The sequence below is a fragment of the Nocardia sp. NPDC056100 genome (genome assembly GCF_042266325.1).
In the GTDB taxonomy this organism is placed as follows: domain Bacteria; phylum Actinomycetota; class Actinomycetes; order Mycobacteriales; family Mycobacteriaceae; genus Nocardia.
Genome location: NZ_JBHJVY010000004.1, coordinates 1310791 through 1367610 on the forward strand (window position 1 = coordinate 1310791; position 56820 = coordinate 1367610).

The window sequence follows — 56820 nt, forward strand, 5'->3', positions numbered from 1 at the left end:
GTCCTATGTCAGCCCGCCGCCGGTGCACCTGGTCCCGGGCGAGGCCACCGGGAGCTATCGGGCCGAGGCCCGCGATACCCCGATCGTGGATGCCGATGGTGAAAGTCGCATCAGCGTAGGCGATTACGCGTCCGCCATCGTGGACGCGGTCGAGCGGGATTCGTTCATCGGCGCGCGCTTCATGGTCGCGTACTGAGCCCGATTCCGGCACCGGGTCGTCCGGCATTCCCGGACAGTTTTCCGGTGCCGGTCGGCCTCCGGTCGATTGCCGTAGCCGACCTCGGTATTCTTCGTCCGGATGAGTAGTTCCACCGCTGTAGATGTGCCGAAGTCGCTGGACCGCCGTTTCGGGCGGGTGCTGTGGCTGCTTCCGGCGTTGCTGTCGGGTTTCACGTACCTGTGCCTGACCCGGCCGATCTGGCCGTTCTCCAAGATCACCGGTGGGTTCATCGATCTACAGGTGTACCGGATCGGGATCGAGACGCTGCGGCACGGCGGTGATCTGTACGGGCAGTTACCGCAGACCACCATCGGGATCGGGCTGCCGTTCATCTATCCGCCGTTCGCGGCGGTGATCCTGTCGCCCTTCGCGCTGCTGCCGTGGGATGCGGCCCGGTTCGCGTTCTTCGTGACCTCGGTGGTCGCGCTGGCGCTATCGCTGTATCTGGTCGCGCGCCGGGTGTGGCCGGAACAGGGTCGCCGGGAGCTGGCGCTGTTCGCGACCGCCTGTGCCACGCCGCTGGCGCTGCTGCTGGAGCCGGTGCGTTCGACGCTCGATTTCGGGCAGGTCAATCTGCTGCTGATGGCGCTGGTGGTGGCGGACTGCCTGACCGAGAAGCCGAAGTGGAAGCGCGGCATGCTGGTCGGCATCGCGGCCGCGGTGAAGCTGACCCCGGCGGCCTTCGTGCTGTACTTCCTGATCCGCCGCGATTACAAGGCCGCCGCGACCGCGGCCATCACGGGTGCGGCCGCGACCGTGCTGACCTTTCCGATCATGCCCAAATCGTCGACGGAGTACTGGTTCGGCGGAATGGGCAATGTGTCCGGACTGAGCGGATCCGCGTTCCACACCAATCAGTCGATTCAGGCCGTGCTGGCGCGCTTCGGAATTCACAAGCCGCTGTTCACCCTGCTGTGGCTGGTGCTGGGCGCGCTGGTGCTGGCCCTGGTGGTGGCCGCCATGCGGCAGGCCGCGGACCGGCCGCCGCTGGCGCTGGCCATCAATGCCGTCTTCACGCTGCTGGTATCGCCGATCTCGTGGTCGCACCACTGGGTGTGGATCGCGCCCGCCGTGCTCGCCATGATCGGATACGCGACCCGGCTGCCCTGGCGTGCGGCGGCGGGCTGGTACCTGGTCACCGCGGTCACGGTCGCGGTGTACGTCTACGGTCCGCAGAATTGGCTGCCGGGCGGGGACGGCAAGGAAACCCATTGGACCCCGTGGCAGCACTTCGTCGGTGATTCCTATGTCTGGCTGAGCGTGCTGCTGGTGGCCCTGTACCTGGTCACCGCCCGCCGCGCCGCCGCACAGGTCGCGCCGGCGCGGGCGGACGGATTGGTTCAGGCTCCCGGTTCGCCGTAGGCGGCGGCGATATCCTTCGAGCTGCCCCAGCGGCTGTAGGTGGGGGATTGCGGCCAGCCCGCGGGCGAGTCCTGCCATTCCTCCTGCCGCCCGTAGGGGAGCAGGTCGATGAGCGGGAAGGTCTGGCTGAGCTGTTCGGTGCCGCGGCCGTCGGTATGCCAGGTGCGATAGACCGTATCCCCGTCGCGCAGGAACACATTCACCGCGAATCCGGCTCCGGGCGGCGCGCCCACATCCGCGCCGAAGGAGCTGTTCGCGGTGGAGTACCAGGTCATCTTGTTGCCGACGCGCCGCTTGTAGGCCAGCGCCTCGTCGATGGGTCCCTGGGTGACGATGACGAAGCGCGCGTCGTAGTTCGCCAGGAACTCCAATCGGGTGTACTGCGAGGTGAATCCGGTGCAGCCGGGGCACTGCCACTCCTCGCCCTCGAACCACATATGGCTGTAGACGATCAACTGCGGTGCGTCGCCGAAGATTTCGGCCAGCCGAACCGGACCCTCCTCGCCCTCGAGGGTGTATTCGGGCATTTCAACCATCGGTAGCCGCCTGCGCTGGGCGGCGATGGCGTCGAGCTCGCGCGTGGCGGCCTTCTCGCGGACGCGCAGGGCGTCGAGTTCGCGTCGCCAGGATGCGGCGTCGACAATGGGCGGCAGTGCGGAAGTGGTCATCAGGTTTCCTCCCTGACCGGTACACAGAGTGCGGACTGTAGGTGTAGACCGCGCTCGCGCATCGAATTCATCGGTGCGGCGGGAAGAGAATCGGCGCCGAACAAGAAGAGCCCCGCACCGGTATCACCGATGCGGGGCCCGTCCCGCTCATGCGGACACCCGGGGGTTAGCCGCCCGCCCGGCGGCGGAAGGTGCGCTTACCGCCCGCCTGGGCGTGGGTGCCGCGGACTTTGGCATTGCTCTGGGCGGCTCCGGCCTCCGTGTGGTGGCCATTCTTGCGTGCGAGCGCTTCCCGGAACTTGCGCTTGGTCGCCTCTTCGGGCGTCTCGTCGGCCGGGGCCTCGAGATTCCCGTTCGGTACTTCTTGTTCATCGGCCATGGGGACAGCCTGCCACCTCGGGGGCATTCGACGGCATTCCAGGACCTGCGGAACGCGTACGGCGGGGGCGGACGTACTGCGGATGCAGTACACGCAACGGCCTTCACGTGCACGATGCCGACTACAGACGCCGACCAAGAGCATTGTCACATGGCGAAATTCCTGTACCGGGTGGGCCGCTTCGCGTTCGAGAAGCGGAAGCTTGTCGTTGTGCTCTGGCTGGGGATCATGGCGGCGCTGGTGGCCGGGGCCGCCAGCGCGCCCACTCCGCCGCCGGATACCTTCTCTATTCCGGGGACGGAGTCGCAGCAGGCGTTCGATCTGCTCGCGGAACGTTTCCCGGGCACCAAATCCGATGGGGCGGAAGCCCGGATCGTCTTCGTCGCACCGGACGGACAGCAGATCGGTTCGGACGCGAACAAGGCCGCGGTCGAGAAGATCGTGTCCGAGGTCGCGGGCGGCACGCAGGTGAAGGGCGTGCTCGATCCGTTCCAGACCGGTGCGGTCAGCAAGAACGGCACGACCGCGTACGCGACCGTGAGCTACAACGTGACCAGCGATCAGCTCACCGATGCCAGTCATGACGCGCTCACCAACGCGATCGACGCGGGCAAGGGGTCCGGGGTCACCGTCGAGGTCGGCGGGTCGGCGCTGCAACCCAAACCCGAGATGGGCGGGGCCACCGAGGCCATCGGTATCGCCATCGCCGCCATTGTTCTGATGATCACCTTCGGTGCGTTCGCCGCCGCCGGGTTGCCGCTGGTGACCGCGCTGATCGGCATCGGTGTCGGCATCGCCGCCATCGTGACCATCGGAATGTCCACCACCACAACGACCCTGGCGATGATGCTGGGGCTCGCGGTCGGCATCGACTACGCGCTGTTCATCGTGTCGCGGTACCGGACCGAGCGGGCGGAGGGCTACAGCGCCGAGGAAGCGGCGGGTCGTGCGGTCGGAACCGCCGGTTCCGCGGTGGTTTTCGCGGGCCTGACGGTCGTCATCGCGCTGGCCGGACTGGCCGTGGTCGGTATTCCGATGCTCACCAAGATGGGTCTGGCCGCGGCGGGCACCGTCGCGGTCGCCGTCACCATCGCGCTGACCCTGCTGCCCGCGCTGCTCGGCTTCTTCCAGAACGCGGTCATGCCCAAGGCTTTCCGCCGGGTGCTGCCCATCGCGGGGCAGGCGAGCGGAAATGGCCTGAACGCCACGGAGATTCCGGATGAGAAGCCCGGAATGGCCACGCGCTGGGCGCGATTCGTGGTGCGCCGTCCGGTGGCGGTGCTGTTGATCGGCCTGGTCGGCATGGGTGTGCTGGCGCTGCCGATGACGAGCCTGGAGCTCGGTATGCCGGGTGATGAGGCGCAGCCGACCTCGACGACCCAGCGCCGCGCCTACGATGCGCTGGCCGCCGGATTCGGTCCCGGTTTCAACGGCCCGCTGATGATCGCGATCGACGTCAAGGGTGTCGCCGATCCGAAGGGCGCGGTGGATCAGGCGGTCAAGACCCTCACCACCACCAAGGGTGTGGTCGAGGTGTCGCCCGCGATGTTCAACCAGGCCGGTGACGCGGCCATGCTGAATGTGATTCCGGCCAGTGGCCCGTCATCCACCGATACCAAGGATCTGGTGAACCAGCTGCGCGGTGAGGCGACGGCGCTGAAGTCGGCGACCGGTGCGACCGTGCTGGTCACGGGTGCGACGGCGATGAATATCGATGTCTCGCAGAAGATGTCGGACGCGCTGCTGCCGTATCTGGCGGTGGTGGTCGGCCTGGCCATCCTGCTGCTGATGCTGGTGTTCCGGTCCATCGCGGTGCCGATCAAGGCGGCGCTGGGCTTCCTGCTCTCGGTGGGCGCGGCGTTCGGTGTGATCGTGGCGGTGTTCCAGTGGGGCTGGCTGGCCGGTCTGATCGGCGTGCACCAGACCGGGCCGGTGATGAGCATGATGCCGATCTTCCTGATCGGTGTGGTGTTCGGGCTCGCGATGGATTACGAGGTCTTCCTGGTCACCCGCATGCGGGAGGCGTACGCGCACGGTGAGAGCGCCAAGGACGCCATCGTCACCGGTTTCCGGCACAGTGGCCGGGTGGTGGTGGCTGCGGCGGCGATCATGATCGCGGTGTTCTCCGGCTTCATCGGCGGCGGTGAGGCGATGATCAAGATGATGGGTCTGGGCCTCGCGGCGGCGGTCTTCTTCGACGCCTTCATCGTCCGCATGACCCTGGTCCCGGCCGTGCTCGCGCTGCTCGGCGATAAGGCCTGGTGGCTGCCGGACTGGCTGGCGAAGATCCTGCCGAATGTGGATGTGGAGGGCGAGAGCCTGAACAGCAAGGAGCTCGCCGAACCGGAGCGGGAGCTGGAATCCGCTCGCGCCTGATAGCCGAACGCATCGATGGGCCGTCCCGGGTGGGCGGCCTATCGGTCGCTTCGGGGTTGTCCGATTAGGGTTCTCAACGAGGAGGAACACCTATGACCGCCGAATGGTCGCAGTGGCCGCGCCGGCACAGCCGCGTCGTGGACGTGGTCGTCGCGATCCTGTTGTGCGTGCTGGCGACCTATGCCAGCCGGTTGGCGGATCACGGTAACGGGCAGGGGCCGGTGGTGGTGCGCCCGGCGTCGATGTCGGTGTTCGCCCTCTCGGCGACGGCATCGCTGGCACTGCTGCTGCGGCGCGAGTTTCCGCGCACGGTGCTGGTGATCACGACGGTGTGCGGGATCGCCATCGAGGCGCTGGGCTATGAGATCTCGCTGTTGACCGCGGGCGCGTCCTTCGTGGCGATGTATTCGATCGGGTACTGGTCGAAAGATCTTCGTACGGCCAAGGTCTGGCCGATGGTGGCGGGCGTCGCGCTGTTGATCGCCTCGTTCTTCCAGCATTTCAACCCCGTGCTGACCGGGGGTCGCATCACCTTGATCGCCGGTGTGCTGGTGGCGGGCGCGTTCGCCGAGGCCGGGCGCAGCCGCCGCAACTATCTGGCCGCGCTGCACGCGCGCGCCGAATTGGCCGAGCGCACCCGCGAGGAGGAGGCGCGCCAGCGCGTCGGTGAGGAGCGCCTGCGGATCGCGCGGGAGCTGCACGATATCGTCGCGCACCATATGGCGCTGGCGCATGCCCAAGCCTCCACGGCCGCATACCTTTTGCGCAGTCAGCCGGATCAGGCGCAGGAGATGCTCGATCAGCTGGCGGGCACCACCTCGGCGGCATTGCGTGAGCTCAAGGCCACGGTCGGCCTTCTGCGCGAGGATGATTCGGACGCGCCGCTGGAGCCGACACCGGGCCTGGCCCAATTGTCCGAGCTGCTCACCTCTTTCGAGCGCACCGGGCTGACGCTGTCGCTGTCGATCACCGGGGTGCCGCGTCCGCTGTCCCCTGGCGCGGATCTGACCGCGTACCGGATCATTCAGGAGGCGCTCACCAATGTCACCAAGCACGCGGGCACCGCGGCGGCGACGGTGCGGCTGGTGTACTCCCGGATCCTGCTGACCATCAGCGTCACCGACGACGGCGGCGGTGAGAGCGCCGAACACGTTCGCGGTGAACGGGATTCGGAGCAGGATTCGGACAGCCAGGGTTACGGTCTGATCGGCATGAACGAACGCGCGGTCTCGGTAGGCGGTCATCTGCGGGCCGGGCGCAGACCGGACGGCGGTTTCGAAGTCACCACCGAACTTCCGCTGGAACCTCCGAGAACCCCTGACCACGAGGACAATTCATGACCATCCGGGTACTGCTGGCCGATGATCAAGCGCTGCTGGCCGGAACCTTCCGGCTGCTGATCGATTCGGCCGAGGACATGGAGGTCGTCGGCATCGCCGGAAATGGCCGCGAGGCGGTCGATTTGGCGCAGGCGGTGCGCCCGGACGTGGTGGTCATGGATATCCGCATGCCGGGTGTCGACGGATTGACCGCGACCCAGGAGATCTGCGCCGATCCGGAATTGCGCGAGACCAAGGTGCTCATCCTGACCACGTTCGAACTGGATGAGTATGTGGCGCAGGCGCTGCGGGCCGGGGCCAGCGGTTTTCTCGGCAAGGATGTCGGCCCGGAGGAACTGCTGCGGTCCATTCGCGCGGTCGCCGCCGGTGATGCCCTGCTCTCGCCCACCGCGACCCGTTCGCTGATCGCGCGCTATCTGGCCCGGCCCGAAAGCCGGGTCAGCGCCGCCGAATCCCTCGAGGTGCTCACCGCTCGCGAGCGCGAGGTGGTGGCCATGGTGGCGGAGGGGCTGTCCAATGAGGAGATCGCCGAGAAGATGTACGTCAGCCCGCTGACCGTGCGCACCCATGTGCAGCGCGCCATGTCGAAGGTCGGTGTGCAGAATCGCGCGCAGCTGGTGGTGATCGCGTTCCAGTCGGGGCTGGTGCGCGTCGAACCGCCGCGCGCGGACGGTCATCGCTGAATTTCCGGGCCTTCAATCCGATGCTCGCCGTGTGTATAGTTGGCAACTGCAAGTAGTTGTAGTAGCTAAGTAATAAGCGTAATCGTGAAGGATCGATCATGGCGATCGTCGCCCGTGATCCAAGCGCCACAACCGAACCCGATGCGGCCGATCAGCTCGGCTCCGTGCTGGTCCGCCTCATGCGGGCGATCGGCAGGTCCAAACATCGGGTGATCAAGCACGGCCCGGACGGGTTGGAACAACTCGCCTACGCCGTGCTCTTCTGTCTGGTCCACGATGGTCCGCAGCGCACCGGCAAACTCGCCGAACTGCTGCACGCGGAGATCTCGACCATCAGCCGCCAGACCAGAACCCTTGTCGCACACGGCCTGGTGGCGCGCGGCGCGGATCCCATCGACGGCCGCGCCTGCGTGCTGACCGCCACCGCGGAGGGGGAGCGGGTATTCGCCGAGAACCGGCGGCGGCGCAATCTCTGGCTGGCCGGACTGCTGACCGACTGGCCCGCGGCCGATCGCGACACCCTGATCGACCTGCTCGACCGGCTCGTGCACGACATCGAGACAACCACTGTGCCAATCGAATCGAAATAGGTCCCCGAACTATGACAAGTGCGACGATCGAGGCGTCACCGGAAAAGCAGGCGGGCGGTCCGCCGCAGCTCTCGCACCGGCAGATCCTCACCATTCTGTCCGGTCTGCTGCTGGGCATGTTCCTGGCCGCGCTCGACCAGAACATCGTCAGCGTGGCCATCGTCAAGATCGCCAACAGCCTGCACGGGTTCGATCAGCAGGCTTGGGCGACAACGGCATACCTGATCACCGCCACCATCAGCACCCCGCTGTACGGCAAGCTCGCGGATATCTACGGGCGAAAAGCCTTCTTCCTCACCGCGATCGGGCTGTTCGTCATCGGTTCGGCGGCCTGCACCTTCGCCACCTCGATGTACGAGCTGGCCGGGTTCCGCGCCTTCCAGGGGCTGGGCGCGGGCGGGCTGATGTCGCTGGCCATGACGATCATCGGCGATATCGTCCCGCCGCGCGAAAGATCCAGATACCAGGGCTATTTCATGATGGTCTTCGGTATCGCGACGGTGCTCGGGCCGGTGCTGGGCGGCTGGTTCTCCGGTTTCGATCACCTCTGGGGTCTGGAGGGCTGGCGCTGGGTGTTCCTGGTCAATGTGCCGATCGGTGTGATCGCGCTGGTGGTGGTGGCCAAGGTGCTGAACCTGCCGCAGGAGCGCCGTCAACTCCGGGTCGACTGGGGTGGCGCTGTGGCACTGAGCATTTGCGTGGTGCCGCTGCTGATCGTCGCCGAACAGGGACGCGGCTGGGGCTGGGGTTCGGGCCGCTCGATCCTGTGCTACGTGATCGGCGTGATCGGCCTGGCGTTGTTCCTGGGTATCGAATACCTGATGAAGGACGCCGCGCTGATTCCATTGCGGCTGTTCAAGAATTCGACCTTCACGGTGTGCATCATCGGCGGTTTCATCGTCGGTATCGCCATGTTCGGCGCGATCTCGATGGTGCCGCTGTATCTGCAAGTGGTGCGCGGGTTCTCGCCGACCAAGGCCGGATTGCTGATGCTGCCGCTGGTGGCGGGCATCATGATCGGCTCGCTCATTTCGGGCCAGGTCACCAAACGCACGGGGCGCTACAAGATTCTGCCGGTGGCGGGCACGTTCATCATCGCCTGCGGCGGTGCGCTGTACGCGACGGTGCACTATGACAGCGCGCTGTGGCAGCCGCTGCTCTACAGCGGCATCATCGGTCTCGGGCTCGGTGGCTGTATGCAGACGCTGATCATCGCGGTCCAGAATGCCGGTCCGCGTTCGGATATGGGTGTGTCCACCGCGTCGGCGACCTTCTTCCGTCAGGTCGGCGGCACGCTCGGTGTCGCGGTCTTCCTGACGATTCTGTTCAATCTGCTGCCGAACAAGATCATCGACGCGTTCGGCGGTCATCTGCCGCCCGGATTCGACGCCTCCAAGCTCGACAGCGTGCAGTCCAATACCGCCGGTATCGCGGCACTTCCGGCCATGGTGCGGGACCCCATTCTGATCGGCTTCACCAACGCCATGCACGGTGTGTTCTGGGCGGCGGCCGGGGTGGCGCTGGTCGCATGCGTCGTACTGCTGTTCATGAAGGAGATCCCGCTCCAGGACATCGCGCCCGCCGCGCCGCAAACCGTCGATCCCGCAGCGGTTTCCGAGGCCGAGTGGGCCGAGGATCAGGTGTGGGACGGGGCCGCGCGCGCCATCTCGCAGCCGGAACCCGTACTGGCGGAAGCGCATAACGCCGAGAACGATGGTCTCGAGGCGAAACCCGTGGCCACCGTGGCGGCCTCGGCCACCAATGGCGCGGCACCGGCCGCCGGGCGGGTGCGCGCGATCGTGGGACAGGTGCGGCGCGATGACGGCCGCCCGATTCCCGATTCCGCCGTCACCCTGATCGATCAACGCGGACACCAGGTTTCGCGCGCCACCGGCGACAGCGGCGGCGGCTATCGCATCGAACCGCCCGCCGCGGGCAGCTATGTGCTGATCGTCTCGGCGGCCGGACATCTGCCGACCGCGGTCAATGTCGCCATCGACACCCATCCGCAGCAGCGCGATATCACGCTGCAGAGTGCGGGCGAGCTGTCCGGCACCATCCGCATCGCCGGTCGCGGCGGACCGCTCGCGGGCGCGAGCATCACGCTGACCGACGCCCGCGGTGAGGTGGTCGGCGCGGCGGTATCCGGGGCCGACGGCGGCTATCTCTGCAACGGCGTGGTCGCGGGCGCGTACACGCTGGTGGCGGCGGCCGCGCATATGTGGCCGCAGGCCACCTCGGTGGTGGTGCCGGACAGCGGTCTGCTGCATTTCGATCTGGAGCTGACCGCGATGGCCATGCTGACCGGCACGGTGTGGGCCGAGGGCCGGGCGCTGCCGGACGCCTCGGTCACCATTCTGGACGCGGCGGGCACCGAGGTCGGGGCCACTCGCACCGATGCGCACGGCCGCTATACGGTGCCGGATCTCGTCGAAGGCGGGTACACGGTCATCGCGCGCGGATATCCTGCGGTACACAGTCGAATTCGGCTCACCGGCGGGGAGATCGTGCACGATATGCATCTGGGCTACGACCTGGGTACGGTTGCGGCCGAGCAGGATGACGTCGAATGGTCAACGGAGGGATCATGACCGGTCTCACCGCCCGGATCCGGAGTTCGGCGGGCTGGCCCATGCCGGGTGCGGTGCTGATCGTCACCGACCTGGCAGGTCGGCAATTGGCCCGGGCGACATCGGATGCGAGCGGGGTCGCGATGACCGAACCGCTGCCGCCCGGTACCCATACCGCGGTGGTCACCGCGCCCGGTCATCAGCCGGTGGCCCAGCTCGCGCGCATCGCCGCCACCGGTGGCGGTGCGCTCGGCGAGGTCCGCCTCGAGCCCGAGGCGAATACGGTGGCGCTGCCGCCGCCGGGCCCGTGGACCATCGATCCGGCGCATTCCACCGTGCTGGTCACCGCCCGGCATCTCGGAATCGCCGGTATCAAGGCGCGTTTCGCCGAGGTGAGCGGGCGATTGGAGATCGCCGCGAACTTCGAGCGGTCCACCGGATACGCCGAGATCAAGGCGGCGGCCGTGGACACCGGGGTCGGCATGCGCGATGCGCATCTGCGCTCGGCGGATTTCCTGGACGCCGAACGCTTCCCGCTGATCACGTTCGCGGGCAACGGTTTTCGTCGCACCGGCGGCGACACGTGGGTGATGCCGGGTGAACTCACCCTGCACGGCCGCTCCCGCCCGGTCGAACTCACCGTCACCTACGGCGGCTACGGCCCGGACCCCTGGGGCGGCGTGCGAGTGGCCTTCCACGCCGAAACCCTCCTGCACCGAGACGATTTCGCCATCGACTACAACGCCATGGTGCGCGCGGGCATCGCCGCGGTGGGTGCGACGCTGCGCGTGGAACTCGATATGGAACTGGTGCAGGGGGAGCGGCTCCCGGCCATGTAGCGGGTCCGATCCGCCCGGATGCTTGACGGGAGGCGGGTGCGGGCGCAGGGTGGGGCCCATGGGTGACGGGGTTCGCGACGGTCTGAAGTTCAGCAGTCTGGACAGTCCGCTGTTCGATGGTGCGGACGCCACCAAGGGTGAGCTGATCGACTATCTGGAGGCGGTGGGGGAGCGGCTGGTGCGCAACCTGCGCGCCCGGCCGCTGTCGGTGGTGCGGGTGCGGCCCGGGCAGGAGCCGTTCATGCAGAAGAACCTGCCCAAGTACACCCCGGAGTGGGTGCCGCGCAAGACGATGTGGGCGGACAGCTCCAAGCGCGAGATCTCCTATGCGCTCTGTGATGACCTGCGCACGCTGCTGTGGTTCGGCAATCAGCGCGCGGTGGAGTACCACGTGACGCTATTGCTCGCCGAGGAGCTCGTCGACTATGCCGGTGGCCCAACGCATCTCGTACTCGATATCGATCCGGCCCCGGATCAGCCGTTCGATCAGGTGGTCGGCGCGGCCGAACTCATTCGCCAGGCCCTGGCGGACGATGGTCTCTCGGGTGCGGTGAAAACCAGTGGGGCCAAAGGCGTTCACATCTTCGTTCCCGTCAAAGATGTGAATATCGAGGATGCGGCGGCCGCCACCCGCGCCATCGCGGTCCGCGCCGAGCGACTCGATCCGGCGCTGGCCACCACCGCGTTCATTCGAGAAGACCGGGGCGGCAAGGTTTTCCTGGACTCCACCCGCGCGGGCGGCGCGACGGTGGTGGCGGCATACAGCCCCCGCATCCGGCCGGGGGCCACCGTATCCTTCCCGATCGGCTGGGCCGATCTCGGGCAGATCCACCCGCGGGATTTCACCATCCGCACCGCCCTGAAGGAACTCGGTGACCGCGATCCCTGGGCCGAGCAGATGCCGGACCCGCAGGTCCTGCCCGCGGACCTGATCGAACACGGGCACACCATCCCGGTCGCCCGCGTACAGGCCATGCACGAGGGCAAGCGCCGCGCCCGTGCGCGGCGCGATACCTGACCCGCGTCTAGTCGGTGGTCAGGCCGGTGAGCCGGGCGGAGAGATCCCAGAGCTCGCGGCCGACGGCGGGATCGGTGACCTGCTTATGGGTCGGTTCCTGGCGGCGCAGCTTGTTGAAGTACGCGCCGTTGATCGACGCGGGGTCCTCGACCGTCGCCAGATGGATCATCGGCGCGGCCCCGGTGTCCGGGGTGGGCAGCACGTGGCGTCCGATGACCATGAGACGGCCCAGGATCGGGGTCTCGCGCATGACCCCGGTGCCGATACCGCCGGGGTGGAAGATGTTCGTGGTGAGTCGCGGTGCGTGCTGCGCCAATTCGCGGGTGAACAGCAGCAGCGCGAGTTTGGCCGCACCGTAGGCGCGATGACCGCCCTGGGCGTCCGGATCGTTGAGGTCGAGCTTGCCCGTGCGATAGGCGACGCTGCCGGTGTTGATCACACGCGCGCCGTCGAGATTCGGTAGCAGCAGATTGGTGAGCAGGAACGGCGCGAGATGATTGACCTGGAAGGACATTTCGTGCCCGTCGGCGGTCAGGCGGCGACCGGCGAAGACGCCGCCCGCGTTATTGGCCAGGATGTCGATCGGTCGTTCGCTGAGCTTGTCGGCGAGTTCGCGCACATCGTCGAGCCGGGTGAAGTCGGCGATATGGTGTTCGGCGTCGATGGATTCGGCCACCGCGCGCGTCTGCTCCGGTGACCGTCCGACCACCGTGACGCGCGCCCCGAGTTCGGCGAAGCGGCGTACGGCGGCCGCGCCGATTCCGGAACTCGCCCCCGTCACGACCACCGTGCGGCCCCGCAGATCAGCCATTTTCATGCACTCCAGTCACTCGTCGTTCGCGGTCACGATCTCGACCTCGAACAGAGCCGCAGTGCCGGAACGGGTTTCGCGAACCGTACCCGGTCGCCGCATCCGATGCGCGGCGGGCCTTCAAAGCGAATTCACAGCCCGGACCGAGGTTGCGCGGCGTACCACTCGGGTACAGTTCCGCGCACGCCGACCTGTCGGTCCGCGTGCGTGAACAGGAGAAAACCCATGTCGGTGTCCCGTGCCGGGCTATTGCTCGCCGAAGGTGTTGCGGCGGTGAGCCTCTGCTTCGTGATCGCGGGAGGCGGTGCGAGCCGCGCGGTGCCGCTGGCCGAGGGGCTCGATGCCGGTTCGGCACTGTCGCCGACCGGGCTGGCCCTGGGGTCGGTCAATGGCGGGCCGCGCGATTGCGCCACCTTCGGTTCGGCCATGAGTCTGAGCGGTGAGTCGGGCGTGACCTGCAAGGGTATTTTCAGCGGCAGCGCCTAGGGCCGGGGATCCGGTAGCCAGCTTCCGTGGAAGCCGTACGGAACCCGTTGCGGTAGAGCGATGGTGGCTACCGGCGGGGCCGTCAGATCGTTTGCGTCCAGGATGGTCAGATCGCTGCGGTCGGTGGCGTGGTTGTAGACGTACGTCATGAGATAGCCGCCGCCGGTGAGTGTTTCGTCGGCGGGGGCGAAAACCGCCTCTGCGGGAACCAGTCCGGCGGCGAAGTCGTGCGTGGTGTGCGCGCCGGTGTGCAGGTCGTAGCGCACCAGCGCGCCGCCTTCGCCGGTCAGCCGGGACTTCCCCGATACGGTCGCGTGGCCGAAGCGCGAGTCCTGGGTGAGCAGCCGGTCGTCCACGCGCGGGAATTCGGCCGCGCGATCGTCGATCTGCTCCTCACGCACCGTGCCGGTGGCCAGGTCCATGGTCCAGCGCCACAGTGTCGCCTCGTCGAACGTGTCCGAACCGGTGCGCCACAGTTCGGGATAGCGCATGGCGTAGAGGATCACCCGGCCGTCCGCGTCGAAGGCGTTGAGGGTGTGGAAGACATAGCAGGGTGCGATCTCGAACCAGGCGATCGCGCCGTGCGGATCATCGCGGCGCAGTACGCCCAGTCGTGCCCGGTAGTCGTCGCTCCACCGGAAGGCCATACCGCCGGAGGCGGCGGCCTCCCGGTCGAAAACCACCGGGAGATCGAGGAATACGACGTGTTCGGCGGTCAGTGCGAAATCGTGCTGCATGGTCGCGGCGGGCACCTCGATCGGACGGCTCAGCAGCAGTTCGCCATTCGCGTCGGCCCGGTGATAGGTGAGGTACGGCTCGCCGGTCACCTCATAGCCGAAGAAGTGCAATTCGCCTGTGCGCGGGCAGGTTTTGGGATGCGCGGTCATGGCGGTGCGCAGCGCGCCGTCGAAATCGTAGGGGCCGACGGTATCGAGTTCGGTGGTCAATTCGTAGGGCAGCGACGATTCGACCAGCGCGAGGGTGTGCCCGGCGTGGCGGATGACATGGGTATTGGCCACGCCCGCCGTCAGATCGCGGGAACCGTCCGCGCCGTAGGGGCTCGCACCGTCGGTGAAGGTGCTGGTGCGCACCCAGCGATTGCGATAGGCGACGGCCCGGCCGCCTTCGAGACGGACCCCGTGCACCATGCCGTCACCGGTGAACCAGTGTCCGGAGGCGGCGTCGTGCGGGTTGGGGCCGTTGCGCAGGTACCAGCCGGTGAGTTCGGGCGGAATGCGGCCGGTGACCGAAAGTTCCTGTGCGGTCAGCTCTTCGGTGACCGGTGCGTAGTTCCCGGCCAGATGCGGGGGCGTCGTGGTCATGCCGGATCCGCCATCTTGCGAGCCTTGCCCTGAATGTAAGCGACATAGCGCAGGGTGAATACGACCGGGATGACGAAGGCCGCGATCTGCGCGATGGTGCGCGGTCCGTCGGTGTGCGCAAGCAGTGCGAGCGCCACGCACCCGATGGCGAAGCTGGCCGCCCATACCGAGGTGATGATGTAGCTGGTGCGAATGAAGACCGGGTTGTCCCACAGTTCGCGCGGCGTGCTCTGCTTGGCGATCGGCAGCGTGAACGGATTGCGCAGTGCCAGTGAGATTCCCGCGATCAGTGCCAGCACGCCCGAGGACAGAGCGGGCGAGTACGGGTGCAGCGCGGTATCGGGATTGACGAACGCCAGCACGGTCAGCGCGGCGAAGAACACCGCGGAGCCGATATCCATGAGCTGGGCGTCCAGGGCCTGGCCCGCGCGGGTCTGGCGGGCGACGGTGGCGGCGGAGATGCCGAAGGCGATGAGGGCGGCCCACTTCCAGTATTCGGAGGGGATCACCGCGTAGACGATCCACGGGGCGAAGGTGCGCAAGTAGGACATCTTCGATAGCTCCTCGGCGTGACATTCCTAAACTGACATGTCGAAGTTAGAACCTCCTAAGTCGACATGTCAATAGTGGAATGTAGGATGAGTGCCATGAGCCTTCGATTTGCCCTCCTCGGCGTGCTGGCCGAAGAGCCTTCGAGCGGATACGACCTGGTGCGACGGTTCAAGATCTCGCTGGGTCAGGTGTGGCCCGCCACCCAGAGCCAGATCTACACCGAGCTCACCAAGCTCGCCGATGCCGAACTGATCAAGGTGTCGGACGAGGGCGCGCGCGGGCGCAAGGAGTACAGCGTCACCGAGACGGGGCTGGAACAGCTGCGGGAATGGCTCACCGACACCCGGCCGAAACGGCAGCCGCGCAACGAGATGCTGATGCGGGTGTTCTTCCTCGGGCAGATCGGCCGGGCGCAGGCGCGCGCGTACCTGACCGATGTCGAAGAGCTGTACGTGAACGCCGAGTCGGAACTACACGAGCTGGGCGCGAACGTCGATTGGGATGACAGCGATCTGTCGGTCTACGGCCGCATCGCGATGGAATGGGGCGAGCGTTTCGCCGCCATGAATCAGGAGTGGGCGCGGTGGGCGCTCGAGCAGATTCCCGAGCGCAACACCTGAGCGCCGCAACGTATTACGCGGTCGCCTCGCGGGCGATCTGCGCGGCGGCCTCCTGCTGAATCTGCTCGAACTGCCCGGCCATCGCCGCGGCCAGGGCCTGTGCCGCCGAGAGCGGGCGCACCATCACGGTGAAGTCGACGATCTTGCCGTTCTCGTCGTACTTCAGGAAATCGCAGCCGTTGATCTTCTTACCGTCCACGGTGGCCTCGAACAGCAGGGCGTGATCGCGGCCATTGGCATCGGCGATCTCGCGCACGTATTCGAAGTCCTCGAAGACGCGCAGCACGCCGCGCAGGATCGCCGCGGTCACGGGCTTGCCCGGATAGGGCTTGAAGGCCACCGGACTGGTGAACACCACATCATCGGCCAGCAGCGCCTCGATCGCCTGCTCATCGCGGGCTTCCACGGCCTTGCGGAAGGAGTTCATCGCCACCTCTTATGCAACTCGTTGAATAGGTACCTCGGACGGTACCCGATTTCCGCGGCGGTGGCGATGGCCGGGCGCGGGGTTGATCGACATGCCGGGATGGCGTGTCAGCCGGGTTTGCGGCAGCGTCGGCCGGGTACCTTCGCGAAGATTGCCAAATATTCGCTGAATGCCTGTCGATGCACTGCCGAGGAGGTCGGATGAGCACGGTCATCGACGAGGCGCCCTTCACCGGCTTCCATAAACGGCTGGCCATCGCCTGTTCGGGCGGGCCACTGCTGGATGGGTACATCCTCAGCATCGTCGGCACCGCGCTCATCGGCATGACCGCCGAATTGGATCTGAGCACCGGGGATATCCAATTGATCGGCGCTGCCGCGCTGGTCGGGATGTTCGTCGGCGGCGCGCTTTTCGGGGTGCTGACCGACAAGATCGGCCGCGAGGTCATGTACACGGCCGACCTGGTGGTGATGGCGGCCTGTTCGATTCTGTCGTTCTGGGCCGAATCCACCTGGCTCATCGTGCTGCTGCGGTTCATTCTGGGCATGGCGGTGGCGGCGGACTATCCGATCGCCACCTCATTGCTGGGGGAGTGGCTACCGGTCAAACAGCGCGGCAAACTGCTCGGCTTCCAGATCGTGGCCTGGTATCTGGGGTCGGTGATGGCGTACGTGACCGGCTATCTGCTGCTGACCTTCGCCGGAAACGGCAGTTGGCGTTGGCAATTGGCCAGCGGTGCGGTGCTGTGCGCGTTCTTCCTCATCGTCCGGCAGACCACCGCGCCGGAGTCGCCGCGCTGGCTGGCGCAGCACGGCAAATCCGATAAGGCCGCGGATATGGTCGAGAAGTACCTGCACGTGCGGGTGAATCCCGCGGACCTCATCGAGGCCGACAGCACCGATAAATCGCACGGCTCACTGCGGGAGCTGTTCTCCCCGCGCTATCGCAAGCGAATCGTGTTCTGCTGCGGCTTCTTCCTGTGTCAGGTGGCGGTGCTGTTCGCCATGCTGACCTTCGGCCCGCAGATCCTGTCCTCCTTCGGCATGCCCGAGGGCACCTGGATGGACACCCTCGGCACCGCCCTGATCAGCCTGGTCTTCCTGATCGGCTGTCTGCCCGCCATGCGCCTGATCGACACCGTCGGCCGCCGTCCCGTCATCGTCTGGTGCTTCGGCCTGATGATCCTGCCGGTGCTGTTCATCGGCGTCTGGCCCAGCATGCCCGCCCTGCTCGGCTTCCTCATGCTCTGCCTCTACGCCTTCTTCTGCGGTGGCCCGAACGTGCTGGACTGGACCTACCCGAATGAGCTGTTCCCCACCCACATTCGAGCCACCGCCGTAGGCGTCGCCACCTCGGTCAGCCGCATCGGCGCGGCCCTGGGCACCTACCTCCTACCCTGGTCCCTCGACCACCTCGGCATGGGCCCCACCTTCCTGGCCGCCGCGGCCCTGACCGCGGTCGGCTTCGGCATCTGCGTCTGGGGCGCACCCGAGACCAAGGGCGTCTCCCTCGAATCCGCCGCCAACTCCGGCGAGATTCAGCGCGTGGCGTGAGGGGCTCCCATACCGGGATCGATGCGCACCGGGCCGGAAGCCGTCGGCGCGATGGGGAAATCGAAGATGGCGGTCGGAATGTAGACGGTGGCACAGGAATTGGGGATGTCGACGACGCCGGAGAAGCGGCCTTCGATGGGGGCCGCGCCGAGCAGCAGGTACGCCTGTTCGGGGGAGTAGCCGAATTTGGTGAGGTAGTCGATGGCGTGCAGGCAGGCGCGTTCGAAGGAGAGCTGGGAGTCGAGGTAGCGCTGTTCGCCGGACAGGGTGACCGAGGTGCCCGAGAAGGCAAGGTATTCGGTGTAATTGGGGCCTTCGTTGCCGGGCAGGAAGATGGCGTTCTCGCTGACGCCGTAGAGCTCCATACCGTTCTTGATCAGATCCACGCGCAGATCGATGAAACCGCCCATCTCGATCGCGCCGCAGAAGGTGATCTCACCGTCGCCCTGGGAGAAGTGCAGATCGCCGACCGAGAGCTTCGCACCGTCCACGAAGACCGGATAGAAGACGCGGCTGCCACGGGTCAGGTTCTTGATGTCCTGATTGCCGCCGTTCTCGCGGGGCGGCGCGGTGCGCGCGGCTTCGGCTGCGGCACGGTCGAATTCACCGCCGGTGAGCGAACCCAGGATGGCGTCGCGCGGTTCGGGCGGCAACGCCAGCGGCGGCACCCGCAGCGGATCGGTGGCGATCAGCGCGCCCTCGCGGGCATTCCACTTGGACAGCAGCGCCGCCGAGGGCGCGGTGCCCATCAGCCCCGGATGCATGATGCCGGTGAACTTCACCCCCGGCACATGCCGGGAGGTGGCGGTGTGACCGCTGAAATCCCAGATCGCCTTGTACGCGTCCGGGAAATGCTCGGTGAGGAAACCGCCGCCGTTATCGGTCGGGAAGATGCCGGTGTACCCCCAGCCCTGCCCGGCCAGCGGACCCGAATCCTCCTGCGGGATGGGGCCGATATCGAGGATGTCGACGATCAGCAGATCGCCGGGCTGCGCACCCTCCACCGCGAACGGCCCGGACAGGCAGTGCACCGTGCTCAGCGGTGCGTTCAGCACATCCTCGGCGGAATCGTCATTGTGGATCGCGCCGTCGAACCATTCGCGCACATGCACCCGGAACTCATCGCCCGGTTTGACCGTGACCGGGGCCGGGATATCGGGATGCCAGCGGTTGTGTCCGACGAACTGCTGTTCGGTGAACTTCTTGCGGGAATCCAGGGGGAACAACAACTCGGGCATGGCGGGACTCCTTCGGTGTCAGGGACGGGGAAGCTTGCGGTGCAACGGATTCCGGGTGACCGGCGCGGACGAGCGCCCGGCCGGAGCGCCGACCACGGCGGGTTCGCTCGCGGTGCGCGCGGTGGCGTCGATGAGCCGGGCGGCGGCCGAGCCGGGCCGCACGAACGCGCCACCGCCCACCTGCCGGCGGCTGTCGCCCGCGCACTCCGGGCAGTTCGCGACCTCGGGTACCGCGGCCATGCTGAAGCTGCGATCGAAGCTGCCGCAATCGCGGCAGCGGAACTCGTAGAGGGGCACGCTCACTCACCTCACTTAGTTTCAAATGAACCTATTCCGTACGGAGACGATACAAAGGCGTGCATGTCTCCGGGGCGAAACCGCGCGATGAACTTCGTATTACGACGAAAGACCTCCGTATCGCGCGAGTTAATTTTCATTCGGATTATCGCCATCTGAAAATATTGCACCTAGCGTCTTGTTTCGCCGCGACCCGCCAGCCCCTGTCGCGGCGTTTCAGCTAGGAGATCCGATGAGCAGCACCGCGCCCTCCGCGCAGTCAGATCCGCCCCAGACCCGCTGGTCCCGCTTCCAGTCCTGGGCGGCCAAGGACAATATCGAGGACTACTCACTGCGCTACGCGCCCAAGTCCTTTCGCAAGTGGAGCCCGATGGCGTGCTCCATCACCGCACTCGGCGGCATCGCCTATCTGGCCGACTATTCGATCGGCGCGTCCATCGCGGTGACGCACGGCGCGGCCAGCGCCGTGGTCGCCATCCTGGTCGCCGCGGTGACCATCTTCCTGACCGGCATCCCCATCGCGTACTACGCCGCCAAGTACAACCTGGACATGGACTTGCTCACCCGCGGAGCGGGTTTCGGCTACTTCGGCTCCACCCTGACCAGCCTGATCTACGCGAGTTTCTGTTTCATCTTCTTCGCGCTGGAGGGCGCGATCATGGCGCAGGCCATGAAACTGGCCTTCCACATCCCCCTGCCACTGGGCTATCTGATCGGATCGCTGATCATCATTCCCCTGGTGCTGTACGGCATGTCGGCGCTGGCCAAATTCCAGGTGTGGACCCAGCCGCTATGGCTGATCCTGTTCGCCGCGCCGCTGGTCATGATCGCCATCAGCGATCCGGACGGTTTCACCGGATTCCTGTCCTGGGCGGGTGACGGCGGCGGTCAGCGCGTCAGCGCCATCGCGGTGGGAGCCGGTGCGGGCGTTGCGCTTTCGCTCATCGCGCAGATCGGTGAACAGGTCGACTATCTGCGCTTCATGCCGGAGAAGTCCGAGACGCCGCCGCTGCGCTGGTGGGCCGCGGTGCTCGCCGCCGGTCCCGGCTGGGTGATCCTGGGCGCGGCCAAACAGCTGTGCGGCGCGTTCCTGGCGTTCTACGTGGCCGGGCAGGTCGGTTTCGCCCGCGCCACCGAACCGATCGAAATGTTCCTGGGCAGTTACGGTTCCATGATCCACAGCCATGCCGCGGCGCTCACCATCGCGACGGTCATGGTGCTGCTGTCGCAGGTGAAGATCAATGTCACCAATGCCTATTCGGGCTCGCTGTCCTGGTCCAACTTCTTCAGCCGGGTGCTGCACATCCATCCGGGCCGGGTGGTGTGGCTGGTGCTGCACATCGCCATCGCGCTCACCCTCATGCTGTCGAATATGTTCTCGGTGCTGAACACCATCCTCGGGTTCTACTCGAATGTGGCCATCGCCTGGGTGGGCGCGATCGTCGCGGATCTGGTGATCAACAAGGGGCTGTTGAAGATCAGCCCGCCGTACATCGAGTTCAAGCGCGCCTACCTGTACCCGATCAATCCGGTCGGATTCGGTTCCATGCTGGCCGGTTCGGCGGTATCGATCGTGGCCTACTTCGGGGCATTCGGTGAATTCCTGAAGGCGTGGTCGCCGTATCTGGCACTGACCATCGCGCTGGTGCTCACACCGGTGATCGCGCTGGCGACCGGCGGCAAATACTATCTGGCGCGGCCCAATCCGCTGCGCGAGGAGATCGAGAAGGAACCGCTGTGGGCGGGCCAGACGCTACTGGACGTGGTCGACGGCAAACGCTATGAACTCCCGGATATGGTGCACGACTGCCCCTTCCACGGCGGGCCCATCTCCTCGCTCACCTGCACGCTGACCAAGAACTGCCATGAGCAGTGTCAATCCGCCGCCTATCAGGACACCACGGACGCGAACCGGCTCGGCCTGGCGCAGCCCACCGCGGTGAGCTGATCGGCGCGGTCGATTCAGCCCTCGAGTTCGGCCAGCACGCTGAACTCGAGGGCGTCGGCGTCGGCCAGGAAGACCGGCTGGGTGGTGTGCGCGCCGCGCACCCGCACCTCACCGCGCGGTCCGCCGTAACTGACCTGTGCCGCATGCCTTTCGATCAGATGCGGGTCCAGACTGCGGGCGGTCTCGGCGAGCGAGGCGAACAACAGCATGCCCTCGTAACAGGATTCGCCGATATTGTTCAGCGCCGGTGCGTAACTGCCGAAGCGGCGCACATAGCGACTGCCGAAATCCATCCCCTCGGGGGTGATGACGCTCTCGAAATAGCCTGACGCGGTGTGCAATCCGCGGGTGCTGTCCGGTCCGCCCGCGTACAGCACGTCCTCGCCGATCATCATGGACAGTCGCAGTCGGCCGTCGTCCAGTCCGGCGCGGGCGAACGCGCGATTGAAGGCGGCGCAGTCCGAACCGACCATGAACAGCAGCACACCCTGTGCGGGGGAGTGGCGAATCAGTTCCAGGGCGCGCCCGAAACGGCGGCTGCCCAGCGGAACATAGGCTTCACCGACGATGGAGATATCCGTCCCGGCGGTGAATTCCTTTGTCGCCCGCGCGGTTTCACGCGGCCACACGTAATCGTTGCCGATCACGCACCAGCGCCGGATGCCGAACTCCGTCCGCAGCCAGCGCAGCGCCGGGAACAACTGCTGATCGGGCGTCTCGCCGACCATGTACACGCCGTCGGAATCCTCACCGCCCTCGTAGAAGGTGGTGTACACGTAGGGAACTCGGCCCGCCGTGCGCGGTGTGATGACCTTGCGCGCATTGGACAGATGCCAGCCGACCACACCGTCGATGGCCCCGCTGTCCACCATGCGGCCGATCCGCTCGGCCAATTGCGGCAGCGGCGCACCGGAATCCACCGCGTGCAGGCGCACCGGGCGATCCAGAATTCCGCCCATGGCATTGATGTCGTCGACGGCCAAAGTGGCGCACGCCTCCGAGGACGGCCCGAACATGCCCGCCGGGCCACTGAGCGGAATAACCAGCGCGATATCGACCGTCGAGCGGTTATCGCGAGAAGTGAAGTGGCCCATGGAAATCTCCACCGTATATTTCCATTTGAATCTTTACCATACGGCGTTGTATATAGTGCTGGAGTGGACAATAGCACTGCGCCCGCCGCACTGGAGGAGTTGGCGCGACTGGTGCGCCTGGCCGCACAGGAATTGGATCGCGCCATCGCGGCCTGTATCGGTGAGAACTCGGTCGGCCGCTGGCATGTGCTGGCCGCGGTCGCCGACGGCGAAGGCCGTTCCATGTCGCAGCTCGCCGAGGCCACCCTGCTCACCGGGGCCAGCCTGACCAGGCTCATCGACGCCATGATCAACGACAATCTGGTGCACCGCCGGGTCGACGACACCGACCGCCGCCGCGTACTGGTCTTCCCCACCCGGCGCGGTCTGGTCAGCTACCAGGTCATGACAACAGCCATCGCGGACAGCGGCCTGGATCTGCTCGCCTCCGGCAGCCCGCGCCTGCCCAAGGCGCTGACCAGCCTCATCGGGCATATTCGCGAGGCCGAGTCCGCGCACGCCTGACCTTTTCACGGTCACGGGCATGACAGTTGTCATGCCGGGGTCGTGATGGTTGGCAGATCTGCCGGGGTCCGAATCTCCGTAGCGTCATTTCCCGTAGCGCACAGTCGAAGCCACAGGGGAGCAACGTTATGACCGCCATCGACACCACCACGACCACCGCACCGAACTCGGCCCAGGGCCCGGCCATGCGACGCATGCTCGCCCCGATCGCCCGGGATATCGCGATTCCGATGGCGGCCTACTTCCTGCTGCACTGGCTGGGGTACTCCGATTTCGTCGCGCTGCTGGGCGGTGCGGTGGCCTCGGCGGCGACCGTGCTCATTCCGGCCGTCAAGGCGCGCAAGCTGGATCCCATCGCCGTCATCGTGCTCATCGGCTTCGTCGTCGGCCTGGTCGGCTCGCTGATCAGCGGCGACCCGCGGATCATGATCGTCCGCGACTCCTTCGGCACCGCCGCCATCGGCCTGGCGTTCCTGGTCAGCGCACTGATCGGCAAGCCGCTCACCTATGCCGCGGTGCGCAAGGCGCTGGCCGGCGCGCCGGAGAAGCTGGCCGCGGTGGAGCACGCCTTCGAGACCAACCCGACCGCCCGGCGCACCCACATCAACATCGCCCTGCTCTGGGGCGCGGGACTTTTCGGCGAGGCCGCGGTGCGCGTCGTGCTCGCTTACCAGCTGCCGATCAGCACCATGGTGTGGCTGTCCACCGTGCTCATGGTCTCGGTCATCACCGTGCTCATGGTGATCACCGCCCGCACCATCAAGACGATGCGCAAGGCCATCGCGCAGACTGCATGATCGCACCGATTTCGGAAGGCCCGGTCCCATGGACCGGGCCTTCGTTCTTGTCCGGGTCGCCCCGGCGGATTCGGGTTAGGCTCCGAAGAAGTGGCACGGAGGAGTGAATACGACAATGCTGTCGATAGGACCGATAACCCAGATCGCCTGGGTCGTCACGGATGTGGCGCGGAGCGAGGAGTTCCTGGGCGCGACGCTCGGCGCGGGCAAGTGGACGCGCATGCCGGATATCCACTTCGGCCCGGACACCTGCGTCTACCGGGGTGAGCCCGCGGATTTCACCGCGCACATCTCCCTCGCCTACAACGGGGATATGCAGTACGAGCTGATCCAGCCCGTCCGCGGCGCGTCCATCTACACCGAATTCCTGGAGCGCGGCGGACCGGGCCTGCATCACGTCTGCGCCGAACCCGCCGATTTCGACGCCGCGCTGAAAGACGCCGCGGCACAGGGCATCGACGTGCTGCAGCAGGGCACCATGGGCGGTGAGATGCGCTTCGCCTACCTCGACGGCGCGGACGCCGGGGTGCCCTATATCGAACTCGCCGAGGTGGGGGCGAATATGCGGAAGTTCTTCGAACAGATCAAGAAGGGTGCGCTGTGAGCACGAGAGCGCCGGAAGTCGTTGCGCTGGAATCGGTGACCGAGTGGACCGCCGAATATGACGTGGTGGTAGCCGGATTCGGCATCGCCGGTGGCTGCGCCGCGGTCGAGGCCGCCGCGCGCGGTGCGCGGGTGCTGATCCTGGAACGCGCCGCCGTGGCCGGCGGCACCACCGCGCTGGCCGGTGGGCACTTCTACCTCGGCGGCGGCACCGCGGTGCAAAAGGCCACCGGACAACAGGATTCGGCCGAGGAGATGTACAAGTACCTGCTCTCGGTGGCGCGCGAACCGGAACCGGAGAAGATCCGCGCCTACTGCGACGGCAGCATCGAGCATTTCGACTGGCTCGAGGGGCTCGGCTTCCAATTCGAGCGCAGCTACTACCCGGAGAAGGCGGTCATCCAGCCCGGCACCCAGGGCCTGATGTACACCGGCAACGAGAAGGTGTGGCCGCACCGCGATCAGGCCGTACCCGCGCCGCGCGGACATAAGGTGCCGGTGCCCGGCGATACCCAGGGCGCGGCCATGGTGATCGAACTGCTGGTGAAGCGGGCGGCGGCGCTGGGCGTTGAGGTCTGGTACGAGACCGGGGTGACCGATCTGGTCGCCGACGCCGAGGGTGGCATTGTCGGCGTGCGCTGGCGGCGGCCCGGCGAAACCGGTGCGGTGAAAGCGAATTCGGTGGTCCTGGCCACCGGCGGCTTCGTCATGAACGCGGAGATGGTCGCCGAGAACGTGCCGTGGCTGGCCGAGAAGCCGTTCGTGCTCGGCACCACCTATGACGACGGGACCGGTCTGCGCCTGGGCCTGGCGGCGGGCGGCACCGCCCGGAATATGGACCAGGCGTTCGTGACCGCGCCGGTGTACCCGCCATCGATCCTGCTCACCGGACTCGTGGTGAACAAGGAGGGCAAGCGCTTCGTCGCCGAGGACTCATACCATTCGCGCACCTCCGCGTTCGTGCTCGAACAGCCCGGCGCGGCAGCGTATCTGATCGTCGACTCCGAACATATGGAACGCCCGATGTTCCCGCTCGCCCCGTTCATCGACGGCTGGGAGACCGTCGAGGAAATGGCCGAAGCGCTCGGAATCCCTTATGCGGCACTGCAAGCCACCCTCGACCGGTACAACGAGCATGCCGCGCGCGGCGAGGATCCGGACTTCCACAAGTACCCGGATTGGCTCGCCCCGCAGGACAAAGGCCCGTGGGCGGCATTCGACCTGACCCTGGGCAAGGCCCTGTACGCGGGCTTCACCCTGGGCGGACTGCACACCTCCGTGGACGGAGAAGTGCTGCACGAGAACGGATCACCCATTCCCGGCCTGTACGCGGCGGGCGCGACCGCGGCGACCCTGGCCCAGGACGGCAAGGGTTACTCCAGCGGCACCCAGCTCGGCGCGGGATCGTTCTTCGGCCGCCGCGCCGGGGCTCACGCGGCCAATCGCTCCAGCTGACGCAGTAGTTCGGAGGCGGTGAGCGCGTCCAGCTCGCCGAACTCACCGCCTTCGCACAGCACCGAGACGATGAGCTGTTCCTCGGCCTCGTAGCTGTAGCCGCCGTGAATGCCCGGACTCACATTGACCACGACCTGCCGGTTCACCCCGAACCGGTGGGACAGCGTGGAATACCCCAGCTCCCAGCCGCGCTGGCGCAGGCCGTACAGCTTGCCGGTCGGCACCTTGCGATCGACGAAGCGCGGCAATTCCTTCCCGGCCGCCTCCTGCGGGGTGAACCGGTACACCGGCCGCTCCAGCTGTTCGAACGGTTGCAGCAGTTCGTAATCGGTGAACACCTCCCGCCAGCGCGTCAGATCATCGCCGAGGTGCAGCGGATGCGCGATGCCGACCAGCGCGTCCACCGGTAGTTCGAGGCGTTCGTCCTCGCTATCGGCCAGGGTGCCGTCCTGATCGACCCGGAACGATCCGCTCACCGTGCCGTCGGCGGCGAAGATCGCCCACACCAGCCGTCGCGCCAGCTGACCCAGCACCGGATGCTCGATGATCATGGCGCGCTGCGCGGGCGCGCGCCAGCGGCGGCCGTCCACCATGGCGGCCTCGAAACGCCGCAGCTGATCGGTGGTGACCGTTTTGAGCTCCTTCGCGAAATCGCGGAAGGATTGATAGGCCACCGGCGCGAGCTCGGGATCATCGGCCGCGGCGGGTTTGGGCATGCTGTGCAGGGATCGGCCCCCGGCCGAAATGCTCGGCCGCAGTTCATGATCCAGGCCGACCTCGAACTCGCGCGGTCCGTAGTTCAGTCGCAGCGTGCTGTCCGGGGACAGGCCAAGATGCGGGACGACCCGATCGGCCAGCTCCTCCTCGCCCAGGCCGAGCCGTTCGGCGATGGCCGCCACCTGCTTCTCGGCCTCGGTGCGCAGGCTGTCGTATTTGGTCTTCCCGGCGATGGAATGCAGGTGCATGAGCGCGATCTCACCGCCGATGGCGGCCAGCACCCGCAGTCCCTCCACCGCCCGCGCACTGCCGGACTTACCCGGCCAGGCAGTGATATACGGGACCAGGCGGCGCGCGGTGTCGTCATTGCCGGTGAGCGCGAGCGCGTGCAGCACCCAGCCGTTCTTGGCCGGATAGGCCGCCAGCTGCCAGGCATCGAAGATGGCCCAGGTGAATTCGGCCAGCGCGGCCGGTTCGACGGCCGCGATCACCTCGGCGACCCCGGGGTGATCGTCATCGGCGGCGGACGCGATCAGCATCGTAATGAACCGTGTGGCAGCGATATCCGGCAACGCGGTATCGGTCTCGCGCAGCCGGAGCTGCGGTAGGAGGGTGGGCACCAGCCATTTCGGCGGTTTCGGAGCCTTCTTGGGCGGTGCGCCGGTGAGCGCGGGCGGCAGCGCGGCGGTATCGGCGTCGGGCAGCCGCTTGTTGATCTCGAGCAGCGGAAGCGCTTGCACCACAGCGTATTCGGCGATCAGATCCGGATACGCCGCCGCGTGCAACCGCAATGTCCGGACCACCAGCGGGGTGGCCAGTTCGGCGGCCTGACGGGACAGCAGCCGCATGGCCCGGCGCGGATAGCGGGCAGAAGCCTTGTCCAGTGCGGCGGCAACGTGTTTGTTGTCGATCCGATTCAGCAGCGCCTGATAGGCGGCATCGGTCGGCACGTGGGACAGCATGCCGGACAGTGTTTTGATATCCGCGGTCCAATTATTGCCCGCCGCCCAGTCGAACTGTTGCAGGATCATCGGCACCGCGGCGGGTCCGACCTGGGTCAGCATGCTGAACTTCTGCGAGTCCGGGCTGTACACCGGTGGGCCGGTGACCTCCAGGAAGCGGTCGAGCTGGGCTCCGGTGGTCAGGCACGAGGACAGCATGGTGCGCGCCCGGCTGCGCGGATTCCGGCCATCGGCCGCGAGATCGGTATCCAGCCACTCCTGTTGATCGGGAACCAGATAGGTGCACGCCAGCCGCGCCCACACCGTGCCGGGATCCTCGCGAAGTTCCGAAAGGCGTTGCACCACAGCCTGATACTCGTCGTCCGGGACGCTCGCGAGATGCGCCCGAAGACTCTGCGCCAGATAGTCGAAACCGATCAGATTGGGATCGTCGGGCGCGGCGAGCTCCAGCACCGCGGCCAGCCAGCCCTCGCTGGACCGTCGGCGATCCACCACGATGCCACGACTCCACACCACGGTCTCGGCCGCGAAGACCGGTCCGTGCCGCTGAATCCAGCTGTCCAGGAAGTGATCCCGCATCTCGATGCGCTCGGACTCGCGATGCCGCAGGTCGTAATCCGCCAGCGCCCACACCACCGCCGCCGCCAACGGTGTGATCGGGGCATCCGGCGCTTGGATGTACCCCGTGGCCGCCACCACGGCCGCGCCGAATTCGCCCTCCGGCGGCACCTCCAGCCAGGACCGGACCCGCGGGCTGTACCGCCCCAGCAGCGCGGCCAGCCGCCCCGTCGCATCGGCCGGGATCTCCCGGGCCCCCACCGTGTTCCGCCCCCGGAACGGTTCCGCCTTCGCCCGCCATTGCGCGGGAACGGACCATTCGTCCTCTGTCGTCATAACACCCTCTCCACCGCGCTGTCCCGGCCCGGCACCCGGCACCGATCTTGCCGCGCACCACCGACAACTCCTGCCGCGCACCACCGGCAATCTCGATATGGCGGGGGCGATCGGCCCGGTGAAAGTGTCGGCTGAGCACGGTAGTCTGCCCTTCGACGCTTCGCCCGGGGCGGGCGCATGATCATGAAACGGGGGGATTCATGGCTCGTGCAGGAAGATTCGTGGCCGGTGCGGGCGGGAACCGAATCGGCCGGCGAGCCGCGATAGTCGTGATGATCGCCGTGGTCGTCACGGGCTGCGCCGGATCCGGGAGCTCGGGGGACGAGTTCCGCTGGCTGGAGGAGCTGGATTCGCCCCGGGTGCAGTCCTGGGTCGCGTCCGAGAACGCCAAGACACTCGGGGTGCTGGAGAAGGATCCGCGATACGCGGACAATCTCGCACAGGCCAAGGCCCTCGCCAATGCCCCGGATCGGCTCCCCGCGCCCGAGTTCCGGGACGGCGCCATCGGCAATTTCTGGCAGGACGGTGACCATCAGCGCGGAATCTGGCGCGAGACCACCCTCGCCGATTACGAAGCGCCGCAACCGCAGTGGAAGACCGTGCTCGATCTGGACGCGCTGGCCGCCGCCGAGGGGCGCAATTGGGTGTGGGAGGGCATGACCTGCGCACCCAATCGGGGTACGCGCTGCCTGGTGAGTCTGTCCGAAGGCGGTGAGGACGCGGTCACGGTGCGCGAATTCGACCGCAGCACCGGGCAATTCGTGCCGAACGGGTTCAGCCTCGAGCGCGGTAAGCAGTACGTCGCGTGGGCGGACGATGACACGCTGCTGATCTCGCGGGAATGGCAGCCGGGGGAGAAGACCGCCTCGAGCTATCCGTACATCGTCAAGAGCTGGCAGCGCGGGCAGCCGCTGGATCAGGCCGCCGAGGTGCTGCGCGGTGATCCCGCCGACGGGCTCGGCACCGCACCGCAGGTGCTGGACGGCGGTGACGGGCATCGGGTCAGCATGGTGGTGCGCCGCCCCTCGTTCTTCGAGGCGCAGTTCAACCTGCTCGTGAACGGCAAACCCGTGCGCCTGGCGCTGCCGCCGAAATCCGAGGTGGCGGGCATGGTCGGCACTCGGGTGCTGGTCCAGCTGAAGGACGACTGGACCACGGGCGGTGCGACATTCCAGTCCGGTTCGCTCATCTCCCTCGACGCCGATGAGATGGCGCGGCATCCGGACGATCTGCGGGCCAAGGTGGTGTACATCCCCGGTCCGCAGGAGGCGTTCCAATCGGTCATGACCACGCGCGGGCATGCGGTGGTGACCTCGCTGTACGACGTGAAGGGCCGTGCCACCGTCTACACCCCGCAGCCGGACGGCTCATGGACGAGCGCCCCGGTGCCCCTGCCCGATAACGCGACCGTCTATGGCGTGGACGCGGATTCGCGCGGTGAGACTGCCTACCTCTCGGTCACCTCACTGCTCACGCCCTCCACGCTGTGGAGTCTGGATGCCGCGAGCGGCCGCCTGGCTCCGGTGAAATCCGCACCGGCGCGGTTCGATTCGTCCCGCTTCGTGGTTGAGCAGCTGAAGGCCGACTCCGCGGACGGCACCAAGGTGCCGTACTTCATCGTGCACGCGGCCGATATGAAATACGACGGCAGCACCCCGACCATCGTGTACGCCTACGGCGGGTTCGGGCTGTCATCCACGCCCGGCTACAACGGGCTGCTGGGCAAATCCTGGCTGGAGAAGGGCGGGGCGTACGTCATCGCCAATATTCGCGGTGGCGGCGAATACGGTCCGGCCTGGCATGAGGCGGCACTGAAGACCAAGCGGCAGAAGGCTTTCGATGATTTCGCCGCGGTGGCGGACGATCTCATCGCCCGGAATATCAGCACGCCACGGCATCTCGGGATCCAGGGCGGCTCCAATGGCGGACTGCTCATGGGCGTGGAGTTCACCCAGCATCCGGAACTGTGGAGCGCGGTGGACATTCAGATACCGCTGCTGGATATGGAGCGGTACGAGCAGATCGCGGCGGGCGCGTCCTGGGTGGGTGAGTACGGGTCCATGTCGGTCCCCGAGGAGCGTGCCTTCCTCGAATCCATCTCGCCCTACGCGCGATTGAAGTCCGGGGTGAAGTATCCGGAGCCGTTCGTCTGGACGACCAGCAAGGACGACCGCGTCGGACCGCAGCACGCGCGCAAATTCGCCGCCCGGCTAGCCGCGCTGGGTGACCCGTATTTCTTCTACGAGGCCACCCAGGGCGGGCACGGCGCGGGCGCGAACAATGACGAGAAGGCGCACACCAGCGCCCTCGAGTACACCTACTTCATGCGGCAGCTGATGTAGGGGCCCGCATGCGGATCTAGGGCTCGTCCCGGATGATCAGCGAAACCGCAATGGGGACAAGCATGTCCACCAGTTCGCTGACCGGCGGGCGCGGATCGGACAGCAGCCATTCGTGCGCCAGGCCGTTGACCGCGCCGATCAGGGCGCTGCCCGCCATCTCCGGATTGCCGCGAATGCGGGCCCCCGGTCCGGCGAGCGGTTCCAGCGCGCGGCGGATGACCAGTGTCCAGGCGTGCCTGCGGGCGCGGCGGTGCTCCTCCATGGCCTGGCTGACCCCGACCACCTCCACGAAGGCGACCTTGGCCCGATGCGGGTCCGAGCCGACCGAACCGAGAAAGGCGGAGAGCACCAGGGTGACGGTGTCGATCGGATCCGGATCCGGCCCGAGCGTGGCCAGGGCCGCGGCGAGCGCGGCCGTGGCCTCGTCCTGAATCTGGTCGTAGGCCGCGACGAGGACATCCTCGCGGGTGGTGAACTCCTCGTAGAACTGCCTTTTGGAGAGTCCGGCGGCGGCGCAGACGTCGGCCAGGGAACAGTTGGCATAGCCGCGCTCGCCGAAGATCTGGATGGCGGCATCGAGAAACCGCTGCCGCCGTTCGGCTTTGCGCTCGGTGACGGCGCGCCCGCCGTACTGCCTGCCCGCGATGGTCACTGCCCGGCTCCGGTTGTCACTGCCTGCCCTGGGGTTGTCACTGCCCGCCTTCGATTGTCGTCGTTCGCGGTGGTCCGCACCAAAGGTAACGGTGCCACGCCGGTTCTTCAGCGACGGGGACGCAAACCGTCCAACATGTGGGTCACGGTCTCTTCAAATAGGCCGTCGGCATCCTCGGCGGCCACGAAACCCGAACCGACGAATGTGGCGAGCCCCTGCAGTGCGGCCATGGCCGACAGGCAGATTCGCCGTGGATCGCCCGCCACCACCTCACCGCGCTCCTGCCCGTCGGTGATCATGGCGAACGGCATGGCCAGGGCCTGCGCCACCGCGGCCTGGATCGCCGGGGTCTGCCGCTGCTTGCGCGCGAACATCACGGCCAGCAGTTCCGGATTGTCGATGGCGAAGCGCAGATATTCGCGCGCCACCGCGGTGATCCGCTCCAGCAGCGTGCCGCCGTCCGCGGCCTGCTCGAACGAGGCCCCCAGCCGTTCGAATCCGGCGACCGCGAGCGCGTCGAGCAGCGCCTGCTTATCCCGGAAATGCCTGCTCGGCGCGGCATGACTGACCCCGGTATCGCGGGCCAGCTGCCGTAGCGACAGACCGTCGACCCCGGAACGGCGCAGCAGCGACTCGGCGCGGCGCAGAAGTTCGGCCCGCAGGTCGCCGTGGTGATAGGAGCGCGAACTGGCTATGGACATGGTGCTTGCAGGATATAGGACACATCGGCCGATGTTGGCATTGACTACTTTGTTGTCAGTGCCTACATTTGGCGAAGACTTTCAGAGCGTGTACGTATCGAATGGAGTGAGCCAGTGCCGAAAGATCCCGCGCCCTCGGCGATTCCGGCCGCCACCAAGCCCGGTGTGCCGCTGCGCGGCTGGATCGCGCCCGTCTTCGTGATCACGCTGCTCGCCGCACTGCTGGGCACCATGTACCTCGGGTACACCTCGGACCCGGAGAAGAACCTGCACGATTTCCCGATCGCGCTGGTCAACCAGGACGACGGCGACATCCTCGACGGCAAGCCGGTCAATGTCGGCGATCAGATCGCCGAGGCCCTCATCGCCCAGATCCCGGCCGACAAGATCGACCTGCACGTGGTCGGCATCAGCGAATCACAGCGACTGCTGGCCGACGGCAAGGTCTACGGCGAGATCGTCATCCCCAGCGATTTCAGCAAGCGGCTGAGCATTCTGGCCACCGCCTCGGTGGTGCCCGGCGATGTGGAACGCCCGGTGATCACCGTGCACACCAATCCACGCGCCAGCACCTACGCCTCCTCGATCGTGCAGCGCATCACCGATAAGGCCATGGCGCAGGTCAATTCGACCGTCGGCACCCAGCTCACCGAGCAGGTCAGGGCGAAACTCGCACCCGCGCCGGGCGCGGCCCCGACCGAATTGAGCGGTGCCGCGCGACTGCAATTGGCCAAACCCATCGATGTGGTGGTGAGCCCGTACCACCCGCTGCCCGAGGGCACCGGTCAGGGTTTGTCGGCCTTCTTCTACACCCTGATCCTGCTGTTCGTCGGCTTCAGCGGGGCCATGATCATTCACGCCATGGTCGACAATGTGCTCGGCTACGTGCCCGCCGAATACGGTCCGTGGTATCGGCATATCGCACCGGTGGCCATCTCGCGCTGGCGCACGCTGCTGGTGAAATGGGCCATGGCCGCGGTGACCGCGCCGATCGCCTCGGGCGTGTTCCTGGGCATCGCCGAACTGCTGAATATGCCGATCGAGCACGCGTTCTCACTGTTCCTGTACGGCACGCTCGCCATTACCGCCGTCGCGGTGACCGGGCTGTCGGTGCTGGCCGCGTTCGGCACCGCGGGTCTGCTCATCAATATGATCGTGTTCGTGGTGCTGGGCCTGCCGTCCTCCTCGGGCAGCATCCCCATCGAGGCGACCCCGCGCTATATCGCCTTCCTGGCGAATTTCGAACCCATGCACCAGATCTACCTGGCCGTGCGGTCGCTGCTGTTCTTCGACGGGCATCTGTCGGCGGGCCTGGGCACCGGCCTGTGGATGACGATCTTCGGACTGCTGCTGGGCGTACTGCTCGGCGCGGTCGCCACCCACACCTATGACCTGCGGGGTCTGTACCGACTCGGCGTGTCGCACCGGCCCGCCGAAGCGGTGCTGGTGGAGTAACCCGTATGCAGATCCGGGTTACCGAGAACGGCCCGTACCGCGTCACCGGCGGCGTACCCCTGAGCACGCAGACCATCGTTCCCGATGCCCGGGGCGATTCGCGGGAGTGGCGCGAGGGCGATCCGGTCGCCACACCCGGCGAGAACTACAGCCTGTGCCGCTGCGGGCATTCGGCGAAGAAGCCGTTCTGCGACGGCACACACGCCAAGATCGGCTTCGACGGCACCGAAATGGCCTCGCGCGCACCGTATCTGGCGCAGGCCACCGAACAGGACGGGCCGGAGGTGACGCTCACCGACGCGCAGTCGCTGTGCGCGTTCGCCCGGTTCTGCGATGCCGACGGCCAGGTCTGGAACCTGGTCGAACAACCCGGCGACGAGGCCGCGGCGGTCACCAAACGCGAATCCGCGGACTGCCCGTCCGGCCGCCTGATCGCCTGGAATCTCGCCGAGCGCACCGCCTACGAACCCGAACTGCCCAAATCCATTGGCCTGGTGGAAGATCCGGCCAAAGAGGTGAGCGGGCCCTACTGGGTGCGCGGCGGCATCCAGGTCACCGCCGCCGACGGCACCGATTACGAGATCCGCAACCGCGTCACGCTCTGCCGCTGCGGTGAATCCCGCAACAAACCCTTCTGCGACGGCACGCACGCCGCCATCGGCTTCACCGACGCCCCCGGCGACGACCGATCGCACTGACCCGTTGCCCCGGCGTGACCTGGGCCGGATCCACTCGGTAGACGGATACTCATGCCACTGTGGGACTTTCGGCCCTTTTCGTTGCGGGACTGTGACGGGACCATGGGCGCAGGGCACCGAATTACTCCTCGCGGAACGATGAGTGTGGGGCGGTTCGAGGGATGGGTACACAGTTCGATCAGCTGACCGGGCAGTTCCTGCGGGCGGTTCGCGACGCCGGCGGCGGGCTGGCGGCGGTCTGCGACGCGTGCGTGCGGGTGCTGCCGGTGCGCCGCGCCGCCATCGTGCTGCACGAGATCGACGCGGGTATGCAACCCTGGTGCGCCAGTGACGATTTCGCCGATCAGGTGGAGCGGGCGCAGGCCACGGTGGGGGAGGGACCCGCGGTATCGGCGTCGGCGCACGGCACACCGGTGACGATCGCGGACTTCGCCTCCGTCTACGAGCGCTGGCCCGGCTTCGCCGAAGCCCTTGCGGGCGTGGCGGTCTCCGGTTCGTTGTTCGCGGTGCCGCTGCGATTGGGGCCGCTGCCGCTCGGCGCGGTGGATCTGTACCGCGACACCGTCGGCAGGCCCGGTCCGCGCCTGCTCGCGGCGGCCCTGCACATCGCGGATCTGGTGACCGCGAGCCTGGTACTCGCCTCCGGGGACGAGGCCCGGCAGTGGGCACAACCGCTGTCCAGCAGATGGATTCACCAGGCGGCGGCCATGACCAGCGGAGAACTCGGCATCGATATCGCCGACGCCTACGCCCGATTGCGCGGCTACGCCTTCATCAACAGCCTGTCCCTGGTCGAGGTCGCACACCGCGTCGTGGAACGCGAACTCCGCATCGAACCGGTGTGAGCGCCCGGGCTCGGTCAGTGCGCCGAGGTGGCGGTGAACCCGCGCGGCACCAGCACCACGGTCAGCACCGCGACCGCCCCGACCAGTCCCGCGGAAATCCACGAGGTGGTGGTGAGCGCGGAATCATAAGCGTGCTGGGCGATTTCGAGCACCTGCGCACCGGTCGTCCCGCCCACCTGATCCGCCACATACGCCGCACCGCCGACCGAACCGCGCGCGGTATCGAGCTGCTCCCCGGACAGCGGCAGATCCGTCATATGCGAGACGAACAACCGGCCGTGAATACTGCCCAGCAGCGCCACGCCCAATCCGATGCCGAGCTCGTAATTGGTCTCCTCCACCGCGCCCGCCATCCCCGCCCGCTCCGGCGGCACCGCCGAGACCAGCACCGCCGCGGCCGTGGTGATCGCCACCCCGTCGCCGATGCCCAGGCACACCAGAATCAACGCCACCAGCGGATACGTGGTGGTCGGAATGGCCGCCAGCACAATGAAACCCACGGCCAGCGCGCCCAGGCCGAAGCCCATCAGGAATCGCACCCCGACCCGTCGCAGCAGCCACGGCGTGGACAGCGAGCCCAGCAGTGTCGCGATCGCCGCGGGCACCGTGCGCAATCCGGCCTCGGACGGTGTGTAGCCGTGAATGTATTGCAGCCACAACGAGATCAGGAACAGCGCCGCACCGATGGCCAGCATGGCCAGCAGCGTCGCCAGCGCGGCGGCGGTGAACGCGCGATTGCGGAACAGCCGCACATCCAGCAGTGGATCGGGCGAGCGCAACTGGCGATACGCGAACAGTCCGAGCAGCAGCACCGACGCCACCAGGATCACCAGATCGAGCGCGGCCGGATTGCCCTTGGCCACATGCTTGATACCCCACGCCAGCGCCACGATGCCCAGCACCGACAGCAGCGCGCTGAGCCAATCCAGGCTGCCGATCTGCGGTGCCCGATATTCCGGCAGTAGCCAGATCGCCGCGGTCACCGTCACCACGACCACCGGCACATTCAGCCAGAACGCGGCCGACCATCCGAACGCCTCCACCAGATGCCCGCCCACCAGCGGGCCGATGGCCGCGCCCGCCCCCGCGACCGATGCCCAGATGCCGATGGCCTGGGTGCGCTCATGATCATCGGTGAAGATATTGCGGATCAGCGAGAGCGTGGACGGCATCACCATGGCCCCGCCGACACCGAGCAGTGCGCGCCCGGCGATGAGCTGCGCGGGCGAATGCGCCATCGCCGCGATCACCGAGGCCACGCCGAAGAGTACGAAACCCGCTATGAACAAACGCTTGCGGCCGTAGCGGTCGCCGATCGCACCGCAGGTGATGAGCAAGCCGCCGAGAACCAGGCCGTAGAGGTCGACGATCCACAGCTGTTCCATCGGACTGGGATCCATATGGTCGATCAGGGACGGCAGCGCCACATTCAGAATCGTGGCGTCCATGGCCACCAGCAGCAGGCTGCAGCACAGCACCGCGAGCATCGCCCAGCGCCCGGGCGCGGCGGGATGCTCATGATCCGGTCCAGCCTGCGACAGCTGTCGCGGCGGAATGCGGCCCACGGTCCCGCCTCCTCGTATCGAGTGCCCGGAGAACTAGCCAGCAACGCTCTGGCTAGCACCCTAGCCCCGGCCCGGGGAGGCGGTCGTGACCTACTTGTTCAGTGTTTCGCCCGTCTCGGCCTTCTGCTTGGCGAGCAGGTCGCGGATCTCGGTGAGCAGCTCCAGCTCGGTCGGATCGGCCTTGACCGCGGTCGGCTTGGACAGCCGGGCCTGCAGATGCTTCATCGGCAGAATCAGCACGAAGTACAGCACCGCGGCCACGGTCACGAAGTTGATCGCGGCGCTGATGATCGGGCCCAGCGCCACGAACGTGGACGGCTTGCTCGCCAGAATCTGGAAGCCCAGACCGAATTCGCTATTACCGCCGGCGGTCGCCAGCAGCGGCTCGATCAGCCCCTTGGTCACCGAGGTGACGATGGCGGTGAACGCGGTTCCCATGACAACCGCGACCGCGAGGTCGAGCACGTTGCCCCTCATCAGGAAGTCTTTGAAACCCTTGAGCATGATGCAGGAATATCCAATCCGAGACGAATTCGTAATCTACTGTCTCGAAGTCTAAGGGCAGGCCGCACGGCATTTCGGACAAGGCGCTGACGTTTTTGACAGTCGTCACATGGTGAGCGGTATGTGATCTGATCAGCCGCCACGCTCGGCCTTGAAGGTGCGCACCAGCGCCCAGCACATGGCGAGCATGACGACGCTGAACGGCAGCGCGATCAGGATCGCCACGGTCTGCAGGGTGGTGAGCGCGGCGGTGCCGGTACCGCTGGCCACCAGCAGCGCGATGGCCACCGCACCCTGCATCGCGGTCCAGAATGCCCGACTCCACTTGGGCGGCTCCGGATTTCCGCCCGAGGACAACATATTCACCACCAGCGCACCGGAATCCGCCGAAGTGATGAAGAACAGCACGATCACCAGCATCGCCAGTCCGGCGGTGAGGCTGCCGCCCGGCAAGGTATCGAGCATGGCGAACAGCGCGCTATCGCGATCCGGTCCGTCCGGCCCGATAAGTCCACCGCCGCCGAGCATTTCGCGATGCAGACCCGCCCCGCCGAATACCGCGAACCACACGAAGGTCAGCAGCGTCGGCACCAGCAGCACCCCGGCCACGAATTCGCGCACCGTGCGCCCGCGCGAGATTCGGGCGATGAACACACCGACGAACGGGGCCCAGGAAATCCACCAGCCCCAGTAGAAGACCGTCCACCGCTGCGTCCACGCGGTGCCGTCGGCCCCCTCGGTGGCGCCGGTGTAGAGGCTGATCTTCGGCAATTGCTGGATGTACGTGCCGATGTTCTGCACCAGATCATTGACGATGAACAGCGTCGGACCCGCCACCAGCACGTACAGCAGCAGCAATCCGGCCACCCCCATATTCGCCTGCGAGAGCAGCTTGATGCCCTTGTCCACCCCGGTCACCACCGAGATGGTGGCCAGCGCGGTGACACCGATGATCAGCACCACCTGCAAGCCCTTGCCCGGGTCATGCAGCCAGCCTTCATAATTCAGGCCCGCCGAGATCTGCAGAATGCCCAGTCCGAGCGAAGTGGCCACGCCGAACACCGTGCCGATGACCGCGACGATATCGATGACATCACCGCGCCAGCCCCGAATGCGATCGCCCACAAGCGATTCCAGCGACCAGCGAATCGACACCGGCCGTCCCTTGCGATGGATCGAATATGCGATCGCCAAGCCCACCACCACGTAGATGGCCCACGGATGAATCCCCCAGTGCAGGAATGTCTGCACCATGGCGGCATCGGCGCGCTGCGCCGAGGTCGACCCGACCCCGGGCCGCGGCTCGTCATAGTGGAACAGCGGTTCGGCCACACCCCAGAACACCAGGCCGATACCCATCCCGGCCGCGAACAGCATGGAAAGCCAAGCGCCCATGGAGTATTCGGCCTTCTCACCGTCATCGCCGAGATTGATATCGCCGAATCGCCCCAGCCCGAGCCAGATGGCGAACACCACGAACAGCGTCACGATGACGATGTAGTACCAGCCGAAACTGCCGATCACATTGTCCTGGATCGCCTTCGCCTGCCGCGCCGCCAGATCGCGAAAGATAATGGCGTACAGGGTGAATGCCGTCACCACGATGGCCGAGGGCCAGAACACCCTGGGCGCGACCGCCACTCGGTGATGGATCGGAGCCGGATCGGACGAGGGTTTGCTCGGTGCGCTCACGTGGGTGGCTCCCTGTCGAGGTGGTGCGACGGTCCGAACTCCGATGTGCGACAACCCCGATGCCGAGCGCGGCGGCTCGGCATCGGGGTTGCGGATACTACTTGCCGACCTTGTTCTTCACGGCTTCGACGATCTCGTTGACCGCCGCCATCACATCCTGGGCGGCGTGTTCCAGATTGGCGCGCACCTGTTCCAGGGTGCCCTGCATATCGTCGGTGTTTATTTTGTCGGCGAATGCCTTCGCCATATCGGCGAGGTCGGCGGCGGCGCTGCTGGCCCGGTCCGCGAGTTCGGCGGCCGCACCGCTCGCGCGCTCGGCGAGCTGTCCGGCGGCCGCCTGGGCCTTATCGGCGAATTCCCCGGCGCCGCCGCCGATATCACCGGCCACCTTTTCGGCGGAATCGCCGATATTGTCATTCGTCGGCATATTCGGTGCCCCTACTTCGCGCCGCCGCCGAGGCGTTCCTTCATTTTGTCGACGAATCCGCCGACCTTCTCCTTGACGTCATCGGTCGCGTGCTTGAGGCGGTCTTCCATATGTTCGGCCATGCCCTCGGCCTTATCCGCGGCGTCCTTGGCTGCGTCCTTGGCCTTATCGGTCGCGTCATTGACGTTGTCGTTGAAAGAAGACATCGAAACCTCCTCCGTGTGGTCGCACCCGGGTCGGGCGCGCATCCAGGACAGTCCGACGAGCAGTTCCGCAATTACAGCGATCTTTCAGCAACCGAGCATAGTGCCATTTCAGCCGATTGGACCCAGTACCCGCTCGATATACGCGTTGGTGAAACGCCCCTGCGGGTCGAAACGCTTGCGCACCTCGGCGAATTGCTCCCAGTGCGGATAGCGCTCGCTCAGCGTCTCGGCGGTCTGGAAGTGCCGCTTACCCCAGTGTGGGCGGCCGTTGTAGCGATCGAACACCGCCTCGCAGGCCCGGAAATACGGCTCGTACTCCATGCCCGTGTACTGATGCACCGCGATATAGCAGGTCTCGCGGCCGCCCGCGGGGGATAGGAAGGCGTCATCGGGCGCGACCCAGCGCACCTCGATCGGCATGGCCGTATCGAAATGGCTTGCCACCTCTTTGATCTCGCGGATCGCGTCGGCGGAGTGCTCGCGCGGGATGGCGTACTCCATCTCGGTGAAGCGGAACAGCCGCGGGCTGGCGAAGACCTTGTACGACCGCTCCACCTGCCGCCGATAGCTGCCCGCATAGGCCGCGGCCCGCTGCACGTACGGAATCAGGCGGGGCTGGGCGCGGGTGAGCTTGCACAGCGCGTCGAAGGTGTAGTTGGTGACCAGGATGTCCGAGAACCAGTCCATCGCCTTACCGCGCGGCTGTTCGGGCAGGTCGACGGTGTTATTGGCCTTGGTCATGGCCAGCGGCGAATGCGCGAACATGTAGAACTCGAAATGCTCGTTGCCGTCCACGAAGGTGTCCAGATCGGCGAGCACATCCTCCACCGGCACCGGCCGCTCCACGCCCTCGAGCACGAACGACGGCACCATCTGCAGGGTGACGGCGGTGACCACGCCGAGCGCGCCCACATTCACCCGCGCGGCGCGCCAGCCGTCCGGATCGGTCTGCTCATTGAGTTCGACGCGGCTGCCATCGGCCAGCATGAGCTCCACCGATTGCAGTGCGGCCGAGAGGTTCTGCAATTTGGCCCCGGTGCCGTGGGTGCCGGTGGCGGTCGCGCCCGCCACGGACTGCACATCGATATCGCCGAGATTGGGGAAGGCCAGGCCCATGGGGTGCAGGGCGTTGCTGGCGGCGTTGAGCGTGATGCCCGCTTCGGCGCGCACCAGCCCGTTCGCGCGGTCCACCGAGAGGATCTTGTCGAGCTTGTTCAGGCGCAGCATGGTGCCGTCGGTGAGCACGGTCTCGGTGAAGGAATGCCCCGATCCGGCGACGCGCACGGTATGCCCGTCCGCCTCCGCGCGGGCCAGCACGGCGGCGACTTCTTCGGGCGTGCCCGGCTCGGCGATAACCGCCGGAGTACAGCTCTGATCCCCGGCCCAGTTCGCCCACGAGTTGGTCATGCGACCAACTTTAAACCGCCGGTGTGAGTCTCGCTACCTTTTCCGGCCGCTGCACATCGCTTCTTTGGCCAGTTCCACCTCGTCATCGGTGAGCGGAGGCTGCGTCGGAATGATCCGCGGGACGTCGTCGCCGCGCACGCCGTTCAGCACCAGCGCCATATACCGTTGCCACACTTCGGTATTCACGGGCCGGGCGAAACCGGCGACGCCGTCGACCATGTTCACCATGGCGAAGAAATCGCCCGCCTCGATATCCGGCTGCAGCGCGCCCGCCTCCTTGGCGCGGCGGATGACCGCCTGCATTCCGGGACGCACCCGTTCCTTCATGGCGGTGAAGCGGTCCATACTGTCGTGTAGCTCCAGCACAACCTCACCGAATCCACGGTTGATGGACATGTGCCGGCAGGAGTACTCGAACAACTCCACCAGGCCCTGCCAGGGATCGGGATGGTGCAAGGCGAGCTCGACGGCCGCGGCCAGCTCGGTGACCATGGCGTCGAAGACCTCGAGAATGAGCTCCTGCTTGTTCGCGAAGCGCCGGTAGACGGTTCCGACGCCGACGCCCGCGCGTTCGGCCACATCGTCGAGGGTGACCTCGAGGCCGCGATCGGCGAAGAGTTCGCGCGCAGCGGCGATGATGCGCTGCTGATTGCGGGCCGCATCCGCCCGCAGGCGACGCGGTGGGGGCGCGGTGGTGACGTGATTCACAGCCTAATCCTAACAGGAACCGGGATTATCCGGAGGGAATCTCTCCGTTTACATGATAGCTTCGTTCAGTAAACGGAGATGGCATCTCCGCTAATCCTAGGGGACAAGGAAACCACCATGACGACAGCTCTCGAGAAAGAGAAGGCAGTAGCCGCGCCGACGACCGGAGACGGTCGCCGTGGATCACATGCCATGCGCTGGTGGGTGCTCGCCGTACTCGGCGTTGCCCAGCTGATGGTCGTACTCGATGCGACCGTCGTGAATATCGCACTCCCCGAAGCCCAGCTCGACCTCGGCTTCTCCAACGGCGACCGGCAGTGGGTCGTCACCGGATACGCCCTCGCCTTCGGCAGCCTGCTGCTGCTCGGCGGACGACTCTCCGATCTGTTCGGCCGCCGCACCACCTTCATCGTCGGCCTGATCGGCTTCGCGGCCGCCTCCGCGGTCGGTGGCGCCGCACCCTCCTTCGAGGTGCTGGTCGGTGCTCGCGTGGCCCAGGGCGTCTTCGGCGCACTGCTGGCGCCCGCCGCACTGTCGCTGCTCACCGTGACCTTCACCGAGCCCAAGGAACGCGCCAAGGCGTTCGGCATCTTCGGCGCCATCGCCGGTGCCGGCGGCGCGCTGGGTCTGCTGCTCGGCGGCGCGCTCACCGAATGGGCGTCGTGGCGCTGGGTCATGTACGTGAACCTGGTCTTCGCGGCCGTCGCACTGGTCGGCGCGATCCTGCTGCTGGCCAAGCACACCGCCACCACCCGGCCCAAGCTGGATATCCCCGGCACCCTCGCGGTGACCGCGGCGCTGTTCTCCATCGTGTACGGCTTCTCCAAGGCCGAATCCGACGGCTGGACCAACTCGGCGACGCTCGGCTTCCTGATCGGCGGCGTGGTACTGCTCGGCGTGTTCTTCGCACTGGAACAGCGGGTCGCCAATCCGCTGCTGCCGCTGCGCGTGGTGCTGGACCGCACCCGCGGCGCGTCCTACATGACCGTCTTCGCCATCGGCATCGGCATGTTCGCCATGTTCCTGTTCCTGACCTACTACATGCAGCAGCAGCTGGGTTACTCGCCGATCATCACCGGCGTGGCCTTCCTGCCCATGGTGGCGGGCATGGTCGCCTCCTCGACCACGGTGCCGTCGCTGCTGGTGCCCAAGGTCGGCCCGAAGGTGACCGTCGTCGCCGGATTCCTGATCGCCGCACTGGGTATGGCGCTGCTCACCCGGATCGGCGTGGACACCGCGTACGCCAGCCACATCCTGCCCAGCCTCATCCTGATGGGCGTCGGCCTGGGTACCGCGATGTCGACCGCCTTCATCGGCGCGACCTCCGGTGTGGAGCATGAGGACGCGGGCGTTGCCTCGGCCATGGTGAACACCAGCCAGCAGGTCGGCGGTTCCATCGGCACCGCGCTGCTGAGCACGCTGGCCGCCACCGCCCTCGGCAACTACGTCTCCGACCACGGTCCCGCGACCCCCGCGGTACTGGCCGAAGCCGCCGTGCGCAGCTACACCACCACCTTCTGGTGGGCCGCCGCGATCTTCGTGGTCGGCGCGGTGATCACCGGTTTCATCATGCCGAACAACGTACCCGTCCCCTCCGAGGGCGAACCCGTTCTGGCGCACTGAGATTCGAACCCGAATCAACGGACAGCGGCCCCGCTCACAACGACGTGAGCGGGGCCGCTTTCTACTTATCTGCCGCTGAAAACCTCAGTGGCAGTTGGATGGTGCGGGCCTGCCCGCGAAACGGTCCGCCAGGTAGCCGTAGGCGTTGATCGCGCCGGGCAGGATCGCCGTGGCGTGATCGGTGCCGGGGATGATGTCGAACTGCACCGGGGTGCCGGAGGCGCAGTAGCGTCCCGCGGTGCCGAGCGCGAGATCCAGCGGCACCTGATCATTGCCGCCGTGCCATTCGTAGACCGGGACCCGGGGCACGCCGGGGTAGATCTCCAGCGCGTTGTCGTGGAAGGCCGCGATGAGCGAGGGATCGTTCTCCATACCGCGATGGAAGACCTCGCTGATGGTGTGCCCGGCCCCGGCCGAGATGATGTCATCCACACAGGAATTCGCGATCCGGTCGCGCAGCGCGTACCCCGCCGGGGTCAGCGCGTTGTCGAGCGGCACCTGACTCGGGTACTCACGCTCCATGCCGATGGCCACCGCGAACCCCAGCCCGAACAGCGGATGCGGGACATCGCCGACCTGTATGGCGATCTTGCCCGGATTCACCGGCACCCCGCCCTGCGCGAGCCCGACGATATTCAGTTCCGGCGCGTACTCCGGGGCGAGTGCGCCCGCGAAGCCCGTCGCCATCGCCCCGCCGGAGTATCCGACCATGCCGACCGGGGAATTCCCCAGTCCCGCAGGGGCGAATCGTTCGGCCGCGCGAATGCCGTCCAGGGTGATCTGACCACCCATGCGAGCCGCGCCGTACGCACTGTCCGGGCCTAGATGGTCGGGGACCGCGACCGCCCAGCCCCTGGCCAGCAGCAGATTCAGCGCCGCCGACTCCTTGAGCCCGCCGTCGAACAGCGCATGCGACGGAGCGCACTGCAGCCCAAGCGAATTGACGAACGGCTGATACGAGACCAGCGGCTTGGGCCCCGGCCCGCCGGGCATGATCAGCGTGGTCATCGCGGCGATGGGCCCGCCCGATGAATCGGTGGAGTGGAACAGCAACTGCCATACCGTGGCGCCGGGCCACGGGGAGGGCACATTTCGCGACCGCAGCACATCGCCGGGCGCGGTCGAGCCGAGATTTCCTGGGGCGTAGTAGAACCCGTCGGGATCCGCGATCGGGTATATCGCTCCCGCGTGCGCCGCCGGTGCGGACGCCATGACGGCGATCGCCGCTGCGGCGATGCCGCAGCTCCGGACCAGCATGCTTCTGATCAACTGCCGCACCGCCAACTTGGCTCTCCTCGATACCGATGGGACAACTCCGGGCAAGCGGCACTATCCTCGCAGTTCCCGGGTGCTGTTCCGGTTCAGCAACACGCCGAAGGGCAACGGTTTAGCAAACTGAACAGGAGGGTAGTCGTCCCTATCGTCGGAACTCGTGTGCTCGACTGCTTCGCCACCTTGCGCACGTTGGCGGCGGAAGTTCGTAGACTGGCTCGAATGGGCCGGACATCTTCCGCGCCCGGCGACTTCGGGGGAGCGATGTGGCGGCACGGCGACGATTGGGGGCAGGTGGTGAGTGAGGAGCTAGCGGGCCGGAAACCGTTGGATCGCGCGGTGGCACATCGATTCGATAGTGTCGTTCCACTGGGCACATCCGTGCTGACCACGTTCAGTAGGTTCGAATGGGTATCGGTTCGAAGGACTGAGGAGGGCGCTTACAGCTATGCGGTGGCGAACGTAGTGGCGGTGTCCCCGTGATCCTGATGACCAGCCGGGCACAGGCGATACGGAAGGGAGGTGCGAGCATGGCGCATGATCGGGCCGGGCGACCGGCGCGCGCCACGGACCTCGAGGATATCGCGCACTTGGTGACGGCCTACTACAGCCGGATTCCCGATCCGGCGGATCCGGCGCAGCTGGTCACCTTCGGCACCTCGGGTCATCGCGGGTCGAGTCTGGACAACGCGTTCAACGAGGCGCACATTCTCGCCATCACCCAGGCCATCGTCGAATATCGCGCCACCCGCGGCATCACCGGCCCGGTGTATCTGGCGCGCGATACGCACGCGCTGTCCGAACCGGCCTGGACCACCGCGCTGGAGGTGCTCGCCGCCAATGACGTCACCGCCATTATCGATTCGCGTGACAGGTACACGCCCACACCGGCTTTGAGTCATGCGGTGCTGCGGCACAATCGCGGCGGCACCCGGCATCAGGCCGATGGCATCGTGGTGACGCCCTCGCACAATCCGCCGCGTGACGGCGGGTTCAAATACAATCCGCCGCACGGTGGACCGGCCGATACCGTCGCCACCGACGCGATTGCCGCGCGCGCCAACGAGCTGTTGCGCGGCGGGCTGGCCGATGTGCGGCGCACCAGTCTCGCGCATGCCCTGGCGCATAAGGTCGAACGCTACGACTATCTCGATCGGTATATCGGGGACCTACCCAATGTGCTGAATCTGGACGCGATTCGGGGTGCCGGGATTCGCCTCGGCGCCGATCCGATGGGCGGCGCGAGCGTGGATTACTGGGAGGAGATCGGGCAGCGGTACGACCTCGAACTCGAGGTGGTCAATCCGTTCGTCGATCCGACCTGGCGCTTCATGACCCTGGACAGTGACGGCAAGATCCGGATGGATCCGTCCTCGCGCTATGCCATGGCCTCGCTGGTGGCGATTCGCGACGATTACGACATCTCCACGGGTAATGACGCCGACGCCGACCGGCACGGCATCGTGACTCCCGATGCGGGACTGATGAATCCGAATCACTTCCTGGCGGTGGCGATCGAATATCTGATCGCCAACCGGATGGGCTGGGACGCACTGACCAAGATCGGTAAGACGGTGGTCACCTCGTCGATGATCGATCGCGTGGTGGGTGTGCTCGGCCGCGATGTGTACGAGGTGCCGGTCGGGTTCAAATGGTTCGTGCCCGGATTGTTCAGCGGCAGCCTGGCTTTCGGTGGTGAGGAGAGCGCGGGCGCGTCCTTCCTGCGCATGGACGGCACCGTGTGGACCACCGATAAGGACGGCATTCTGCTGGCATTGCTGGCCGCGGAGATCACCGCGGTCACCGGGCAGAGCCCGTCCACGCGCTACACCGAACTCGAGAAGCGCTACGGCAGTCCGGCCTACAACCGGGTGGACGCGAGTGCCACCGTGGAACAGAAGGCGCGGCTGGCGGCGTTGACGCCGGACATGATCACCGCGAAAGAGATAGCCGGGGAGCCGATCACCGGCATCCAGACCAGGGCGCGGGGCAATGGCGCGGCGCTGGGCGGGGTGAAGGTCACCACCGAGAACGCCTGGTTCGCCGCCCGGCCCTCGGGCACCGAGGACAAGTACAAGATCTACGCGGAATCGTTCCAAGGCCCCGAGCATCTGACACAGGTGCAGGCGGCCGCGGAGGAGATGGTGGGACGGGCTTTAGCTGGTGAATAGATCCAAGGCTCTACCGGTCGAGATCTGGGTGCTGGTGGGAGCCGCGTTCACCATTGCCATCGGATTCGGTTTGGTCGCACCCGCGCTACCGCAGTTCGCCCGGAGTTTCGGGGTCGGTGTCGCGGCGGCGTCGTTCATCGTCAGCGCGTTCGCGCTCATGCGGCTGGTGTTCGCGCCGCTGGGCGGGCGGCTGGTGCAGAAGCTCGGTGAGCGGCCGGTGTATCTGACCGGTTTGATCATCGTGGCGATCTCGACCGGCGCGTGCGCGTTCGCCCAAAGTTATTGGCAGCTGCTGGTGTTGCGGTCGCTCGGCGGTATCGGGTCGACCATGTTCACGGTGTCCTCGCTGGCGCTGGTGATCCGGATTTCGCCGCCGCTGGAGCGCGGGCGGGTGTCGGGGGTGTACTCGACGAGCTTCCTGATCGGCTCGATCAGCGGGCCGCTGGTGGGTGGTGCGCTGTCGTTCCTCGGGCTGCGTGCGCCATTCATCATCTATTGCATCGCGCTGCTCATCGCCAGCTTGATCGTGTATGTGGCGCTGCGGGATTCGCCGCTGGCGGTCCCGGAGGCGGCCAATGGTTCGGCGGCCATGACGTTCCGGGAGGGGCTGGCACGGCCCGCGTACCGGGCGGCGCTGTGGGCGAATTTCGGTAATGGCGCGGCGGTTTTCGGTGTGCGAATGGCATTGGTGCCGTTGATCGTGGTGGAGGTGCTGCACAAGGACGCGGGGCTGGCGGGTGTCGCGTTGACGGTGTTCGCGGCCGGTAATGCCGCGGTGCTGTTCCTGTCCGGCCGATGGTCGGATCAGCTGGGCCGCAAGCCGTTCCTGATCGCCGGGACGCTGGTGTGCGCGCTCGGCACGGCCGGGCTGGGGCTGGCGTCGACGTTCCCGTGGCTGCTGGTGGCCTCGTGTATCGCGGGGATCGGGTCCGGAATGTTCTCGCCCGCTTTGCAGGCCGCGGTCGCCGATATCGTCGGGCCCGGGGTGCGCGGCGGGCCGGTGCTGGCGGGGTATCAGATGTCCGCGGATCTGGGCACGTTCCTGGGACCGTATCTGATCGGCATGCTCGCCGATCAGGTGTCCTACGGGGTGGCGCTCGGGGTCACCGGTGTCATTCTGGCGTCGGCTTCGGCGGTGTGGCTGGCGGTGCCGGAAACCCTGCGCCGCAGGGAACCCGCCGTCACCACCGGGGCGTAACCGCTCGGTTCTCGCGGCCGGGGCGACACGCTCGCGGGGCCGCCTGGCCGATGCGGGTGGTTGTGGTGCAGAGTGTGCGGGGTGAACGCACCGTCTTCGAAACACACCCCGCGGCCGGTATCGAGCAAGACCACCTACGCCCTCGGCGCAGTGGCCGTGGTGGTGGTCGCGTTGATCATCTTCGCTGTCTCCCAATGGAATAAGGGCGGCAGCGATTCGATCCGCAATGACGGCTACGGACCTTCGCACAACCCCGGCGTCTCGGTGGCCATGGACTCCGACGGCGCGATCGTCCTGGGCAAGCCGGACGCCACCAAAACCATTGACGTCTATGAAGACCCGCTGTGCCCCGCCTGCGGTCAGCTGGAGAAGCTGTACGGTCAGGAAATCGCCCAGCAGGTCGACGAGGGCAAATTGGCGGTCCGGTACCGCCTGGTCAATTTCCTGGATCCCAAGTCCGGCAGCAAGGACTACTCCACCCGCGCCATCGCCGCCAACGAATGTGTGGCCCAGGCCGGTGACGGCCCCGCCTACGCCAAATTCCACTCCCTGCTCTTCACCACCCAGCAGCCCTCCGAAGGCGGCTCCGACCACAACAACCAGGAACTCGTAGCCATCGCCAAGGACGCCGGCGCCTCCGCCGACGCCCTCACCTGCATCACCAAGGGCGACCGCCTCGACTCGGCCCGCAACCACGCCGAATCCGCCATGAAGGCCCTCACCTCCGCCTCCGGCGACCGCGTAGCCACCCCCTCGGTCTTCCTCGACGGCAAGAAGATCGACGTGAACAACGAAGACTGGGTCCAGAACGCCGCCAAGTAATTCCGGCTAAGCGGCACTGCCGTTCGGGTGGGGTGCGGCCGTTCGGGTCGGCCGCACCCCCGAGGAGTCGTGTGCCAGTCGCGACTCCGGGTGTTGGGGTGCAAGAGAATTGGTGGGGCGCGGCCCATCGGGGCCACAGGAGAGCCGCGCCCCGGGCAGGGAACCGTGCTGGCAGCGCGGTCCCTTGGTCAGGGGCGGACTCGATTGAGCGGGAATAGGTTTCGGATCGAGGCGGACCTGCGGTGGTGCTGTCGTGGTGCGTGATCGGCTGCGTCTCGATCGTCGTGGTGGGGTAGTGGGTGGTGTGGACCGCGGTGCCGCGCGGCGGCGCTCACCGGGGTGCGGGGCGGGCCGGGGTGGCGGGGATGTCGTTCTCGGGGGTGGTGCGGGTTAGTTGGGGGTGGAGTAGGACGTGGGTGTCCAGGGGGTAGCAGATATCGGTGTTGAAGGGGCAGAAGGGGATTGGGGCATCCAGCGCCCCTTCGGGAGCCAGGTGCAGGTGCGGGGTCGCAACGGTGGGTGCGTCTATATCGGTGTGCGGGAAGAGATATCGCGCGCCCTCGCGAATGGTTTCGTGGGATTCGCCGGTCGGGTCGATCCAGCGCATGCGGTCGGTATCGGCGAGATAGACGCGCCAAGGCTGTTTCCCGCTGTCCGCGAGCGCCTTGAGCCGGTGGTGATGCGAGCACAGCACCGCGCGCGGAGCCGCACTGGTCTGCGGTGCACGGCGCAGACGCAGCGGATCGAACTGCGTCACCAGTGTTTCCGCGGCGGGCATGGTGCAACCGGGAAATCGGCACAGACCGTCGAAGGCCCGGATCTCACGCGGGGGAGCTGCCGAGAACGGATGCAGCACAGCCGCATTCGCGGATGCGGGAGCCGGCCGACGCTTCGAACCCGCAGGGTGCGCCCCAGGCACTCCGGTGCCCGCCGCTCGGCGTGCGGCCGCCCGCAGCGCTTCCGGCGATCCGGTATCCGCCTGCTCCGCCGCGGACCGCAAAACCTCGGCGACAGCCGGATTCCTCTGCGCCCCACCGCGTCGCAACCCTTCGGTCGAGCTCGAGGCTGCCTCGGCCGCACCAGTCCGCAGATATTGCGATGCGCGCGAAACGGCTTGAACCGCATCGGATTGCGCACCGTCCGACGAGCTCGACGCCGTATGTTCTACCGTGCTCCGTGCGCCCTCCGTTGCGCGTGCCTCTATCGCGGGCCGCAGATCTCCCGGTGAGTTCGCGGCCGCCACTCCCGCATCGTGTCGAGCGGCGTCGGCCAGGCTGGACACCGCTTGTTGCGCGGCGCGGCGCAGTTCATCGGAGACGCCCGAGTCGGCTCGTGCGATTCGGCGCAATGCCATCGCGGCGAAATCGTCGTGTTGCGCGGCGGGTTGCGGTGCGGCTGGATCGGGGTGCCGCACCGCCGCGCTGAGCGGGTCGGGTGTCGGCGCGTGGGATTGGCCGCCGGGCATGCCGGGGATGCGTTCCCACGGGGCTTTCGGCGCTATCGCACGGCGTGCGGTCGGCACATCGGGCTCGTTCGAGGATTCCGGGAGTGCTTGGGGCGTAGAGGATTTCGCTTCGGACCGGCCGCGCTTGGTGCCCGCGGGGTGATTGCCAACGGTACGTGCGGCGGGTGCTTCCGCATCACCTTCCGGTTCGGCCGGGGCGAAGTATTCCGGAATCACCTGGAAGCGTGCGTGTTCGGCGAGGGTGCGGGCGAGAGCGGCGTCGACGGGTCCGTAGCCGGAGAGGTAGGCCGGATCGTCGCGGAGCCCGAGCAGCGTGTCCGAGGACATGCCGACCTGAATGAGCGGCCGGCGCGGAGCCGAAGGCGCTCCCGCCTGCGGGCAGTATTTTCCGCGCGTGCACCCGCACCGCAGTCGCCCGGTGCCGTCGGCCAGCGCGACCAGGGCGTCGGCGCGGCGCTGCGGCATGCTGCGCGGATCGTCCTCGCAGACTTGGAGACTCATCTCGCGCAGCCGCATGGCCAGCGTCTGCGCGCCGGCCGCCGGAAGCAGTCCGTCGAAAACCGCCATCCCGTCGGCGACGGCGCGAATGCGCACATCGCGATCGGTCTCACGTTCTTCACGCCGCTGCTGTTCTCCCGCGCTATCGAGGCGAATGATCCACCGCCGCGCCGTCTGCCGCAGCCGCCCCGGATCGGTCCGGGTAGCAGCGTCGATAAGCTTGGGCTCCAACGCTTCTCGCACCTCGCGCGTGAGCCCCCGCATAGCTTCGGCGATCACCTGCACCCGAGACAGATCGATCCGCCCGGCAGCGAATGCCTTCCGAGTCTGCGGTAGCGAATCCAACGCCAGCCCGATATCGATGAGCGCCGCCGCCACCCCCTCGGACACATGCACCGCGACCGCCACCTCCGCCGCCGCGAATTCCCCCGCCCGCACCCCGCCCGGCCCGGGTTCGGCATTCTCGGCCCGATGCCGCCGATACACCTCCCGAATAGCCGTGATCTCCGCCGCCTGCGCGAACGCCGCCGCCCCGTGCGCCCGCCGCAGTGCCTCGATCAGCTCCCCATCGCCCATAGCCTCCGCCTCTCCGCTATCGAACATGTGTTCGACCCTACCCCCAGAAGATCGCCCCCGCCACCCTTTGTGCAGGCGATTTGGTTTGCCCAACCCGCATCGTGTAACTTCGTTCAAGCAAGCGGGGCACGCCCCGCAAGCAAATCCACACATGGGGCTATGGCGCAGCTGGTAGCGCACCACACTGGCAGTGTGGGGGTCAGGGGTTCGAGTCCCCTTAGCTCCACCCATCGCAAAAGGCCGGATCCGAAATCGGATCCGGCCTTTTGTGTTTCGTATTCTCAGCCGTCGGTCTGGGCTGGGATGGTGTCGATCAATCGGTCGAGGGATCGGCGGAACAGCTTGTCGGGGTCGGTGTCTTCCGGTGTGGAGTTCAGCATGGTGGCGACGGCGGTGGACAGGTGGGGGAGTTCCGGGTTTTCGGCGATCTGTTTCAGGTGCATCATTCGAGCTTGTAGCGCTTCGGGGTTGCCGGGCTGGTCGGTCTGCTGACGTTCGTGGGCGGCGAAGGTGGCGACGGAGGCGTTGAAGTGGGCGATCAGTTCGAGTTGTTGGCGGGCGTTCAGGCCTGTCGGTTTCAGTACCGCTAGGAAGAACTCCATGTAGGCCTGGACGTGTGGTCCCCAGGATGCGTTGGAGGACAAGGTGATTGCCCAGGGGTGGCGCTGGTAGACGGCCCTGGCGCGATTCCCGATCGTGGTGAGGTCGGCTCGCTGGTCGCCGCTTGGTGCATTCGGGAGGCTGAATTCGGCGGTGGCCGCGTCGACCATGAGGTCGTACAGGTCGGCTTTGGAGTCGATGTAGCGGTAGAGCGATGCCGCCCCTGCCCCGAGCTCTTTGGCGACCGCTCGGATCGAGACGGCGTCCAGCCCCTGCTCATCGGCGATGGACATCGCCACCTGTGCGATCTCCTGGCGGGTGTGCGTCGGCCGCGGCCCGCGGCGAGGGGATGGGTCACGCATCCAGATCACCGGGCGCGGTGCGCCGTCGTCATCCATGCGAGCAGCTTACTGCATGCACTGTTCGCAGATCTGATGTACGTTTACTGCGAACATTGATCGCACTAATGGGGAGCTGAGATGAACCACGAAGCGCCCGGCGTGATTCACGCGCGGGGACTGGTCAAGACATATGGAAAGGGCGAGGGTCAGGTCACCGCCTTGAACGGCGTCGATCTGACGATCGAGGCGGGCACGGTGTTCGGGCTGCTGGGTGCCAACGGCTCCGGCAAGACCACCCTGAACCGGATCCTAACCACGCTGGCCGCGCCCACCGCCGGGCAGGCCCTGGTGTTCGGAGCCGACGTCGTCACCGAGGCCGCGCGAGTGCGAGCCATGATCGGCGTGATCGGGCAGCGCACCAGCCTCGACGACCGCCTGAGCGGCAGGGAGAACCTGAACGTGCTGGGCAGGCTGTACGGACTGTCCGGCGCGGATGCCCGCGAATCGGCCGACGAATTGCTGGAGCAGTACGGCCTGATCGATGCCGCTGATCGCCCCGTCGCCACCTACTCCGGCGGCATGCGGCGGCGGCTCGACATCGTGTCCAGTCTGATCCGGCGACCGGCACTACTGTTCCTCGACGAACCGACAACCGGCCTGGACCCGCGCAGCCGCAGCGAGATCTGGGCGACGGTTCGCCAACTGGCGCAGGACGGTACGAGCGTTTTCCTCACCACCCAGTACCTCGACGAGGCCGATCAGCTGGCCGACCGCGTGGCGGTGCTCGCCGCAGGACAGATCATCGCCGATGGCACGCCACGCGACCTGAAGGCGCGAATCGGACAGCGACTCACCGTCCAGCTGACCCGAGAGTCGGACCGGCGCAACGCAATTGACGTCCTCACGGCACTGGGAGTCAGCGGCCTGGTCGAACAGCAGCGGGAAGCCGCGCTCACGGGTCGAGTCGAAACCGGGTCGATCGCCTTGCCCCCACTGCTGAACGCCCTCACCGACTCCGATGTCGAGGTCCTCGACATCGGACTGTCCGATCCCACGCTCGACGAGGCCTACCTGGCCCTGACCAAGGAGTACGCATGAGCACGCAGCAGGCCGAGCGGAGCAACGCTCTCGTCGACGGCATGAGTATCCTTTACCGTAATCTCTTGGCGCTCAAGCGAAATCCCGCCCTGCTCGCCGCGAACCTCGCGGGCCCGATCGGCTTGGTGCTCGTCTTCGGATACGTCTTCGGCGGGTCGCTCCGTGACGCGCTCCCCGGCTCCTCGTACCGGGAGCAGATCATCCCGGCGGCCTTCGTCCTCGTGGCCGGGACGGGCATGGTGGTTGCCGCGGGCGCTGCCGCCCACGATGCGCGTAATGGCGTGACCGAGCGATTTCGAGCGATGCCGATGGCGCGTTTCGCGGTGCCGTTCGGCGCGAGCCTGAGCCAGCTGCTGCTGTCGGTCATGTCGATCGCGGTCATGGCCGTGGTCGGCCTGCTGGTGGGATGGCAGGCGCACGACGGATTCGCGCGCACGCTGGCCGGATTCGCCGTGCTGGCACTCTTCGGTTACGCCCTCACCTGGGTGGGGATCTTCCTCGGCCTGGCGATCCGGGACGAGGAAGTGGTGCAGCAACTGGCTCCGGTCATTCTCGCCTTCGTCATGGTCTCCAACGCCTTCGTCCCCACATCGAGCATGCCCGCCTGGCTGGGCACATTCGCCGAGTGGAGCCCGTTCAGCGCGGCGATCACCGCGGTCCGCGACCTGTTCGGGAATGCCGCCGCCCCGACCGGCCCCTGGCCACTCGCCCACCCCGTGATCACCACCGTCGCATGGTCTATCGGCCTGCTCGTAGTGTTCGCGCCGCTTGCGTCCCGGCGCTACACCCGCAAGGACTGACCTCGCTGCAGCGGGAGATTGTTGAGTTCGATTACATCCAGCGTGGCGGATTCACCGCTTGTTGCGCAGGTTGATTCCTGGCGATGATTGTGGTGAATTCCGCACTCGCGGAACGTGTTTCGGATTCATCTCCGATTCCATCGACAATCGAACGCAAAGAGGAAACGCCTGTCATGGCTGAGTTGAAGACCCGCACCATTGAAACTTCCGGTGCCACAATTGTTTACGACGTACGCGCGGCCGAACCCGCCGGTGTGGAACCGATCCTGATGTTGATCGGGACGCCCATGGACGCGAGCGGCTTCGTCAGTCTGGCCGATCGGTTTCCGGACCGCACGGTGGTCACCTACGATCCGCGCGGGATCGCCCGCAGTACGAAGGCCGATCCCGCGAGTGCGTCCAATCCTGATGTGCACGTGGATGATCTGCGTCAGGTCATCGACGCACTCGGTGATGGGCCGGTCGATGTGTTCGCCAGCAGTGGCGGTGCGGTCAACGCGCTGGCGCTGGTGGCCAAGCATCCCGATACGGTTCGTACCCTCATCGCTCATGAGCCGCCGGCCGTGCGCTACGTTCCGGACAGTGCGCGGGCGCTGGCGGCGACCGCGCATATTCACGAGCTCTACCGCAGCGCCGGATTCGGCGTCGCCATGGCCAAGTTCATCAGCCTGATCAGTCTGAAGGGTGAGATTCCCGCTGACTTCGCCACGCTTGCCGCGGATCCCGCGATGTTCGGCCTCCCGGTCGCCGACGATGGCAGCCGCGATGATGCGCTGCTGGGGCAGAACCTCGTTGCGACCACCCACTACACCCACGATTTCGAGGCCCTGCGCACCGCCGCGACCCGTATCGTGATCGCGATCGGCGTGGAGTCGGAAGGTGAACTGCCCTACCGTGCCGGTATCGCGGTCGCCGAGCAGCTCGGCTCGAAGCCGGTCGAGTTCCCCAGCCATCACGGCGGTTTCCTCGATGGCGAGTTCGGTCAGCAGGGCGATCCGGACGGTTTCGCCGCCGCTCTGCGGGACGTGCTGGCCCGATAGGAAGCTTCCAGCCCGCGCGGCAGAGTCCCATGCTGCTGTAACCCATTGTCTGGGACTCTGTCGTGTCCCGCTCGCGCGGTCCTCGAAACGTACCTGTACCGGTTGACCTTTAGCTAGGTTAGCCTACCCTCATGAATCCGACGATCATGCCGGGAAGGGGTAGCGCCACCGATGCCGCACCTACACCGCGCCGCGGTAAGCCTGCGGCAAGCACGCGTCGCCGCAGCCGAAAACCGTTGCGCCGCAGCCTAATCGCCATCCACCGCTGGTCTTCTCTCATCCTCGGGCTGCTGCTCGTCGTGCAGACCACCTCCGGTGCGATCCTGCTGTACCACGCGGACCTGTTCCGTCTGAGTCACAGTTCGTTCTATGCGCACACCGATGGTCCCGCTGTCATCGATCTCGATCAGGCGGTGAGCCTGGTACAGGCCGCCGACCCGGATTTCAGTGTCGGATGGGTCGGTGCCGACGACGGCATCATCGCGGTCGGCAATACCGACTTCACCGCCGCCTACGCCATCGATCCCGGCACCGGCCGGATCAACGGCAGCGCGAGCCTCACCCGCGGTGTCCTCGGCCTGCTGGTCAACGTGCACGATTGCGCCTTCGGCTGCGTCGGCTACACCGGCGGCATCGCCGCACTCAACGGCAATCCGCCGCTACTCGATATCACCTGGGCCGCGGTGATTCTCGGTGGTCTCGGACTCCTGCTGATCCTGCTCGCGGTCTCGGGCGCGATCATCTGGTGGCCGTCGCTGCGCCGCATGAGCCACGGCTTCCGGGTGCGCTGGCGCAAAGGCGGATTCGCGCGAGATCGTGACCTGCACAACGTAATCGGCATCATCAGCGTCCCGTTTCTGCTCCTGTGGGGGATTACCGGAGCGACCCTCGAACTGCCCGCGGTGAAGGACGCCTGGTTGGTCTCGACCGGCGGCAAAACGGTCGCCGAACTGGCCGATGACGGCTTCACCCCACGCCAGGTGCCACCGCGGACCCCGCCGATATCGGTCACCGAGGCGACCGATGCCGCCCTGCGCGCGGTGCCGGGCAGGCTGGCCTATCTGATGCTGCCCGCCGAAGGCGCCGACTACTACCGCGCCGCGATCGCCAGCGGCTACTCGCCTTACGCGCATCGCGCCTTCTACAGCGGCGATATCGTCGTCTACGTCAATTCCCATGATGCGACCGATATTTCGGTGACCGAGACGGGTGACGGCCGGCCTGTCGCGAACAAGTTCTACGACAAGATCTTCGAACCGGCTCATTTCGGCTGGCTGGTCAACGGCTGGTGGCGAATTCTCTGGCTGCTGTTCGGCCTGGCCCCGCTGGCCCTCGCTGTCACGGGCCTGTCCACCTGGCTGTTCAAGCGCCGTACCCGGCGCAGAAAACGCGCCGCCTGACGGAAGGGCGAACGTGGTCGAATGTGCTGTTGGTCACCGGGGTTGAGGAAGCTGTGGACCGAGACTGTCTGGGACTGTTACTTTCCCTCAGTCAAACGCGCCGGGTGCTTCCGGATAGCGGCATGCACTCCGTATCGGTTGTGTGGCAATAGATTTCGCTGTTTTCGACCTGTTTCGTCCTTCCTTGTTCACCGCCCCCGCGGATCAACCGCGCTCGCTCTTCACTGGAGGCTTCCGAAATGTTCTCGACGGCAACGCTCGTCACGGCTGGCAAGTGGCGGCCCACGCGTCGTACCTGGATCGTGGCGGGCCTGGTACTCGGCGCGTTCGCGTCGGAACCCACTGCCACAGCGGATTTCATCGATCCCGCCGCACTCGGAGTGACCATC

The 56820-nt window shown here is 66.7% G+C and carries 52 protein-coding genes and 1 tRNA gene (2 of these 53 cut by a window edge); 31 read left to right on the forward strand and 22 right to left on the reverse strand.

Translation table 11 applies throughout. The annotated features are described in order from the left end of the window. Together ACFC0O_RS36380 and ACFC0O_RS36385 are read left to right on the forward strand one after the other, a co-directional pair. Positions 1 to 196 carry the 3' portion of an NAD(P)-dependent oxidoreductase gene (locus ACFC0O_RS36380; RefSeq protein ID WP_375966499.1) on the forward strand. 497 nt of this gene lie to the left of the window's left edge, so only the last 196 of its 693 coding nucleotides appear in the window; its start codon lies beyond the left edge, outside the window; its stop codon occupies positions 194 to 196. Positions 197 to 298: 102 nt separating this feature from the next. Next, the gene (locus ACFC0O_RS36385; RefSeq protein WP_375966221.1) at positions 299 to 1582 is read left to right on the forward strand and encodes a glycosyltransferase 87 family protein; all 1284 of its coding nucleotides are present in this window, start codon (positions 299 to 301) and stop codon (positions 1580 to 1582) included. Here ACFC0O_RS36385 and ACFC0O_RS36390 read toward each other — a convergent pair. Then, positions 1561 to 2250, reverse strand: coding sequence for a DUF899 domain-containing protein (locus tag ACFC0O_RS36390; RefSeq protein ID WP_375966223.1), 690 nt, complete (start codon positions 2248 to 2250; stop codon positions 1561 to 1563). The two genes, ACFC0O_RS36385 and ACFC0O_RS36390, sit on opposite strands and share 22 nt — an antisense overlap. Before the next feature lie 166 nt (positions 2251 to 2416). Beyond that, entirely contained in the window at positions 2417 to 2629 is a 213-nt protein-coding gene (locus ACFC0O_RS36395; protein WP_375966225.1) for a DUF5302 family protein, read from the reverse strand. Between the two features lie 150 nt (positions 2630 to 2779). Here ACFC0O_RS36395 and ACFC0O_RS36400 point away from each other — a divergent pair, with 150 nt between their 5' ends. The 7 genes from ACFC0O_RS36400 to ACFC0O_RS36430 all read left to right on the forward strand — a co-directional run bounded on the left by ACFC0O_RS36400 (position 2780) and on the right by ACFC0O_RS36430 (position 12045). Beyond that, on the forward strand, positions 2780 to 5005 hold the full coding sequence (locus ACFC0O_RS36400) for an MMPL family transporter (RefSeq protein ID WP_375966228.1): 2226 nt from the start codon (positions 2780 to 2782) through the stop codon (positions 5003 to 5005). Between the two features lie 92 nt (positions 5006 to 5097). After that, the gene (locus ACFC0O_RS36405) at positions 5098 to 6345 is read left to right on the forward strand and encodes a sensor histidine kinase (protein WP_375966230.1); all 1248 of its coding nucleotides are present in this window, start codon (positions 5098 to 5100) and stop codon (positions 6343 to 6345) included. Then, positions 6342 to 7028, forward strand: a complete 687-nt coding sequence (locus tag ACFC0O_RS36410; RefSeq protein WP_375966233.1) for a response regulator — start codon at positions 6342 to 6344, stop codon at positions 7026 to 7028. Before ACFC0O_RS36405 ends, ACFC0O_RS36410 begins: the two co-directional genes overlap by 4 nt. Before the next feature lie 98 nt (positions 7029 to 7126). Continuing rightward, positions 7127 to 7618: a MarR family winged helix-turn-helix transcriptional regulator gene (locus ACFC0O_RS36415; RefSeq protein WP_364639075.1), complete on the forward strand. Its 492-nt coding sequence runs from the start codon at positions 7127 to 7129 to the stop codon at positions 7616 to 7618. Positions 7619 to 7629: 11 nt separating this feature from the next. Beyond that, a complete protein-coding gene (locus tag ACFC0O_RS36420) occupies positions 7630 to 10209 on the forward strand; it encodes an MFS transporter (protein WP_375966236.1) in 2580 nt (859 codons plus the stop codon). Then, positions 10206 to 11027 (forward strand): YceI family protein, encoded by an 822-nt coding sequence (locus ACFC0O_RS36425; protein WP_375966239.1) that lies wholly within the window; start codon positions 10206 to 10208, stop codon positions 11025 to 11027. The genes ACFC0O_RS36420 and ACFC0O_RS36425 overlap by 4 nt, the downstream gene beginning before the upstream one ends. Positions 11028 to 11085: 58 nt before the next feature. Then, a complete protein-coding gene (locus tag ACFC0O_RS36430) occupies positions 11086 to 12045 on the forward strand; it encodes a DNA polymerase domain-containing protein (protein ID WP_375966242.1) in 960 nt (319 codons plus the stop codon). A 7-nt stretch (positions 12046 to 12052) separates the two neighbouring features. On the opposite strand, the gene ACFC0O_RS36435 is transcribed toward ACFC0O_RS36430, so the two are convergent. After that, positions 12053 to 12856 carry an SDR family NAD(P)-dependent oxidoreductase gene (locus ACFC0O_RS36435; RefSeq protein ID WP_375966244.1) on the reverse strand — a complete coding sequence of 268 codons (804 nt, stop codon included), beginning with the start codon at positions 12854 to 12856 and terminating at the stop codon, positions 12053 to 12055. Positions 12857 to 13081: 225 nt separating this feature from the next. Between ACFC0O_RS36435 and ACFC0O_RS36440 the strand changes: the two genes are divergently transcribed. After that, positions 13082 to 13342 carry a hypothetical protein gene (locus ACFC0O_RS36440; protein WP_375966247.1) on the forward strand — a complete coding sequence of 87 codons (261 nt, stop codon included), beginning with the start codon at positions 13082 to 13084 and terminating at the stop codon, positions 13340 to 13342. Here ACFC0O_RS36440 and ACFC0O_RS36445 read toward each other — a convergent pair. Both ACFC0O_RS36445 and ACFC0O_RS36450 read right to left on the reverse strand, forming a co-directional pair. Beyond that, complete coding sequence (locus tag ACFC0O_RS36445) at positions 13339 to 14664, reverse strand: carotenoid oxygenase family protein (protein WP_375966249.1); 1326 nt, start codon at positions 14662 to 14664, stop codon at positions 13339 to 13341. The two genes, ACFC0O_RS36440 and ACFC0O_RS36445, sit on opposite strands and share 4 nt — an antisense overlap. Next, a complete protein-coding gene (locus tag ACFC0O_RS36450; RefSeq protein ID WP_375966252.1) occupies positions 14661 to 15215 on the reverse strand; it encodes a hypothetical protein in 555 nt (184 codons plus the stop codon). Before ACFC0O_RS36450 ends, ACFC0O_RS36445 begins: the two co-directional genes overlap by 4 nt. 96 nt (positions 15216 to 15311) lie before the next feature. Between ACFC0O_RS36450 and ACFC0O_RS36455 the strand changes: the two genes are divergently transcribed. Further along, positions 15312 to 15836, forward strand: a complete 525-nt coding sequence (locus tag ACFC0O_RS36455; protein WP_375966254.1) for a PadR family transcriptional regulator — start codon at positions 15312 to 15314, stop codon at positions 15834 to 15836. Between the two features lie 13 nt (positions 15837 to 15849). Here the strand turns inward: ACFC0O_RS36455 and ACFC0O_RS36460 are convergent, their stop codons facing one another. Next, complete coding sequence (locus ACFC0O_RS36460) at positions 15850 to 16263, reverse strand: nuclear transport factor 2 family protein (protein WP_364639048.1); 414 nt, start codon at positions 16261 to 16263, stop codon at positions 15850 to 15852. Positions 16264 to 16463: 200 nt separating this feature from the next. Between ACFC0O_RS36460 and ACFC0O_RS36465 the strand changes: the two genes are divergently transcribed. Beyond that, entirely contained in the window at positions 16464 to 17816 is a 1353-nt protein-coding gene (locus ACFC0O_RS36465) for an MFS transporter (protein ID WP_375966257.1), read from the forward strand. On the opposite strand, the gene fmdA is transcribed toward ACFC0O_RS36465, so the two are convergent. Together fmdA and ACFC0O_RS36475 are read right to left on the reverse strand one after the other, a co-directional pair. Next, on the reverse strand, positions 17801 to 19054 hold the full coding sequence (fmdA, locus tag ACFC0O_RS36470; protein ID WP_375966260.1) for a formamidase: 1254 nt from the start codon (positions 19052 to 19054) through the stop codon (positions 17801 to 17803). The genes ACFC0O_RS36465 and fmdA overlap by 16 nt on opposite strands. An 18-nt stretch (positions 19055 to 19072) precedes the next feature. Further along, entirely contained in the window at positions 19073 to 19351 is a 279-nt protein-coding gene (locus ACFC0O_RS36475; protein WP_375966263.1) for an FmdB family zinc ribbon protein, read from the reverse strand. Between the two features lie 232 nt (positions 19352 to 19583). On the opposite strand from ACFC0O_RS36475, the gene ACFC0O_RS36480 reads away from it, so the two are divergent. Then, positions 19584 to 21299, forward strand: a complete 1716-nt coding sequence (locus ACFC0O_RS36480) for a purine-cytosine permease family protein (protein ID WP_375966266.1) — start codon at positions 19584 to 19586, stop codon at positions 21297 to 21299. Positions 21300 to 21313: 14 nt separating this feature from the next. On the opposite strand, the gene ACFC0O_RS36485 is transcribed toward ACFC0O_RS36480, so the two are convergent. Next, on the reverse strand, positions 21314 to 22405 hold the full coding sequence (locus tag ACFC0O_RS36485; RefSeq protein ID WP_375966268.1) for a substrate-binding domain-containing protein: 1092 nt from the start codon (positions 22403 to 22405) through the stop codon (positions 21314 to 21316). Positions 22406 to 22456: 51 nt separating this feature from the next. On the opposite strand from ACFC0O_RS36485, the gene ACFC0O_RS36490 reads away from it, so the two are divergent. The 4 genes from ACFC0O_RS36490 (at position 22457) to ACFC0O_RS36505 (ending at position 25752) form a co-directional block, all read left to right on the forward strand. Further along, entirely contained in the window at positions 22457 to 22897 is a 441-nt protein-coding gene (locus ACFC0O_RS36490; protein WP_375966271.1) for a MarR family winged helix-turn-helix transcriptional regulator, read from the forward strand. Between the two features lie 128 nt (positions 22898 to 23025). Continuing rightward, on the forward strand, positions 23026 to 23694 hold the full coding sequence (locus ACFC0O_RS36495; protein WP_375966273.1) for a VC0807 family protein: 669 nt from the start codon (positions 23026 to 23028) through the stop codon (positions 23692 to 23694). A gap of 115 nt (positions 23695 to 23809) precedes the next feature. Then, positions 23810 to 24298: a VOC family protein gene (locus ACFC0O_RS36500; protein WP_375966276.1), complete on the forward strand. Its 489-nt coding sequence runs from the start codon at positions 23810 to 23812 to the stop codon at positions 24296 to 24298. After that, positions 24295 to 25752 carry an FAD-binding protein gene (locus ACFC0O_RS36505; RefSeq protein ID WP_375966278.1) on the forward strand — a complete coding sequence of 486 codons (1458 nt, stop codon included), beginning with the start codon at positions 24295 to 24297 and terminating at the stop codon, positions 25750 to 25752. The genes ACFC0O_RS36500 and ACFC0O_RS36505 overlap by 4 nt, the downstream gene beginning before the upstream one ends. Here the strand turns inward: ACFC0O_RS36505 and ACFC0O_RS36510 are convergent. Further along, positions 25728 to 28325, reverse strand: coding sequence for a DUF4132 domain-containing protein (locus ACFC0O_RS36510; protein ID WP_375966281.1), 2598 nt, complete (start codon positions 28323 to 28325; stop codon positions 25728 to 25730). The genes ACFC0O_RS36505 and ACFC0O_RS36510 overlap by 25 nt on opposite strands. Positions 28326 to 28525: 200 nt before the next feature. Here ACFC0O_RS36510 and ACFC0O_RS36515 point away from each other — a divergent pair, with 200 nt between their 5' ends. After that, positions 28526 to 30667 (forward strand): prolyl oligopeptidase family protein, encoded by a 2142-nt coding sequence (locus ACFC0O_RS36515; protein WP_375966284.1) that lies wholly within the window; start codon positions 28526 to 28528, stop codon positions 30665 to 30667. A 16-nt stretch (positions 30668 to 30683) separates the two neighbouring features. On the opposite strand, the gene ACFC0O_RS36520 is transcribed toward ACFC0O_RS36515, so the two are convergent. Both ACFC0O_RS36520 and ACFC0O_RS36525 read right to left on the reverse strand, forming a co-directional pair. Further along, the gene (locus ACFC0O_RS36520) at positions 30684 to 31319 is read right to left on the reverse strand and encodes a TetR/AcrR family transcriptional regulator (protein ID WP_364639013.1); all 636 of its coding nucleotides are present in this window, start codon (positions 31317 to 31319) and stop codon (positions 30684 to 30686) included. 107 nt (positions 31320 to 31426) lie between these two features. Next, positions 31427 to 32020, reverse strand: coding sequence for a TetR/AcrR family transcriptional regulator (locus ACFC0O_RS36525; RefSeq protein ID WP_375966288.1), 594 nt, complete (start codon positions 32018 to 32020; stop codon positions 31427 to 31429). Positions 32021 to 32134: 114 nt separating this feature from the next. Between ACFC0O_RS36525 and ACFC0O_RS36530 the strand changes: the two genes are divergently transcribed. The 3 genes from ACFC0O_RS36530 (at position 32135) to ACFC0O_RS36540 (ending at position 35018) form a co-directional block, all read left to right on the forward strand. Further along, positions 32135 to 33475 (forward strand): DUF3533 domain-containing protein, encoded by a 1341-nt coding sequence (locus tag ACFC0O_RS36530; protein WP_375966291.1) that lies wholly within the window; start codon positions 32135 to 32137, stop codon positions 33473 to 33475. A 5-nt stretch (positions 33476 to 33480) separates the two neighbouring features. Further along, positions 33481 to 34173, forward strand: a complete 693-nt coding sequence (locus tag ACFC0O_RS36535; RefSeq protein WP_375966293.1) for a CDGSH iron-sulfur domain-containing protein — start codon at positions 33481 to 33483, stop codon at positions 34171 to 34173. Between the two features lie 161 nt (positions 34174 to 34334). After that, the gene (locus ACFC0O_RS36540) at positions 34335 to 35018 is read left to right on the forward strand and encodes a GAF and ANTAR domain-containing protein (protein ID WP_375966296.1); all 684 of its coding nucleotides are present in this window, start codon (positions 34335 to 34337) and stop codon (positions 35016 to 35018) included. A 14-nt stretch (positions 35019 to 35032) separates the two neighbouring features. On the opposite strand, the gene ACFC0O_RS36545 is transcribed toward ACFC0O_RS36540, so the two are convergent. From ACFC0O_RS36545 to ACFC0O_RS36575, 7 genes are all read right to left on the reverse strand, one after another. Beyond that, the gene (locus tag ACFC0O_RS36545; protein ID WP_375966299.1) at positions 35033 to 36583 is read right to left on the reverse strand and encodes an MFS transporter; all 1551 of its coding nucleotides are present in this window, start codon (positions 36581 to 36583) and stop codon (positions 35033 to 35035) included. 90 nt (positions 36584 to 36673) lie between these two features. After that, positions 36674 to 37087, reverse strand: coding sequence for a large conductance mechanosensitive channel protein MscL (gene mscL, locus ACFC0O_RS36550; protein ID WP_375966302.1), 414 nt, complete (start codon positions 37085 to 37087; stop codon positions 36674 to 36676). A 132-nt stretch (positions 37088 to 37219) separates the two neighbouring features. Next, the gene (locus tag ACFC0O_RS36555; protein ID WP_375966305.1) at positions 37220 to 38779 is read right to left on the reverse strand and encodes a BCCT family transporter; all 1560 of its coding nucleotides are present in this window, start codon (positions 38777 to 38779) and stop codon (positions 37220 to 37222) included. Between the two features lie 97 nt (positions 38780 to 38876). Continuing rightward, complete coding sequence (locus ACFC0O_RS36560) at positions 38877 to 39206, reverse strand: hypothetical protein (protein WP_375966308.1); 330 nt, start codon at positions 39204 to 39206, stop codon at positions 38877 to 38879. Between the two features lie 11 nt (positions 39207 to 39217). Next, positions 39218 to 39412: a hypothetical protein gene (locus ACFC0O_RS36565; protein ID WP_364638988.1), complete on the reverse strand. Its 195-nt coding sequence runs from the start codon at positions 39410 to 39412 to the stop codon at positions 39218 to 39220. Between the two features lie 108 nt (positions 39413 to 39520). Beyond that, a complete protein-coding gene (locus tag ACFC0O_RS36570; protein ID WP_375966310.1) occupies positions 39521 to 40819 on the reverse strand; it encodes a D-arabinono-1,4-lactone oxidase in 1299 nt (432 codons plus the stop codon). A gap of 33 nt (positions 40820 to 40852) precedes the next feature. Further along, on the reverse strand, positions 40853 to 41527 hold the full coding sequence (locus ACFC0O_RS36575; RefSeq protein WP_375966312.1) for a TetR/AcrR family transcriptional regulator: 675 nt from the start codon (positions 41525 to 41527) through the stop codon (positions 40853 to 40855). Between the two features lie 117 nt (positions 41528 to 41644). On the opposite strand from ACFC0O_RS36575, the gene ACFC0O_RS36580 reads away from it, so the two are divergent. Further along, positions 41645 to 43150, forward strand: coding sequence for an MFS transporter (locus ACFC0O_RS36580; protein WP_364638980.1), 1506 nt, complete (start codon positions 41645 to 41647; stop codon positions 43148 to 43150). Positions 43151 to 43234: 84 nt separating this feature from the next. Here the strand turns inward: ACFC0O_RS36580 and ACFC0O_RS36585 are convergent, their stop codons facing one another. Beyond that, complete coding sequence (locus ACFC0O_RS36585) at positions 43235 to 44407, reverse strand: lipase family protein (protein WP_375966315.1); 1173 nt, start codon at positions 44405 to 44407, stop codon at positions 43235 to 43237. 545 nt (positions 44408 to 44952) lie between these two features. Here ACFC0O_RS36585 and pgm point away from each other — a divergent pair. The 3 genes from pgm to ACFC0O_RS36600 all read left to right on the forward strand — a co-directional run bounded on the left by pgm (position 44953) and on the right by ACFC0O_RS36600 (position 48613). Further along, on the forward strand, positions 44953 to 46593 hold the full coding sequence (gene pgm / locus ACFC0O_RS36590) for a phosphoglucomutase (alpha-D-glucose-1,6-bisphosphate-dependent) (protein ID WP_375966317.1): 1641 nt from the start codon (positions 44953 to 44955) through the stop codon (positions 46591 to 46593). Then, the gene (locus ACFC0O_RS36595) at positions 46583 to 47791 is read left to right on the forward strand and encodes an MFS transporter (protein WP_375966502.1); all 1209 of its coding nucleotides are present in this window, start codon (positions 46583 to 46585) and stop codon (positions 47789 to 47791) included. Before pgm ends, ACFC0O_RS36595 begins: the two co-directional genes overlap by 11 nt. An 81-nt stretch (positions 47792 to 47872) precedes the next feature. Beyond that, positions 47873 to 48613, forward strand: coding sequence for a DsbA family protein (locus ACFC0O_RS36600; protein ID WP_375966320.1), 741 nt, complete (start codon positions 47873 to 47875; stop codon positions 48611 to 48613). Positions 48614 to 48944: 331 nt separating this feature from the next. On the opposite strand, the gene ACFC0O_RS36605 is transcribed toward ACFC0O_RS36600, so the two are convergent. After that, entirely contained in the window at positions 48945 to 51179 is a 2235-nt protein-coding gene (locus ACFC0O_RS36605) for a DUF222 domain-containing protein (protein ID WP_375966323.1), read from the reverse strand. A 126-nt stretch (positions 51180 to 51305) separates the two neighbouring features. Between ACFC0O_RS36605 and ACFC0O_RS36610 the strand changes: the two genes are divergently transcribed. Beyond that, positions 51306 to 51378 (forward strand) — tRNA-Ala (locus tag ACFC0O_RS36610). A 55-nt stretch (positions 51379 to 51433) separates the two neighbouring features. Here ACFC0O_RS36610 and ACFC0O_RS36615 read toward each other — a convergent pair. Next, the gene (locus tag ACFC0O_RS36615) at positions 51434 to 52150 is read right to left on the reverse strand and encodes a TetR/AcrR family transcriptional regulator (protein ID WP_375966325.1); all 717 of its coding nucleotides are present in this window, start codon (positions 52148 to 52150) and stop codon (positions 51434 to 51436) included. Positions 52151 to 52231: 81 nt separating this feature from the next. Between ACFC0O_RS36615 and ACFC0O_RS36620 the strand changes: the two genes are divergently transcribed. From ACFC0O_RS36620 to ACFC0O_RS36640, 5 genes are all read left to right on the forward strand, one after another. After that, on the forward strand, positions 52232 to 53191 hold the full coding sequence (locus ACFC0O_RS36620) for an ABC transporter ATP-binding protein (protein ID WP_375966328.1): 960 nt from the start codon (positions 52232 to 52234) through the stop codon (positions 53189 to 53191). Beyond that, on the forward strand, positions 53188 to 53991 hold the full coding sequence (locus ACFC0O_RS36625) for an ABC transporter permease (protein WP_375966331.1): 804 nt from the start codon (positions 53188 to 53190) through the stop codon (positions 53989 to 53991). The genes ACFC0O_RS36620 and ACFC0O_RS36625 overlap by 4 nt, the downstream gene beginning before the upstream one ends. A 173-nt stretch (positions 53992 to 54164) precedes the next feature. After that, positions 54165 to 55031, forward strand: coding sequence for an alpha/beta fold hydrolase (locus tag ACFC0O_RS36630; protein ID WP_375966334.1), 867 nt, complete (start codon positions 54165 to 54167; stop codon positions 55029 to 55031). A gap of 131 nt (positions 55032 to 55162) precedes the next feature. Beyond that, on the forward strand, positions 55163 to 56431 hold the full coding sequence (locus tag ACFC0O_RS36635; RefSeq protein WP_375966336.1) for a PepSY-associated TM helix domain-containing protein: 1269 nt from the start codon (positions 55163 to 55165) through the stop codon (positions 56429 to 56431). Positions 56432 to 56670: 239 nt separating this feature from the next. Beyond that, the coding region annotated (locus ACFC0O_RS36640) for an MspA family porin (RefSeq protein ID WP_375966339.1) crosses the window boundary (this coding region is incomplete at its 3' end): on the forward strand, positions 56671 to 56820 show 150 of its 704 nt. The annotated region continues 554 nt past the right edge of the window.

Bases quoted from the DNA above. Each gene is read 5' to 3' on its own strand.
- ACFC0O_RS36385 (WP_375966221.1), top strand. From the start codon at position 299: ATGAGTAGTTCCACCGCTGTAGATGTGCCGAAGTCGCTGGACCGCCGT.
- ACFC0O_RS36390 (WP_375966223.1), bottom strand. From the start codon at position 2,250: ATGACCACTTCCGCACTGCCGCCCATTGTCGACGCCGCATCCTGGCGA.
- ACFC0O_RS36395 (WP_375966225.1), bottom strand. From the start codon at position 2,629: ATGGCCGATGAACAAGAAGTACCGAACGGGAATCTCGAGGCCCCGGCC.
- ACFC0O_RS36400 (WP_375966228.1), top strand. From the start codon at position 2,780: ATGGCGAAATTCCTGTACCGGGTGGGCCGCTTCGCGTTCGAGAAGCGG.
- ACFC0O_RS36405 (WP_375966230.1), top strand. From the start codon at position 5,098: ATGACCGCCGAATGGTCGCAGTGGCCGCGCCGGCACAGCCGCGTCGTG.
- ACFC0O_RS36410 (WP_375966233.1), top strand. From the start codon at position 6,342: ATGACCATCCGGGTACTGCTGGCCGATGATCAAGCGCTGCTGGCCGGA.
- ACFC0O_RS36415 (WP_364639075.1), top strand. From the start codon at position 7,127: ATGGCGATCGTCGCCCGTGATCCAAGCGCCACAACCGAACCCGATGCG.
- ACFC0O_RS36420 (WP_375966236.1), top strand. From the start codon at position 7,630: ATGACAAGTGCGACGATCGAGGCGTCACCGGAAAAGCAGGCGGGCGGT.
- ACFC0O_RS36425 (WP_375966239.1), top strand. From the start codon at position 10,206: ATGACCGGTCTCACCGCCCGGATCCGGAGTTCGGCGGGCTGGCCCATG.
- ACFC0O_RS36430 (WP_375966242.1), top strand. From the start codon at position 11,086: ATGGGTGACGGGGTTCGCGACGGTCTGAAGTTCAGCAGTCTGGACAGT.
- ACFC0O_RS36435 (WP_375966244.1), bottom strand. From the start codon at position 12,856: ATGGCTGATCTGCGGGGCCGCACGGTGGTCGTGACGGGGGCGAGTTCC.
- ACFC0O_RS36440 (WP_375966247.1), top strand. From the start codon at position 13,082: ATGTCGGTGTCCCGTGCCGGGCTATTGCTCGCCGAAGGTGTTGCGGCG.
- ACFC0O_RS36445 (WP_375966249.1), bottom strand. From the start codon at position 14,664: ATGACCACGACGCCCCCGCATCTGGCCGGGAACTACGCACCGGTCACC.
- ACFC0O_RS36450 (WP_375966252.1), bottom strand. From the start codon at position 15,215: ATGTCCTACTTGCGCACCTTCGCCCCGTGGATCGTCTACGCGGTGATC.
- ACFC0O_RS36455 (WP_375966254.1), top strand. From the start codon at position 15,312: ATGAGCCTTCGATTTGCCCTCCTCGGCGTGCTGGCCGAAGAGCCTTCG.
- ACFC0O_RS36460 (WP_364639048.1), bottom strand. From the start codon at position 16,263: ATGAACTCCTTCCGCAAGGCCGTGGAAGCCCGCGATGAGCAGGCGATC.
- ACFC0O_RS36465 (WP_375966257.1), top strand. From the start codon at position 16,464: ATGAGCACGGTCATCGACGAGGCGCCCTTCACCGGCTTCCATAAACGG.
- fmdA (WP_375966260.1), bottom strand. From the start codon at position 19,054: ATGCCCGAGTTGTTGTTCCCCCTGGATTCCCGCAAGAAGTTCACCGAA.
- ACFC0O_RS36480 (WP_375966266.1), top strand. From the start codon at position 19,584: ATGAGCAGCACCGCGCCCTCCGCGCAGTCAGATCCGCCCCAGACCCGC.
- ACFC0O_RS36495 (WP_375966273.1), top strand. From the start codon at position 23,026: ATGACCGCCATCGACACCACCACGACCACCGCACCGAACTCGGCCCAG.
- ACFC0O_RS36500 (WP_375966276.1), top strand. From the start codon at position 23,810: ATGCTGTCGATAGGACCGATAACCCAGATCGCCTGGGTCGTCACGGAT.
- ACFC0O_RS36510 (WP_375966281.1), bottom strand. From the start codon at position 28,325: ATGACGACAGAGGACGAATGGTCCGTTCCCGCGCAATGGCGGGCGAAG.
- ACFC0O_RS36515 (WP_375966284.1), top strand. From the start codon at position 28,526: ATGGCTCGTGCAGGAAGATTCGTGGCCGGTGCGGGCGGGAACCGAATC.
- ACFC0O_RS36525 (WP_375966288.1), bottom strand. From the start codon at position 32,020: ATGTCCATAGCCAGTTCGCGCTCCTATCACCACGGCGACCTGCGGGCC.
- ACFC0O_RS36535 (WP_375966293.1), top strand. From the start codon at position 33,481: ATGCAGATCCGGGTTACCGAGAACGGCCCGTACCGCGTCACCGGCGGC.
- ACFC0O_RS36540 (WP_375966296.1), top strand. From the start codon at position 34,335: ATGGGTACACAGTTCGATCAGCTGACCGGGCAGTTCCTGCGGGCGGTT.
- mscL (WP_375966302.1), bottom strand. From the start codon at position 37,087: ATGCTCAAGGGTTTCAAAGACTTCCTGATGAGGGGCAACGTGCTCGAC.
- ACFC0O_RS36560 (WP_375966308.1), bottom strand. From the start codon at position 39,206: ATGCCGACGAATGACAATATCGGCGATTCCGCCGAAAAGGTGGCCGGT.
- ACFC0O_RS36565 (WP_364638988.1), bottom strand. From the start codon at position 39,412: ATGTCTTCTTTCAACGACAACGTCAATGACGCGACCGATAAGGCCAAG.
- ACFC0O_RS36570 (WP_375966310.1), bottom strand. From the start codon at position 40,819: ATGACCAACTCGTGGGCGAACTGGGCCGGGGATCAGAGCTGTACTCCG.
- ACFC0O_RS36580 (WP_364638980.1), top strand. From the start codon at position 41,645: ATGACGACAGCTCTCGAGAAAGAGAAGGCAGTAGCCGCGCCGACGACC.
- ACFC0O_RS36585 (WP_375966315.1), bottom strand. From the start codon at position 44,407: ATGCTGGTCCGGAGCTGCGGCATCGCCGCAGCGGCGATCGCCGTCATG.
- pgm (WP_375966317.1), top strand. From the start codon at position 44,953: ATGGCGCATGATCGGGCCGGGCGACCGGCGCGCGCCACGGACCTCGAG.
- ACFC0O_RS36605 (WP_375966323.1), bottom strand. From the start codon at position 51,179: ATGTTCGATAGCGGAGAGGCGGAGGCTATGGGCGATGGGGAGCTGATC.
- ACFC0O_RS36615 (WP_375966325.1), bottom strand. From the start codon at position 52,150: ATGGATGACGACGGCGCACCGCGCCCGGTGATCTGGATGCGTGACCCA.
- ACFC0O_RS36620 (WP_375966328.1), top strand. From the start codon at position 52,232: ATGAACCACGAAGCGCCCGGCGTGATTCACGCGCGGGGACTGGTCAAG.
- ACFC0O_RS36625 (WP_375966331.1), top strand. From the start codon at position 53,188: ATGAGCACGCAGCAGGCCGAGCGGAGCAACGCTCTCGTCGACGGCATG.
- ACFC0O_RS36630 (WP_375966334.1), top strand. From the start codon at position 54,165: ATGGCTGAGTTGAAGACCCGCACCATTGAAACTTCCGGTGCCACAATT.
- ACFC0O_RS36635 (WP_375966336.1), top strand. From the start codon at position 55,163: ATGAATCCGACGATCATGCCGGGAAGGGGTAGCGCCACCGATGCCGCA.